Annotated in this window: 56 protein-coding genes (2 of these 56 cut by a window edge); 16 read left to right on the top strand and 40 right to left on the bottom strand. The window is 65.2% G+C overall.

The genetic code is table 11. The features are described from left to right. Both KYE46_RS03515 and KYE46_RS03510 read left to right on the top strand, forming a co-directional pair. On the top strand, positions 1–1,611 hold the 3' portion of the coding sequence (locus tag KYE46_RS03515; protein ID WP_219003488.1) for an OmpA family protein. 348 nt of this gene lie to the left of the window's left edge; only the last 1,611 of its 1,959 coding nucleotides appear in the window; its start codon lies off the left edge, out of view; its stop codon occupies positions 1,609–1,611. Between the two features lie 18 nt (positions 1,612–1,629). Next, complete coding sequence (locus KYE46_RS03510) at positions 1,630–1,959, top strand: hypothetical protein (RefSeq protein WP_219003487.1); 330 nt, start codon at positions 1,630–1,632, stop codon at positions 1,957–1,959. Positions 1,960–2,128: 169 nt separating this feature from the next. Here the strand turns inward: KYE46_RS03510 and KYE46_RS03505 are convergent, their stop codons facing one another. From KYE46_RS03505 to KYE46_RS03465, 9 genes are all read right to left on the bottom strand, one after another. Next, a complete protein-coding gene (locus KYE46_RS03505; protein WP_247716900.1) occupies positions 2,129–2,575 on the bottom strand; it encodes a molybdenum cofactor biosynthesis protein MoaE in 447 nt (148 codons plus the stop codon). Positions 2,576–2,578: 3 nt separating this feature from the next. Next, the gene (gene moaD / locus KYE46_RS03500) at positions 2,579–2,824 is read right to left on the bottom strand and encodes a molybdopterin converting factor subunit 1 (protein WP_219003486.1); all 246 of its coding nucleotides are present in this window, start codon (positions 2,822–2,824) and stop codon (positions 2,579–2,581) included. Continuing rightward, a complete protein-coding gene (gene pgsA / locus KYE46_RS03495; RefSeq protein ID WP_219003485.1) occupies positions 2,824–3,501 on the bottom strand; it encodes a CDP-diacylglycerol--glycerol-3-phosphate 3-phosphatidyltransferase in 678 nt (225 codons plus the stop codon). The genes moaD and pgsA overlap by 1 nt, the downstream gene beginning before the upstream one ends. Positions 3,502–3,761: 260 nt before the next feature. After that, entirely contained in the window at positions 3,762–5,645 is a 1,884-nt protein-coding gene (gene uvrC, locus KYE46_RS03490; RefSeq protein WP_219003484.1) for an excinuclease ABC subunit UvrC, read from the bottom strand. 293 nt (positions 5,646–5,938) lie between these two features. Then, complete coding sequence (locus KYE46_RS03485; protein ID WP_219003483.1) at positions 5,939–6,712, bottom strand: SDR family oxidoreductase; 774 nt, start codon at positions 6,710–6,712, stop codon at positions 5,939–5,941. A gap of 12 nt (positions 6,713–6,724) precedes the next feature. Then, positions 6,725–7,678 carry a calcium/sodium antiporter gene (locus KYE46_RS03480; RefSeq protein WP_219003482.1) on the bottom strand — a complete coding sequence of 318 codons (954 nt, stop codon included), beginning with the start codon at positions 7,676–7,678 and terminating at the stop codon, positions 6,725–6,727. Beyond that, positions 7,671–7,871, bottom strand: coding sequence for a hypothetical protein (locus tag KYE46_RS03475; RefSeq protein WP_346345221.1), 201 nt, complete (start codon positions 7,869–7,871; stop codon positions 7,671–7,673). The genes KYE46_RS03480 and KYE46_RS03475 overlap by 8 nt, the downstream gene beginning before the upstream one ends. Next, entirely contained in the window at positions 7,871–8,671 is an 801-nt protein-coding gene (locus KYE46_RS03470; RefSeq protein WP_219003479.1) for a S49 family peptidase, read from the bottom strand. Before KYE46_RS03470 ends, KYE46_RS03475 begins: the two co-directional genes overlap by 1 nt. A 71-nt stretch (positions 8,672–8,742) precedes the next feature. Continuing rightward, complete coding sequence (locus tag KYE46_RS03465) at positions 8,743–9,561, bottom strand: fumarylacetoacetate hydrolase family protein (RefSeq protein WP_219003477.1); 819 nt, start codon at positions 9,559–9,561, stop codon at positions 8,743–8,745. Positions 9,562–9,649: 88 nt separating this feature from the next. On the opposite strand from KYE46_RS03465, the gene KYE46_RS03460 reads away from it, so the two are divergent. After that, positions 9,650–10,600, top strand: coding sequence for a ribokinase (locus KYE46_RS03460; RefSeq protein ID WP_219003476.1), 951 nt, complete (start codon positions 9,650–9,652; stop codon positions 10,598–10,600). Here the strand turns inward: KYE46_RS03460 and KYE46_RS03455 are convergent. The 12 genes from KYE46_RS03455 to KYE46_RS03400 all read right to left on the bottom strand — a co-directional run bounded on the left by KYE46_RS03455 (position 10,543) and on the right by KYE46_RS03400 (position 23,504). Next, complete coding sequence (locus KYE46_RS03455; RefSeq protein WP_219003475.1) at positions 10,543–11,466, bottom strand: hypothetical protein; 924 nt, start codon at positions 11,464–11,466, stop codon at positions 10,543–10,545. The genes KYE46_RS03460 and KYE46_RS03455 overlap by 58 nt on opposite strands. 63 nt (positions 11,467–11,529) lie before the next feature. Next, positions 11,530–11,838 (bottom strand): Dabb family protein, encoded by a 309-nt coding sequence (locus KYE46_RS03450; RefSeq protein WP_219003474.1) that lies wholly within the window; start codon positions 11,836–11,838, stop codon positions 11,530–11,532. A 152-nt stretch (positions 11,839–11,990) separates the two neighbouring features. Beyond that, positions 11,991–13,205: a glycerate kinase type-2 family protein gene (locus KYE46_RS03445; RefSeq protein WP_219004992.1), complete on the bottom strand. Its 1,215-nt coding sequence runs from the start codon at positions 13,203–13,205 to the stop codon at positions 11,991–11,993. Between the two features lie 5 nt (positions 13,206–13,210). Beyond that, positions 13,211–14,215: a LacI family DNA-binding transcriptional regulator gene (locus KYE46_RS03440; protein ID WP_219003473.1), complete on the bottom strand. Its 1,005-nt coding sequence runs from the start codon at positions 14,213–14,215 to the stop codon at positions 13,211–13,213. A gap of 9 nt (positions 14,216–14,224) precedes the next feature. Further along, positions 14,225–15,388 carry a dihydrodipicolinate synthase family protein gene (locus KYE46_RS03435; RefSeq protein WP_219003472.1) on the bottom strand — a complete coding sequence of 388 codons (1,164 nt, stop codon included), beginning with the start codon at positions 15,386–15,388 and terminating at the stop codon, positions 14,225–14,227. A 3-nt stretch (positions 15,389–15,391) separates the two neighbouring features. Then, entirely contained in the window at positions 15,392–16,978 is a 1,587-nt protein-coding gene (locus tag KYE46_RS03430) for a GMC family oxidoreductase (RefSeq protein WP_219003471.1), read from the bottom strand. 8 nt (positions 16,979–16,986) lie between these two features. Then, complete coding sequence (locus tag KYE46_RS03425; protein ID WP_219003470.1) at positions 16,987–17,697, bottom strand: 3-ketoacyl-ACP reductase; 711 nt, start codon at positions 17,695–17,697, stop codon at positions 16,987–16,989. Then, a complete protein-coding gene (locus tag KYE46_RS03420) occupies positions 17,694–19,166 on the bottom strand; it encodes an FAD-dependent oxidoreductase (RefSeq protein WP_219003469.1) in 1,473 nt (490 codons plus the stop codon). Before KYE46_RS03420 ends, KYE46_RS03425 begins: the two co-directional genes overlap by 4 nt. 79 nt (positions 19,167–19,245) lie before the next feature. Next, the gene (locus KYE46_RS03415; protein WP_219003468.1) at positions 19,246–20,361 is read right to left on the bottom strand and encodes an ABC transporter ATP-binding protein; all 1,116 of its coding nucleotides are present in this window, start codon (positions 20,359–20,361) and stop codon (positions 19,246–19,248) included. A gap of 3 nt (positions 20,362–20,364) precedes the next feature. Beyond that, positions 20,365–21,246: a carbohydrate ABC transporter permease gene (locus KYE46_RS03410; protein ID WP_219003467.1), complete on the bottom strand. Its 882-nt coding sequence runs from the start codon at positions 21,244–21,246 to the stop codon at positions 20,365–20,367. Next, positions 21,246–22,151 (bottom strand): carbohydrate ABC transporter permease, encoded by a 906-nt coding sequence (locus tag KYE46_RS03405; RefSeq protein WP_219003465.1) that lies wholly within the window; start codon positions 22,149–22,151, stop codon positions 21,246–21,248. The genes KYE46_RS03410 and KYE46_RS03405 overlap by 1 nt, the downstream gene beginning before the upstream one ends. Positions 22,152–22,256: 105 nt before the next feature. Further along, positions 22,257–23,504 carry an ABC transporter substrate-binding protein gene (locus KYE46_RS03400; protein WP_247716899.1) on the bottom strand — a complete coding sequence of 416 codons (1,248 nt, stop codon included), beginning with the start codon at positions 23,502–23,504 and terminating at the stop codon, positions 22,257–22,259. A 239-nt stretch (positions 23,505–23,743) separates the two neighbouring features. On the opposite strand from KYE46_RS03400, the gene KYE46_RS03395 reads away from it, so the two are divergent. Continuing rightward, positions 23,744–24,787, top strand: coding sequence for a LacI family transcriptional regulator (locus tag KYE46_RS03395; protein WP_219003463.1), 1,044 nt, complete (start codon positions 23,744–23,746; stop codon positions 24,785–24,787). Here the strand turns inward: KYE46_RS03395 and KYE46_RS03390 are convergent. The 9 genes from KYE46_RS03390 to KYE46_RS03350 all read right to left on the bottom strand — a co-directional run bounded on the left by KYE46_RS03390 (position 24,766) and on the right by KYE46_RS03350 (position 35,366). Further along, positions 24,766–26,286 (bottom strand): aldehyde dehydrogenase family protein, encoded by a 1,521-nt coding sequence (locus tag KYE46_RS03390; RefSeq protein ID WP_219003460.1) that lies wholly within the window; start codon positions 26,284–26,286, stop codon positions 24,766–24,768. The genes KYE46_RS03395 and KYE46_RS03390 overlap by 22 nt on opposite strands. A 1-nt stretch (position 26,287) precedes the next feature. Beyond that, positions 26,288–27,052, bottom strand: coding sequence for an enoyl-CoA hydratase/isomerase family protein (locus KYE46_RS03385; RefSeq protein ID WP_219003458.1), 765 nt, complete (start codon positions 27,050–27,052; stop codon positions 26,288–26,290). Then, positions 27,049–28,635, bottom strand: coding sequence for an acyl CoA:acetate/3-ketoacid CoA transferase (locus KYE46_RS03380; RefSeq protein WP_219003456.1), 1,587 nt, complete (start codon positions 28,633–28,635; stop codon positions 27,049–27,051). Before KYE46_RS03380 ends, KYE46_RS03385 begins: the two co-directional genes overlap by 4 nt. A gap of 1 nt (position 28,636) precedes the next feature. After that, positions 28,637–29,629, bottom strand: a complete 993-nt coding sequence (locus KYE46_RS03375) for a Gfo/Idh/MocA family protein (RefSeq protein ID WP_219003454.1) — start codon at positions 29,627–29,629, stop codon at positions 28,637–28,639. A 70-nt stretch (positions 29,630–29,699) separates the two neighbouring features. Next, positions 29,700–30,773, bottom strand: a complete 1,074-nt coding sequence (locus KYE46_RS03370; RefSeq protein WP_219003451.1) for an ABC transporter ATP-binding protein — start codon at positions 30,771–30,773, stop codon at positions 29,700–29,702. A 78-nt stretch (positions 30,774–30,851) separates the two neighbouring features. Further along, entirely contained in the window at positions 30,852–32,303 is a 1,452-nt protein-coding gene (locus KYE46_RS03365; protein WP_219003449.1) for a carbohydrate ABC transporter permease, read from the bottom strand. Then, positions 32,300–33,361 carry a carbohydrate ABC transporter permease gene (locus tag KYE46_RS03360; RefSeq protein ID WP_219003447.1) on the bottom strand — a complete coding sequence of 354 codons (1,062 nt, stop codon included), beginning with the start codon at positions 33,359–33,361 and terminating at the stop codon, positions 32,300–32,302. The genes KYE46_RS03365 and KYE46_RS03360 overlap by 4 nt, the downstream gene beginning before the upstream one ends. A 21-nt stretch (positions 33,362–33,382) precedes the next feature. Continuing rightward, positions 33,383–34,651: an ABC transporter substrate-binding protein gene (locus tag KYE46_RS03355; RefSeq protein ID WP_219003445.1), complete on the bottom strand. Its 1,269-nt coding sequence runs from the start codon at positions 34,649–34,651 to the stop codon at positions 33,383–33,385. Between the two features lie 277 nt (positions 34,652–34,928). Beyond that, entirely contained in the window at positions 34,929–35,366 is a 438-nt protein-coding gene (locus KYE46_RS03350) for a MarR family winged helix-turn-helix transcriptional regulator (RefSeq protein ID WP_219003442.1), read from the bottom strand. 232 nt (positions 35,367–35,598) lie between these two features. Here KYE46_RS03350 and KYE46_RS03345 point away from each other — a divergent pair, with 232 nt between their 5' ends. Then, entirely contained in the window at positions 35,599–35,787 is a 189-nt protein-coding gene (locus KYE46_RS03345) for a hypothetical protein (RefSeq protein WP_219003440.1), read from the top strand. 167 nt (positions 35,788–35,954) lie between these two features. Here the strand turns inward: KYE46_RS03345 and KYE46_RS03340 are convergent, their stop codons facing one another. The 3 genes from KYE46_RS03340 to KYE46_RS03330 form a co-directional block, all read right to left on the bottom strand. Next, positions 35,955–37,232 carry an ABC transporter permease gene (locus KYE46_RS03340; RefSeq protein WP_219003438.1) on the bottom strand — a complete coding sequence of 426 codons (1,278 nt, stop codon included), beginning with the start codon at positions 37,230–37,232 and terminating at the stop codon, positions 35,955–35,957. Beyond that, positions 37,229–38,035: a taurine ABC transporter ATP-binding protein gene (locus KYE46_RS03335; protein ID WP_219003436.1), complete on the bottom strand. Its 807-nt coding sequence runs from the start codon at positions 38,033–38,035 to the stop codon at positions 37,229–37,231. Before KYE46_RS03335 ends, KYE46_RS03340 begins: the two co-directional genes overlap by 4 nt. 84 nt (positions 38,036–38,119) lie before the next feature. Continuing rightward, positions 38,120–39,121, bottom strand: coding sequence for a taurine ABC transporter substrate-binding protein (locus KYE46_RS03330; RefSeq protein ID WP_219003434.1), 1,002 nt, complete (start codon positions 39,119–39,121; stop codon positions 38,120–38,122). A gap of 332 nt (positions 39,122–39,453) precedes the next feature. On the opposite strand from KYE46_RS03330, the gene KYE46_RS03325 reads away from it, so the two are divergent. Then, positions 39,454–40,746: an NAD(P)/FAD-dependent oxidoreductase gene (locus KYE46_RS03325; RefSeq protein ID WP_219003433.1), complete on the top strand. Its 1,293-nt coding sequence runs from the start codon at positions 39,454–39,456 to the stop codon at positions 40,744–40,746. A gap of 33 nt (positions 40,747–40,779) precedes the next feature. On the opposite strand, the gene KYE46_RS03320 is transcribed toward KYE46_RS03325, so the two are convergent. Then, positions 40,780–41,811, bottom strand: coding sequence for an aromatic ring-hydroxylating dioxygenase subunit alpha (locus tag KYE46_RS03320; protein WP_219003432.1), 1,032 nt, complete (start codon positions 41,809–41,811; stop codon positions 40,780–40,782). 76 nt (positions 41,812–41,887) lie between these two features. Beyond that, a complete protein-coding gene (locus KYE46_RS03315; protein WP_219003431.1) occupies positions 41,888–42,817 on the bottom strand; it encodes a LysR substrate-binding domain-containing protein in 930 nt (309 codons plus the stop codon). A gap of 98 nt (positions 42,818–42,915) precedes the next feature. On the opposite strand from KYE46_RS03315, the gene KYE46_RS03310 reads away from it, so the two are divergent. Genes KYE46_RS03310 through KYE46_RS03300 form a run of 3 tightly spaced genes read left to right on the top strand, consistent with a single transcriptional unit; the run spans position 42,916 to position 45,289 of the window. After that, a complete protein-coding gene (locus tag KYE46_RS03310) occupies positions 42,916–44,010 on the top strand; it encodes a hypothetical protein (protein WP_219003430.1) in 1,095 nt (364 codons plus the stop codon). Positions 44,011–44,040: 30 nt separating this feature from the next. Beyond that, a complete protein-coding gene (locus tag KYE46_RS03305) occupies positions 44,041–44,982 on the top strand; it encodes a fatty acid desaturase family protein (RefSeq protein WP_219003429.1) in 942 nt (313 codons plus the stop codon). Then, complete coding sequence (locus KYE46_RS03300; protein WP_219003428.1) at positions 44,972–45,289, top strand: non-heme iron oxygenase ferredoxin subunit; 318 nt, start codon at positions 44,972–44,974, stop codon at positions 45,287–45,289. Before KYE46_RS03305 ends, KYE46_RS03300 begins: the two co-directional genes overlap by 11 nt. Before the next feature lie 39 nt (positions 45,290–45,328). Here KYE46_RS03300 and KYE46_RS03295 read toward each other — a convergent pair whose 3' ends face one another. From KYE46_RS03295 to KYE46_RS03280, 4 genes are all read right to left on the bottom strand, one after another. After that, positions 45,329–46,210, bottom strand: a complete 882-nt coding sequence (locus tag KYE46_RS03295; protein ID WP_219003427.1) for an amino acid ABC transporter permease — start codon at positions 46,208–46,210, stop codon at positions 45,329–45,331. Between the two features lie 86 nt (positions 46,211–46,296). Next, positions 46,297–47,127 (bottom strand): transporter substrate-binding domain-containing protein, encoded by an 831-nt coding sequence (locus tag KYE46_RS03290; RefSeq protein ID WP_219003425.1) that lies wholly within the window; start codon positions 47,125–47,127, stop codon positions 46,297–46,299. A 46-nt stretch (positions 47,128–47,173) separates the two neighbouring features. After that, positions 47,174–48,010, bottom strand: a complete 837-nt coding sequence (locus tag KYE46_RS03285) for an amino acid ABC transporter permease (protein WP_219003422.1) — start codon at positions 48,008–48,010, stop codon at positions 47,174–47,176. Beyond that, a complete protein-coding gene (locus tag KYE46_RS03280; RefSeq protein ID WP_283095206.1) occupies positions 48,010–48,756 on the bottom strand; it encodes an amino acid ABC transporter ATP-binding protein in 747 nt (248 codons plus the stop codon). Before KYE46_RS03280 ends, KYE46_RS03285 begins: the two co-directional genes overlap by 1 nt. A gap of 212 nt (positions 48,757–48,968) precedes the next feature. Between KYE46_RS03280 and KYE46_RS03275 the strand changes: the two genes are divergently transcribed. The 3 genes from KYE46_RS03275 to KYE46_RS03265 are packed head-to-tail and all read left to right on the top strand — an operon-like array spanning position 48,969 to position 51,952. Further along, the gene (locus KYE46_RS03275) at positions 48,969–49,547 is read left to right on the top strand and encodes a carboxymuconolactone decarboxylase family protein (protein ID WP_219003421.1); all 579 of its coding nucleotides are present in this window, start codon (positions 48,969–48,971) and stop codon (positions 49,545–49,547) included. Beyond that, positions 49,548–50,918 (top strand): MATE family efflux transporter, encoded by a 1,371-nt coding sequence (locus tag KYE46_RS03270; protein ID WP_346345220.1) that lies wholly within the window; start codon positions 49,548–49,550, stop codon positions 50,916–50,918. Continuing rightward, positions 50,918–51,952, top strand: coding sequence for a zinc-dependent alcohol dehydrogenase family protein (locus tag KYE46_RS03265; RefSeq protein WP_219003419.1), 1,035 nt, complete (start codon positions 50,918–50,920; stop codon positions 51,950–51,952). The genes KYE46_RS03270 and KYE46_RS03265 overlap by 1 nt, the downstream gene beginning before the upstream one ends. Before the next feature lie 8 nt (positions 51,953–51,960). On the opposite strand, the gene KYE46_RS03260 is transcribed toward KYE46_RS03265, so the two are convergent. Further along, positions 51,961–52,773: a nitroreductase family protein gene (locus KYE46_RS03260; protein WP_219003418.1), complete on the bottom strand. Its 813-nt coding sequence runs from the start codon at positions 52,771–52,773 to the stop codon at positions 51,961–51,963. 124 nt (positions 52,774–52,897) lie between these two features. On the opposite strand from KYE46_RS03260, the gene KYE46_RS03255 reads away from it, so the two are divergent. The 4 genes in view from KYE46_RS03255 to KYE46_RS03240 are tightly spaced (at most 3 nt apart) and all read left to right on the top strand, a layout consistent with a single transcriptional unit that may run on beyond the window. Next, entirely contained in the window at positions 52,898–53,611 is a 714-nt protein-coding gene (locus tag KYE46_RS03255) for a succinate dehydrogenase/fumarate reductase iron-sulfur subunit (RefSeq protein ID WP_219003417.1), read from the top strand. Between the two features lie 3 nt (positions 53,612–53,614). Further along, a complete protein-coding gene (locus tag KYE46_RS03250) occupies positions 53,615–53,956 on the top strand; it encodes a succinate dehydrogenase/fumarate reductase transmembrane subunit (protein ID WP_219003416.1) in 342 nt (113 codons plus the stop codon). Beyond that, positions 53,953–54,297: a succinate dehydrogenase/fumarate reductase transmembrane subunit gene (locus tag KYE46_RS03245; protein ID WP_219003415.1), complete on the top strand. Its 345-nt coding sequence runs from the start codon at positions 53,953–53,955 to the stop codon at positions 54,295–54,297. Before KYE46_RS03250 ends, KYE46_RS03245 begins: the two co-directional genes overlap by 4 nt. Further along, positions 54,297–54,837: the 5' portion of an L-aspartate oxidase gene (locus tag KYE46_RS03240; RefSeq protein ID WP_219003414.1), read on the top strand. Its footprint extends 1,217 nt past the window's final position; only the first 541 of its 1,758 coding nucleotides appear in the window; the start codon lies at positions 54,297–54,299; its stop codon lies off the right edge, out of view. The genes KYE46_RS03245 and KYE46_RS03240 overlap by 1 nt, the downstream gene beginning before the upstream one ends.

Here is a 54,837-nt window from a genome sequence, read left to right as displayed (position 1 = left end):
GACGGCATCCAGCTGATCGGCCTGATCCCCGGCCCCGCCGGCGACGAGGCCTTTGCCGTGGCCGAGGCGATTGCCGATATCGCGGGCTCGGCCGAGGTCGTGAACATGGTCGAGACCGCCGACATCGCCGCGCCCGACACATGGGACGCCGCGCTCGCCTTCGGCCTGCGCGCGCTGGAGGCCCTGCCCCGCTCCAAGGTCACCGTGCTGGCCGACCGGGTCGAGGTCGAGGCCGTCGGCGAAACCCGCGAACAACGCGCCGAGTTCATCGCCCGCCTGCAACAGGACCAGCCCGCCGGCGTCGAGATCGTCCTCGACATCTCCGCCCCGCGCCCGGTGATCACCCCCTTCACCCTGCGCTTCGTGCGCAATGACGGCGGCGCCCGCTTCGAGACCTGCACCGCCGACACCGCCGAGGCCCGCGACCGTATCGTCGCCGCCGGCCGCGCCGCCGGTGCCACCGGGGCGGTGCCCTGCACCATCGGTCTCGGTGTGCCCTCCCCCTCATGGGGAGAGGCCGTGGCCACCTCGCTTGCCGCGCTGGTCGAGCTGGGCGAGGGCAGCGTGACCCTCTCCGACGCCGACGTGACCCTGATCGCAGCCCAGGGCACCTCGCAGGACCTCTTCGACACGGTCGTGGGCGAGCTCGACGCCGCTCTGCCCGATGTCTTCTCCCTGCAAGCCGTCCTGCCCGAGCCTGAAACTGAGGAAAGCGCTGGCCCCGTCCGCTTCAGCGCCACCTTCTCCGAGGACGAAGGCGCGCGCCTGCGCGGCCGCCTGCCCGAGGGCCGCATCGGCGATTCCGTGCAAGCCTTCGCCACCGCCACCTTCGGCGCCGATCGCCTCAACATGGCCACCCGTCAGGTCGGCGACCTGCCCCAGGGCTGGTCCGTGCGCGTCATGGCAGGCCTCACCGCCCTCGCGGAACTAGAAGACGGCACGCTGACGGTGGAGCCCGATCTCCTGCGCCTCGCCGGGCGGACCGGCGACGACGAAATGATTTCCCGCCTGACCCGGCAACTCTCCGAAGATCTCGGGCCCGGCGCGAATTTTCAGATGGATGTCAGCTACGACGAAACGCTGGACCCCGTCGCCTCGCAACCGACGCCCGAGCAATGCGAAGCCCGCATCCGTGAGATCCAGGACGAGACCAAGATCACCTTCGACCCCGGCTCGACCGAGATCAACACCACCGCCGGCGAGGTGCTCGACCAGATCGCCGAGGTCCTGCCCGATTGCCTCCATGTCCGCATGGAGATCGGCGGTCACACCGATGCCCAGGGCGGCGAGACGATGAACCTCAACCTCAGCCAGGCCCGCGCCAACGCGGTCCTGAACGGCCTTCTGGCGCGCGGCGTCCTGGTGTCGAACCTGACGGCACAAGGCTATGGTGAAAGCCAGCCGATCGCGGATAACGATACCGAGGAAGGCCGCGAACAGAACCGCCGGATCGACTTCCGCCTGCTGGCCAGCGCCGAAGTGGCCGACGGCGCCGCTGATGCCGATGACCAGCCCCGCACCCGCGGGGGCGTGCCGTCGCAAGGCGCGATTGCCGACTGGCCCTTCGACGTGCAACCCCGGCCCCGGCCCGAGGCCCCCGATGCCAACTAGACAGAAAGCCAAGACCCCATGAACCGGTTGGAATTCATTATCACGATCGCAATCATCCTGTTCGTGGCCTTCGCCCTCGGCTGGCTCGCCCATTGGCTCGTGACCCGGTTCAACCAGGTCTCCTCCGCCGACCTCGGCGAAATGGAAAACCTCGCCCGCGCCCTCCACGACGCAGAAGAAACCCGCGACCAGGCCATCGCCTACCTGCAACAGCGCGAAGGCGAATTGACCAATCAACTCAGCCAGACCGAAGCCGAACTCCGCGCCGCCATGGAAGGCCTGCGCGAAGCGCGAACGGAATCCGAGGAACTCCGCAACTACGTGGAATCGATCAACGTCGGAAACTGAACCAAGCGCCGCGCAGCGCAACACGCCCGGTTCAGCCCCCGCACACCGCGAAACGCCGCCGCCTGCCGCACCGCGCCGCTCCCCCCTTCATCTTGGCAAATACAACTCCCGCCGGAGGCTCCCGCACTCTCGGCCCACACCAAGGCCCGAGGCCCAAGCCCCGTCCCGCCTACCAGCGATCCAGAGCGCTCTCGTCGTCCTCTTTCGCGGCAACCCAATCGGCCCCGCGCTCGGTGATCTCCCGCTTCCAGAACGGCGCCCGCGATTTCAGGTAATCCATCAGGAACTGCGCACCCAGAAACGCGCCCGCCCGGTGCCGCGAGGCGGTGGCGACCATCATGATCACCTCACCGGGCACCAGCCGCCCGTAGCGATGGATGACCAGCGCCCCCTGCAGCGAAAACCGCGCCATCGCGTCATCGCGAATGGCCTCCAGCGCGCTCTGGGTCATGCCCGGATAATGCTCGATCTCCATGGCGATCATGTCGCCCTCGGCTACGTCACGGGTGAGCCCGGTGAAGCTGACAACCGCGCCGGCACCTTCAACGGCTTCGGTGAAAGCATTCAACTCCGCGCCGACGTCGAAGGCCGCCTCCTGAACCCGCACGAACGACACGGCTCAGCCCCCCGTCATCGGCGGAAACAAGGCCACTTCCCGTGCCGCCTCGAGCGAGGCGTCGAAATCCACCAACCGCTGATCCACCGCCGCGCGCACCGACTTCAGGTCCGACAACGCGAATGCATGGGATTCCGAACGGGCTTTGAGCTCTTCGATCAACTCGGCCACGGTCCGCGCCTCGGTCTCCACCACCTCGTGTCCAGTGCCGATGCGCTCGCGCAGCCAGGCGAAATACCGCAGGTCCATCAGCGCTCCTCCACCAGGAAGGGCCGTGCCTTCATGAAATAATCCGCACCGGTGATCGCGGTCAGGATTGCCGCCAACCACAACAGGATCTTGCCCACCACGCCGCTCCAGAAATAGCCGAACTCGATCCAGACGAGGCCGAACTCATCCTCGATATCCCCCGCCATGATCCCCTCGATCAGGGCCGCGTCCATGCCGATGGTCAAGGCCCAGAGGTAATGGGTGAAGAGCCCCCAGCAAAACAGCAACCCGATGGCCACCATCTGCAGGGTGGTCTTCCACTTCGCGAGGTTGGTGACCTTCAGCGTCCCGGCCTGCGCGCCCAGGAACTCGCGCAATCCCGAGACGAAAATCTCCCGGAAGAGGATCACGATCACCGGCACGAGGATCAGCGCCGACCAGCCGTGATCGAGGCTCATGATCACCAACAGAACCGCCAGCGCGATCACCACCATCGCCTTGTCGGCAATCGGATCCAGCATCGCACCGAACCGGCTTTCCTGCCCCCATTTTCGCGCCAGAAGCCCGTCGAGGTAGTCGGTCATCGACGCCCCCATGAAGAGGCAGAGCGCCACCCAGTCCGCGATCGGCCGAGGCAGGAGAAGAAAGACGAATCCGACCATCGGCGCCGCGATAAGGCGCACGAGGGTCAGGATGTTTGGCAGGTTCCATTGCATGGGTCAGGGGTATCCTGTTCGAGGCCTCTGCGGAAGAGGGTATGGCGTCACTGCTGCGTGTAGAGGGGCGCTCTCGCCCCCACGGCTCACACCTCCAGCTAGCGCATCATAGCGGCACCGCCAGCCCGCATCTCCGGCCTGCGGCTCCATCGCGACCGCTCCCCCTTCATCTTGGCCCATACAACTCCCGCCGGAGGCTCCCGCGCGCCCAACCACGCGCCACCGCTCCCGCAGCGCCACGCCGCTCAAACGCTCGCCTCTCACGCCTGGTCGTGGAAAAAATCGTAGATCTTCTGCGCCAATGCCGCGCTCACCCCGTCGACCGCCGTAAGATCCGAGAGGTTCGCCCGCGCCACCGCCTTGGCGCTGCCGAAATGCGACAGCAGCGCCCGTTTGCGGGCCGCCCCCACGCCCGGAACATCGTCCAGCGGCGTGGCCGAGACCGCCTTGGACCGTTTCGCCCGATGCGCGCCGATGGCAAAACGATGCGCCTCGTCGCGCATCCGCTGGACGAAATACAGCACCGGGTCATTGCGCTTCAGCGCGAAGGGCGTGCGGCCGGGGACGTGGAATTCCTCCTTGCCCTGGTCGCGGTCGATGCCCTTGGCGACACCGATGAACGGCACGTCATCGACGCCCAACTCGTCCATGATCTCCTTCACCGCCGAGACTTGCCCCGCGCCGCCGTCGATCAACAGAAGGTCAGGCCAGGCCTCGCTCTCGCGGTCCGGGTCCTCCTTCAGCAGGCGCTTGAACCGCCGCGTCAGCACCTCTTTCATCATCCCGAAGTCGTCGCCCGGCGTCAGGCTGTCGCCGCGAATGTTGAACTTGCGGTACTGGCTCTTCAGGTAGCCATCCGGCCCCGCCACGATCATCGCCCCCACCGCGTGGGCACCCTGGATGTGGCTGTTGTCATAGACCTCGACCCGCTTCGGCGCAGCATCCAGCCCGAAGGCCTCGGCCAACCCGTCGAGCAGCTTGCCCTGGGCTTGGTTCTCGGCCATCCGCCGGCCCAGGCTCTCGCGCGCGTTGCGGCGCGCGCCGTCGACCAGCTCGGCCTTCTCGCCCCGCTGCGGCACCAGGATCTCGACCCGCCCGCCGCGCTTGCCCGACAGCGCCTCGGCCATCAGGTCCATGCTCTCGACCGGATGCGACAGCAGTACCTGCCGCGGCGGCTCCTTGGTGTCGTAGAACTGGCCGACGAAGGCCTCCAGCACCTCCGGCTCCTCGATATCCGGCCCGACCCGAGGATAGAAATCGCGGTTGCCCCAGTTCTGATTGGCGCGGATGAAAAAGACCTGCACGCAGGCCTGCCCGCCCTCCATATGCAGCGCGATGACATCGGCCTCGCGCACGCCCTGGGGGTTGATCCCTTGCGTGCTCTGCACGTTCGTCAGCGCCCGGATCCGGTCGCGCAGCGCGGCGGCGCGCTCGAACTCCATCGCCGCCGAGGCCTCTTCCATCCCCTCCGCCAATTGCCGCTGCAGATCGGTGCTGTCGCCCTTCAGAAACCGCACCGCGTCCTTCACCGAGGCCGCGTAATCCTCTTCGCTGATGTGACCCACGCAGGGTCCCGAGCAGCGCTTGATCTGGTAGAGCAGGCAGGGCCGCGTGCGGCTCTCAAAGACCGCATCGGTGCAATTGCGCAGCAGGAAGACGCGCTGCAACTGGTTCAGCGTGCGGTTCACCGCCCCCGCGCTGGCGAAGGGGCCGAAGTAGCTTCCCTTCTCCTTCTTCGCACCGCGATGCTTCTTGATCTGCGGGAAAGCATGGGCGTCACTCACGAGGATATTCGGAAACGACTTGTCGTCGCGCAGCAGCACGTTGAACTTCGGCTTGAGCTGCTTGATCAGGTTCTGCTCCAGCAGCAGCGCCTCGGTCTCGGTGCGCGTGGTCAGGAACATCATCGAGGCCGTCTCGCGGATCATCCGCGCGATCCGGGGGGAATGCCCCGACGGTTTCGCGTAATTCGCCACCCGCCGCTTCAGCGCCCGGGCTTTCCCCACGTAGAGAACCCGGCTCTGGCTATCGAGCATGCGATAGACACCGGGGCTCATGTCGAGCGTCCGGACATAGTCGGCGATCACCTCATGCCCTTTTTTTACGGGCGTAAAGTCTTCTGCTTTGTCGGTCTCATTTTTCATCGATTATGACAGTTTTGTGATTCTCTTCTGCGCTGCAATGCAGCAGACCCCGTGGCAACCCCTTAGCTTTCCACTGACTTTGTGGATAACCCTGCGGAGAACTCTTTGGCATCCGGAATTTTCCTTTGTTTTCGGCAGGGTTCTACGGATTGCCTATTTTTTAGGCACAACGATAAGTGCTTGATTTCGCTCGATTAAAACCTATCGTTAATCTGTGGCATCGTTGCATTAACCGATTATTAATCAAACTTACCCGAAATCCGCCGACGGTGGATGAATAAAGCCCGGCCCTCTCACTCCACCCCGACGACATCGGGTGTTTTCCACCCCAGATGTTGGCCTCCATCGGTGCAAATCAGCTGTCCCGTCACCGTTTTTGCCCCCAGAAAGTACCGCAGGGCGTGGACGACATCTTCCGGCCCCGCGCCGCGTTCTAGGACCGTCGCGGCCCGCTGCGCGGCAAAATGGGCGTCGGATTGGCGCGCGCCCTGCATCGTCGGGCCGGGGCCGATCGCGTTCACGCGGCAGCGCGGCGCAAGCGCCTGCGCCGCGGTCTGCGTGAAGGTCCACAGCGCGGCCTTGGCCAGCGTGTAGGTCATGAACTCCGGCGTCAACTTGCGCACCCGCTGGTCCACCATGTTGACAACAAGCCCCCGCGCCACCGGCTCTCCGCCCTCGTCCGTCTCCGCCTCGGGCAGTTGCCCGGCCAGCGCCTGGGTCAGCACGAAAGGCGCGCGCAGGTTCGACATCATATGCGCGTCCCATGTCTCCCGCGTGGCGCTGCGCAGGTTGTCGTAGTCAAAGACCGAAGCGTTGTTGACCAGCACCTCCACCGGGCCGAGCGCGTCGATCACGCGCGGCATCAGCCCCTGCAACGTCGCCTCGTCCAGCAGGTCCGCCTGCAGCGCAATGGCCTTCACGCCGAACGCGCGGGCCTCTTCCGCCGTCGCCTCCGCAGCCTCCGCGCTGCCGTTGTAATGGATCGCCACGTCATGGCCCTGCGCGGCCAGTTCCAGCGCCATCGCCCGACCCAGCCGCTTGGCAGCCCCGGTTATCAATGCTGTCATTGCCTGCGCTCCTTACACCAGAAGAAGCACCATATAGCCCGCGTAGAGCGCCGAAAAGGCCAGGCCGACGAGCCGCCCCATGGGCCAGCGGAAGAACACGAAGGGCGCCAGCACCACCGAGGCCGCCAGCATCACCCAGAGGTCGAAGGACAGGATCTCTGCATCCACCGGGATCGGGCCGACGAAGACCGCCACGCCGATGATTGCCAGCAGGTTGAACACGTTGGAGCCGATGACGTTGCCAATCGCCACGTCCGCCTGTCGGCGGAAGGCGGCCATGACCGTGGTTGCCAACTCGGGAAGCGAGGTGCCCACAGCCACCAGCGTCAGGCCGATCACCGCATCGCTTATGCCATATTCGATGGCGATCTCCGAGGCGCTGTCGATCAACAGCGAGGCCCCCAGCGGCAGGCCCACGAGGCCCAGCACGAGGTAGAGGCCGATCTGCCAGCCGGCCATGTCCGGGTCGGCCTCTTCCAATTCGTCCAGCACGTCTTCGTCGCCATTGGCCTCACGCCGGTGGGCGCGCGCCTTGCGCATGGCGTCGAGGAGCACGAGCGCAAGGCCGGTCAAAAGGACCAGCCCGTGCCACCAGACCAGCGGCCCGAAGAAGCACAGGGCGATGAAGACCAATGTGCCGATCATCATCGTCGTATATTCGCGCCGCGTGTCGCTGGTCGCGGCCAGCCCCGCCATCAGCGCGGGCAGGCCCAGCACCAGCAGCACGTTGGCGGTGTTGGAGCCCACGACGTTGCCCAGCGCGAGGCCCGGCACGCCGTTCAGGATCGACTGGATTGAGATCAGCAACTCGGGCGCCGAGGTACCGAAGGCCACCACGGTGAGCGAGACGATCAGCGCCGGGATGCCCAATCTCAGGGCGAGGTTGACCGCGCCTTTCACCAGTACGTCGCCGGCAAGCAGGAGGATCACCAGCCCGAGGATCGCATAGCCAAATTGTTCAGCCATCATCGCCCTTTCGGCACGCACGGCAGGGTCCGCCCCGCAGGTTCATGCGGCCACATTCCGGGCAGGTTTTCGGTTTCGGCAAGGCGCCGCTCTTGCGGTCGCGCCCGATGCGGCTGCGGCCCAGCCAGTGCAGCTTGCCGAACATCGCCAGCACCGCGATACCGATCAGGAAAAGGGTTACGATTTTCAACATCAAGAAAGCCCATAGCGCGCATAGAGCGCGCGTTCCTCCACGCCTTGGTCGAGATCCGCCAGAATCTGCGCGCCCAGACGCGGGATCAGTGGCTTCTTCGGTCCGAACTTGGCGAATTTGACCTTGTCTCCGTAGAGCTCTTTCATCTTTGGCACCAGATGGGTAATGCCATCGGCCAGCCCCAGCTCGACACCTCTCGTGCCGGTCCAGAACGCGCCGGTGAACATCTCCGGCACCTCTTTCAGGCGGTCGCCCCGACGGGATTTGACGTGGTCGATGAAGGCCGCGTGGATGTCCGTCTGCAGGGATTTCAGGCGCTCGATGTCCTCGTCCTTCTCGGGGGAGAACGGGTCGAGGATGCTCTTGTTCTCGCCGGAAGTGTGGATACGCCGCTCCACCCCGAGCTTGCCGATCGCCTCGACGAAGCCGAAGCCCGCCGAGACCACGCCGATCGAGCCGACGATGGACGAGCGGTCGACCCAGATGTCATCGGCCGCGCAGGCCAGCCAGTAACCGCCCGAGGCCGCGACATCCTCGACGAAGGCATGGACGGGGATTTTCTTCTCGTCGGCCAACCGCCGGATGCGCGCGGCGACCAGCGCCGATTGCACCGGAGAGCCGCCAGGCGAGTTGATCGCCAGCGCCACGGCCACGGGCTTGCCCTTGGAGAAGGCTTTCTCGATCACCGGCGCGAAGGTGGCATCGCTGATGCCCCCACGCGGCCCGGCCGCGATCGCGCCCTGCAGGCGGATCACGGCGACTTTGGGATCGTTTTTCAGGAAGGGGACGAGGTGTTTCATTCCATGGGATGTAGGCGGCTCGGACCTTCGCAACAAGGCAGCCGCCCACGTTTTCACCGGTTTGTTGCGCGTCAAGCGCCGCGCACGGGCAAACGCTGCTCGCCCAGACCCTCGATGCCCAACCGCATCTCCTGACCCGCGCGCAGGAAGACCTGCGGCGACTTGCCAAGCCCCACACCCGGAGGCGTGCCGGTCGCGATCACGTCGCCGGGCTCCAAGGTCATGAAACGGCTGATGTATTCGACGATGAACTTGGGCTTGAACACCATGGTATCGGTGGTCCCGTCCTGCATCCGTTCGCCGTCGACTTCCAGCCAGATCGGACGCCCGTCGGGGTCGCCCAGCTCGTCGGCGGTCACCAACCACGGGCCCAGTGGCGCGAAGGTGTCGTGGGATTTACCCTTGGTCCACTGACCACCCATCTCCTGCTGCCACGCGCGCTCCGAGACGTCGTTGACGATGCAATAACCCGCGATATGGGCGTTGCCATCGGTGGCGTTCTTGGCGCGGGAGCCGATGACGATGGCCAGTTCGACCTCCCAATCGGTCTTCTCGCTGCCCTCGGGCAGGATCACCGGATCAAAGGGCCCGGAAATCGCCGTCGTGGCCTTCATGAACAGTACCGGCTCGGTGGGCACGTCCCAGCCGCCCTCGGCGGCGTGGTCGGCGTAGTTCAATCCGACGCAGACCAGCTTGCCCACGTTCCCGACGCAGGGCCCCAGCCGCACGTCACCGGCCAGCGGCAAGGCTTCGGGGACGATCTCGGGCATCGCGCCCAGCGTGCTGCCGTCGATATCGCTCACCACCTCCGACAGGTCGCGCACGTTACCGTCGCTATCCAGAACGCCCGGCTTCTCGGCCCCGGCTTCACCCCATCTGACAAACTTCATCGAACTTCCCTCTCTTGCATTCTGAGCGTACTTGCGTTGATTGCGCGCATCATGCTTCCGTCTACCGGCAACTCCAAGGGGCAGCCACATGAAAGACATCATCATTCTCGGCGTTTTCGTCGCCGATGCCGCCTATCGGTGCGCGCGCCTGCCCGTCGTCGGGGAAACCCTGCTTGGCACCTCGTTCCAGCTCGGACCGGGCGGCAAGGGCTCCAACCAGGCGGTTGCCGCCGCGAAAGCGGGCGGACAGGTGAGTTTCATCTCGCGCATCGGGGCCGATACCTTCGGCCGGATTGGCCGTGACGTCTGGGCCGAGGCGGGCGTCCATCCGCTGGTGACCGAGGACGCGGAGGTGCCCACGGGCTCTGCCGGGATCTTCATCGAAGAGGCCTCGGGCCACAATGCCATCATCATCGCGCCCGGCGCGTCGGGCCACCTCTGCGCCGCCGACGTGGATGCGCGCCGCGATGAGATTGCCGGAGCCCGGATCGCCCTCACCCAGTTGGAGCAGCCGATGGAGGCCGCCCTGCGCTTCCTGCAACTGGCGCGAGAGAACCGCACGACCACGATCCTCAACCCCGCCCCTGCCGCCGATTTGCCCGACGAGATGCTGGCGCTCTGCGACTACATCACCCCCAATGAACCCGAGACCGAGGCCCTTACCGGCCTGCCAGTCACGTCGCTCGAGGAAGCCACCGCGGCCGCGAAGCACCTGCTTGCCAAGGGGGTCTCCAAGGGGGTGCTGATTACCCTGGGCGAGAACGGATCACTCTTCGTGGACGAGTCGCGCGCGATCCACACCAAGCCGATGAACGCGGGCCCCGTGGTCGACACCACCGGCGCGGGCGATGCCTTCAACGGCGGCTTCGTGACGGCGCTGGCCGAGGGGGCGGCGATCGAGGATGCCCTGCGCTTTGCCACCGCCACCGCCGCGCTCTGCGTCACCAAGCACGGCACCGCCGCGTCGATGGCGCCCCGCGATCAGATCGACGCGCTCTTGGCATCGGCCTCCAGTGACGTCTCAATATCCTGGATGTGAGCCACTGCCGCGTCGCGGTGCGCGCCCGGCATCATGTCGAGCAGCGTATCGCGCAGCGCGGGCCATTGCGGCGCCTGGTACAGGAATTTCATCCGGTGGTAATGCAGGATCGCCGCGTCGGGCGTCATGGCGTAATCGGCCCGGTTTGACAGCGAGTAATTGTAGCGCTCGCCCAATACCCGCGTCTTGTAGCCAAAGCGTTTCATCGTCAGCGGCAGGGTGATCTGATCCAGCCACGGGCGCTTGTTGGCAATCGCGCAATTGCGGTCGAAATCGAGCGCCGTATCCAGCCAATGCTCTCCGAACCGCCGCCCGTCGTCGTGCCTCGTCTCGGGGAAGGCCACGAGGCCCGCGTTGAAATAGGGCACATATTCCACCTTCGAGCCGCGAAGCAGCGTCACCCGCTCTTCCGGCACGCTCATGCCGAAATGGGCATAGGCGCGGGTCCAGCGGGCGTTCTTCCCGCCCCAAGTGGGCCGCCCCTCGGGCGCGGCGGCGCAGGTGTCGGCGGGCAGATCCATGAATTCGGCGAGCGAGGCGGTGCAGGCCATGTCGGTATCGAGAAACACCGAATGGCTGGTGCCGCGGTCATCGCAGGCGGCCACGATCTTGTTGCCGTGGGGATAGGGTTTCTTCCATTCGGGCGTCTCGGCCAGGGTACGGACCTCGACGTTGCAGGCCTCGAAGATCGCAAGCGTCGCCGCCTGCATTCCGGCGCGGTTTGCCTTGGTCACATAGGCAAACTGTCTGACCCGCTCATCGCCGGCATGGGCCGCCGCCAGCGAGGCTGCCAGAAGCCAGGATTGCTGCTCCAGCCGGTGGCCATCCGCGACGTAGAAAAGGGCGAGGGATTTCGTGTCTTCCATGGCGGTTTTCCGCATCTGCTGCTCGGGCGCCACCTTGCCGCTATTCCGGCCAACGCGCCAGTCTCAGCTCTCCAGGTCGACCACAAAGATCCCCGCCGCGCCATTCTTGCACGCCCTTACCAGAAGCGCCCCCGCCCGCTGGTGATCGGGATCGGCGGCATAGGCATCGAGCGCGGCTTTGTCGGTGAAAGTACAGAGAAACCCGTAGGGATAGCGCTCGGACTTCCTCTCGAAATCGCGGTTCGGCCCGTGGGAGAATGCCGTGAAACCCGGGTGCGCCTCGGGCAAGGTCTCGAGGATCGCCATCGCCGCGTCGATCTGCGACATCGCGCCGTCGTTCGCGGGCTCCAGCATGACCATGTGATAGAGCATCGATGTCCCTCTGGTTTTGTCCGGTGCCGGGCAGTGGCCCGGGGCGGGAATGGAACCGACGCCGCGCCACTTGGGGAGGCCGTCGGATTGAGTTGTATTGGCCAAGATGAAGGGGGAGCGGTGCGCTCTTTCAGCCGGCGTTGGGGGTGTTGTCAGGTCACCAGAATGGCGCGGAAATCGTTGACGTTGGTCAGGGTGGGGCCGGTCACGACCTGATCGCCGATCCATGCGAAGAAGCTGTGGGCATCGTTGGTGTCGAGCGCATATTGCGGTGTGAGCGTGGTGGCCTTGGCAAGGGTGTCCGGCCCGATGAGCGCGCCCGCGACCTCCGCCGCGCCGTCCACGCCGTCGGTGTCGCAGGCAATCGCGTAGATGTTCTTCGCGCCGTCCAGCGCCAACGCGAGGGCCAGCGCGTATTCCGCATTGGGCCCGCCGACCCCCGCGCCCCGGCGCGTGACGGTCAGCTCGCCGCCCGAGAGGATCACCGTGCCGGGCGCCGCCTCGAGGGCGATCTCGGCATGGGCGCGGGCCACGTCGCGCGCCTCACCCTCGATGGAATCTCCTAACATTTCAACGGTGTAGCCGGATGTGCAGGCGTGCTCACCCGCTGCGGCAAGGGATTGGGAGGGGGCGGCGTAGATGACATTCTCCACCCGTGAGAGCCTTGGATCATCCGGGCGCAGCGGATCACCGCCACGCTCAAGGTAGCGCTGGATGCTGGCCGCCGGGGTGACGCCCCAGCGCTCCAGTTCCGCCAAGGCGCGCGCGGCGTCGCTATCGCAGCCAACGGTCGGTCCGCTGGCGATGTCACCGGGATCGTCGCCCGGCACGTCCGAGATCATCAGCGCCAGCATCCGCGCCGGATGGGCTGCGGCCGCGAGCCGCCCGCCCTTCACGGCGGAGATTTCCTTGCGGATGCCGTTGATCGTGCCGATGGGCGCGCCGGAGGCCAGCAGTTCCGCCGTTAGCCCCTGCTTCTCGGCCAGCGTGACGCCGGCCACGGGCGCGCAGAGCAGGGCCGAGCCGCCGCCCGAGATCAGCGCGAGGACGAAATCTTCCTCGCGGAGCGTATCGAGCAGCGCCAGCATCCGTTGCGTCGCCGCGACGCCGGAAGCGTCCGGAACCGGATGGGCGGCCTCGATGATCTCGATCCCCTCGCAGGGGCGGGCATAGCCGTAGCGGGTGATGACGAGCCCTTCGCAGGGGCCCCATTCGGCCTCCACCGCCTCGGCCATTCGCGCGCTGGCCTTGCCGGCGCCGATCACCACCACGCGCCCCTCGGGCTTGGGCGGCAGGGCTTGGGCGAGCGATTGCATCGGGTCGGCGACCCGGACGGCGCGATCGAACAGGTCTCTCAGGAAGTCCATTTCGGTCAATCTATCGTTCCCGTGCTGGAGGTGCGCGCGATCAGCTCGACCGGGGCGCGGTGTTCGGGGGGCGGGGTCTCGCCGGTCTGCATCCAGGCGAGAAGCCCGTCGGCGACATCTTGGGCGAAGCTCTCGATATCGCAGCCGATCGAGGAGACCAGCGGCCAGACCTGCGCGCAGTCTTCGATGTCGTCGAAGCCCACGAGGCGAAAATCGCGGCCAAGTTCGACGCCTGCGCGGGCGAAGCCCGACAACATTCCGAGGGCCACGAGGTCGTTGAAGCAGACCGCTGCGTCGACGTCGTCGGGCAGGTTGTTGACGGCCTCCACCCCGAAGGCGCGGGAGCTGCGGCCGTGGTGCGTGAAGGGCGCGATGCCGGCGCGTTTGAGCTCGGCGAGGTAGCCCGACTTGCGCTCCTCGGTGATGGCGCGGCCCTCCATGCCGCCGACGAAGGCGATACGCTTCGCGCCCTGATCCAGCAGGTGCCGGGTGGCCAGGGCGGAGCCTGCCGCGTAGTCGAAGGAGGCGAAGGGAAACAGGCCGGTGCGCGGGTCGGTCTTGCGCAGCACCTGCATCGCGGGGATGCCGGCGCGCGCGATCTGGTCGAAGGCATCGCCCGCGTCGTCATAGGCCGGCGAGACCACGAGGGCCGACACCCCGTGCTCGATCATCGAGCCGATGAGCTTGGCCTGCAGGTCCGGGTCCTCGTCGCTGTTGGCGATCACCGTGGCGTAGCCTTTCGCCGCCAGCGTCATCTGCAGGACCGTGGCAAACTCGGTGAAGAAGGGGTTGCGCAGGTCGTTGATCACCAGCCCGACGAGGCCCGCGGTCTGCGAGCGCATCTGCGCCGCTGCGCGGTTGTAGACGTAGCCGATCTCGGCCATCGCCGCGCGCACCGCCTCGCGGGTCTCGGCCTTCACCTGCGCAGAATTCTGCAGCACCAGAGAGACGGTGGATTTCGACACGCCCGCGCGGGCGGCGACGTCCAGAATGGTGGGTCGGCGGCTCATGCTCAATGCTTAGCTATCGATCCCGTGAAGCGCCAGAAGGTTGCGCATCCGCGCCTGCGCGAGGTCCGGGTCCGTCAGCAGGCGCGCCTGGTCGGCCAGTCGGAAAACCTGCGCGAAATGCGTGATCTCACGCGAGGATTGGAAGCCACCGGGCATGACGAAATGCGACTGCTGGCCGTTCAGCCAGGCGAGGTACGCGATGCCGGCCTTGTAGAACTGGGTCGGCGCCTTGAAGATCTCGCGGCCGAGCGGGACCGTTGGCGCGAGGAGCCTGTTGTAGGTCTCGTGGTCGTCGCGGGCCAGCGCCTCCAGCGCCTGCGAGGCGGCGGGCGCGATGGCGGCGAAGATGCCGAGGAGCGCGTGGGAGTAATGGGTGCCGTCGCCCTCGATCAGCGCGGCGAAGTTGAAATCGTCGCCGGTGTAGAGGCGGACGCCCTCGGGCAAGGCCGCGCGGAAGGTTTCCTCGTGGGACTGGTCGAGCAGCGAGATTTTCAGCCCGTCCACTTTCGCGGCATTGCGCGCGATGAGGTCGTGGACGACCTTGTTGGCCGTCTCGATATCCGTGCTGCCCCAGTAGCCGGCAAGGGCCGGGTCGAACATCTCGCCCAACCAGTGCAGGATCACCGGCGCCTGCGCCTGGGAGATCAGGTCGTCATAGAGGCGCGCGTAATCCTCGGGGCCTGCGCCGATCGCCGGCAGGGCGCGGGTGGCCATCAGGATGATCTGACCGCCGGCGGCCTCCACCGCCTCCATCTGGTGCATGTAGGCATCGCGGATCGCGGCGAGGCTTGTCAGCTCCTCTGGCGCGGCGTGGTCTGTGCCCGCGCCGCAGGCGACGCGCGGTTGCGTCGGATGCGCTCGGGCGGCAGCCATCGTCCGCTCGATCAACTCGCGGGCCGTGGGCCAGTCCACCCCCATGCCGCGCTGCGAGGTATCCATGGCCTCGGCCAGCCCGAGGCCCTGGTCCCAGAGGTCTTCGCGGAACTTCAAGGTGGCGTCCCAGTCGACGGCGGGGCGGCCCACCCAGGGATCGCGCTCGGCCAGCGGGTCGCTGATCACGTGGGCGGCGGCGAAGGCGGTGCGGGTCAGCGGCACTTGCGGCGCACGGGGGACAAGGGGCGTCCCGGTCAAGGTGTAGTCTTCGAGCGTACCGTTGGTGGTGGGCAGAAGCATGGTCTAGATCCCCTGATCTTCGCGGATCATGTCGGCGGCCTTCTCGGCAATCATGATCGTGGGTGCATTGGTGTTGGAAGAGACGACGCGCGGCATGATCGAGGCATCGGCGACGCGCAGCCCCTCGATGCCGTTGAAGGCCAACCGCGGCGTGACCACGGCGCTGTCGCCCGGCCCCATGGCGCAGGTGCCGGCGCAATGGTGCGAGGTCTTGGAGTGCTGGCAGATGAAGTCGAAATACTCGTCATCGGTGCGCACGTCGGGGCCGGGCAGACGCTCGGCCTTGATCATCGGGGCCAGCGCCTCTTGCGCGAGGATCTCCTGCGTCAGCTTCAACCCGCGGATCGACATTTCGCGGTCGCGGGGATCGGCGCAGTAGTTCGGATCGATCAGCGGGGCGCGGACGGGATCGGCGCTGGCCAAGCGGACCGAGCCGCGCGAGCGCGGGCGCAGGTAGCAGGAGTTCAGCGTCACGCCGCCGTCGGGCATAGCCGCCACCCCCGCCTCGATCCCGGTGCCGAGGCCGAGGTGGAACTGCAGGTCGGGTGAGCGCGCGTCGGGGTCGGCATACCAGAAACCGCCGGTCTCGAAGAGGCTGGAAGCCACCGGCCCCTTCTTGGTGGCGAGGTATTGCAGACCAGCCAGCACGCTCAGATGCGGTTTGGCGAAACGGTCGTAGGTATGGGGGCCCGAGACCTCGGCGATGCAGTAGAGGTCGAGGTGGTCCTGCAGGTTGCTGCCCACCTGCGGCTGGTCGAGCACCACGTCGAGGCCGAGGGCGCGCAGCTCGTCCGCGGGGCCGATGCCCGAGAGCTGCAACAGGCGCGGCGAGCCGATGGCGCCGCTGGAGAGGATCACCTCGCGCTCGGCGGTCAGGCGCGTGCCGTCCAGCATCTCCACCCCGCGGGCGCGGCCCTTCTCCACGATGATCCGCCGCACCTGCGCGCGCAGTTTCACGGTCAGGTTCGGACGACGGCGCGCGGGATGCAGGAAGGCCATCGCGGCGGAGGAGCGGCGGGCATTTCTCTGGGTCAGCTGGTAGTAGGCCGCGCCTTCCTGCACCTCGCCGGTCACATCCTCGTTGAAGGGAATGCCAAGCGCGCGGGCGGCCTCGAAATAGGCCTCGCAGATCGGCAGGGGCGCGGCGGGTTTCGACACGCCGAGCGGCCCGCCCTGCCCGTGGTAGCGGCCCGCGTAGGTGTCGTTATCCTCGGACTTGCGAAAATAGGGGAGGACGTCCTCGTAGCTCCAGCCCTCGCAGCCCATCTGCCGCCACTCGTCGTAGTCCAGCGGATGGCCGCGCGTGTAGATCTGCGCGTTGATCGCGGAGCCGCCGCCGATCACCTTGGCCTGCGTGTAGGTGAAGACCTTGCCCTGCATGTGCGCCTGCGGGACCGTGCTCCACCCCCAGGAACCGATGCCCTTGGTCATCTTCGCGAAGCCTGCGGGCAGGTGGTAGAACGGGTGCCGGTCCGAGCCGCCGGCCTCCAGCAGGCAGACGCGCACGTCGGGGTTCTCGGACAGGCGCGCGGCCAGGACCGAGCCCGCCGAGCCGCCACCAATGATGATGAAATCGAAGCCGTCAGCCATGGGGTGCCTCAAAACGTGTGGATGGACAGGCCGCCGTCCACCGGGATCTGCGCGCCGGTGGCGAAGGCGAAATCGCCGCGCGCCAGCGGGACGATGACCTCGGCGATATCGCGCGGGGTGCCCCACCGGCCGGCGGGGACGAGGTCGGGGATGGTGCTGTCGTATTGCTCGGCCACCGGCGCGGTCATCGGCGATTGCACGATGCCGGGGCGGACATCGAAGACGCCGATGTTCTCGGGCGCGAGCCGCAGGGCGAAGGCGCGGGCGGCCATCGCAGTCGCCGCCTTGGAGACGCAATATTCGGCCCGGTTGGCATTCACGATCGCGGCGCTGACCGAAGTGATGAAGGTGATCGAGCGGTAGGGGTCAGCGGGCAGGTCCAGCATCCGCTTGGCCACCTGCTGCGCGAGGAAGACCGCGCCGCGGGTGTTGACCTCCTGGCAGCGGTCGTAGCTTTCGGGCGTCATCTCCAGCAGGTCGCCGCGCGTCATCGCGCCGACGCCCGCGTTGGAGATCAGCGTGGTGACGGGGCCCACGGCATCGAGCAGCGCCGGGATCGCCTCGATGTCGCGGATATCGTGGTGGTGGTAGCTGGCCTCGAAGGGCAGCTCGGCGGTCTCCGCCTCTGCGGCGACGGCGATCTCCCACCCCGCTGCGTGCAAGGCCGTGGCAATGCCGAGGCCGATGCCCTGTTGTCCGCCGGTGACGAGCGCTTTCATTGAACGGCCTCCTTGAGGTGATCGGCCTGCCGCAGGGCAAGGGCCGCGATGGTGAGCGAGGGGTTCACCGCCGCCGAGGTGGGCAGCAGCGAGGCATCGCAGATCGACAGGTTGTCGAGGTCATGGGCGCGGCCCAACGGGTCGCAGACGCTGGTGGCCGGGTCCGTCCCGATCCGCGCAGTGCCGCATTGGTGCGAGGGGGTGCGGCGGTCGAATGCCTTGGAAAGCACCACCGGGAAGCCCGCCCGCTTCAGGGTCGCCTTCAGCTTCGCGACCAGCGCTTCGTGCGCCGCCCAGTTGGAGCGCTTCCAGTCCAGCACGATATCCTCGCCCCGCAGGGTCACGCGGCTATCGGGGTTGGGCAGATCCTCGGACATGGCGTAGAAGTCGATGGCCCGGCCGGCGATGAGCTTGGCGAGCGGCACGGGCAACCCCGTCTGCGCGGCAAGGATCGGCGCGGAGACGCGGCCGAGGAGTTGCACGTTGCCAAGCGGCGCGCCCTCCGGCCCGCCGGAGAGATACCAATCGTTGATCTGCAGGGTCTTCTGGTAGACCGCGCGGTTGCGCCGCGTGCTGAGCGCCAGCACCGCGCTGGCATTGTGGTTCATAAAGTTGCGCCCCACCTGATCGGAGCGGTTGGCGAGCCCGCGCGGATGCGCCTCGGAGGCCGAGCGGAGCAGCAGCGCCGCCGTGTGCACCGCGCCCGCCGCCAACACGACGTGCGGCGCGGTCAAGCGACCGGCCGAGGTGAGAAGCCCGGTGACGTGGCCGCCCTCCGCCTCGATCCGCCGGACCTCCACCCCGCTGCGGAGCGTCACGTTGGGGTGCGCCAAGGCCTCCGCCAATGCGGCGCTTTCGGCATCGAGCTTGCCGCCGGTGGTGTCGGGGAAGGCATCCCAAGGCGTCTGCGCGCGCTGCAGCCAACGGTCGAGATCGACGGCCAGGGGCAGCGGCGCGGGATGTAGGCCGGCAGCGGACAGACGATCCGCAAGGTCGGCGATTTCAGCCTCATGGGGGATTGGCGGATGCGGATAGGCGCCGCGCGGCGGCTCGGTCGGGTCCGCAGAGGCATCGCCGCGTACGTTGAACAGCGCCTCGGCCCGCGCGTAGAAGGGCGCGAGCGTCTCGTAGGGGAACGGCCAGCCGGGGGTGGTGCCCTCCATGTGGGTGATCGGCGCGAAATCGGCCTCGCGGTAGCGCAGCATCACCGCGCCGTAGAACTTCGAGTTGCCACCGACGCAGGCGTAATTGCCGGGATTGAAGCGCGAGCCCTCGGGCGTCAGCCATGTCTCGTCGGGGCGGAAATGTCCGTCGCGGAAGATCGCGACCGGATCGCGGGCCTCGGGGCAATCGGCGAGCAATTGGCCGCGTTCGAGGATCAGCACACGCTGCCCGGAAGCCGCCAATCCGGCGGCTAGTGTCGCACCCCCCATGCCGGAGCCGACGATTATGATATCAGCGTCACTCATTGCCCGTCATCACTAGTTCTGGAACGTTCCAATTCCAAGCGAAAAATAAGCCCGGGCGATGGCACCCGGGCTCTGGCTGTTACGCGATGCGGTCTTCCGTCTTCGGATCGAAGAGAACTGCCTTGTCCATGTTCACCGCGAATTCAAAGGGTTGCCCCGCGTGGACATCGGCATCGGCGCGCATCCGGGCGATGCAATCCTTGCCCGCCAACGTCGTGCTGACGAAGGTATCGGCGCCGGCAGGCTCGGTGACACTGACGGTATTGGTCATGCTTTGGATGTTCCGCGCGTTGCGGTCGGCGCCCTCGGGGTCGGTGATCGCCTCGGGCCGGATTCCGAGCATCACGTCGCGGTTCAGGTAGGCGCGGTAGGCCTCGGGCGCGTTCTCGATGCGCAGGTGGATGTCCTGCCCCTCGGCGCCGGAGAACTCCGCATGGATCGCGCCGTTCATCTCGACCAGCTTGGCGCTGAGCACGTTCATCGCGGGCGAGCCCATGAAGGTCGCCACGAAGAGGTTGGCGGGGTTGTCGTAGATCTCCTTCGGGGTGCCGAGTTGCTGCACGTAACCGTTGTACATCACCGCGATCCGGGTCGAGAGGGTCATCGCCTCGATCTGGTCGTGGGTCACGTAGACGATGGTGGTGCCGAGCTTCTGGTGCAGCTTCTTGATCTCGGTCCGCATGTCGACCCGCAGCTTGGCGTCGAGGTTCGAGAGCGGCTCGTCGAAGAGGAACACGTCCGGGTCGCGCACCAGCGCGCGGCCCATGGCGACGCGCTGACGCTGTCCGCCGGAAAGCTGGCCGGGCTTGCGGTCGAGCAGGTTCTCGATCTGCAGAAGCTTGGCCACATCGGCCATGGCGGCGTCACGTTCGGCCTTGGGGGTGCCCTGCATCTCCAGCCCGAAGGTGATGTTCTGACCCACGGTCATGTTGGGGTAGAGCGCGTAGCTCTGGAAGACCATGGCGATGTTGCGCTTGGACGGCGTCACGTCGTTGACCACCCGATCCTTGATCGCGATCTCGCCCGAGGTGATCCCCTCCAGCCCCGCGATCATGTTGAGCAAGGTGGACTTGCCGCAGCCCGACGGGCCGACGAGGACGAGGAACTCCCCTTCCTGCACCTGGATGTCGACCTTGTGGAGGACCTCCACCGAGCCGTAGGATTTGGTGACGTTGTTGATGTCTAGAAAACCCATGGGTCAGCCTTTCACAGAGCCCGCCATCAGGCCGCGGACGAAATACCGACCGGCCACGATGTAGACGAGGAGTGTTGGTGCAGCGGCCATGATGGCGCCGGCGAAGTGGACGTTGTACTCGCGCACGCCGGTGCTCGAGTTGACGAGGTTGTTGAGAGCGACTGTCATCGGGGCCGCCCCGCCCGACGCGAAAGAGGCGCCGAAAAGGAAGTCATTCCAGATGTTGGTGAACTGCCAGATGCAGCAGACCGCGATGATTGGCCCCGACGAGGGCAGCATGATCCGCCAGAAGATCTGGAAGAACCCGGCGCCGTCAATCTGCGCGGCGCGCACCAGCTCGGTCGGGAAGGCGGCGTAGTAGTTGCGGAAATAGAGCGTCGAGAAGCCGATGCCGTAGACCACGTGAACAAGAATGAGCCCGTAGGTCGTGCCCGAGATGTTCAGGATGCCCAAGATCCGCGCCATCGGGATCAGGACGATCTGGAACGGAATGAAGCAGGAGAAGAGCAGCAGCCCGAAGATCCATGTCGCGCCCCGAAAGTGCCATTTCGTCAGCACGTAGCCGTTGAGCGCCCCGGCGATGGTGGAGATCGTGACCGCCGGCACCGCCATGGCGATGGAGTTGATGAAATAGGGACGCAGGCCCGTGGGCTCGACCCCGATCTGGGCGGTGGACCATGCCGAAAGCCACGGCTCGATGGTCCAGTTCTGCGGCAGCGAGATCATCCCGCCGCTGGTGATTTCCTCCAGCGGTTTCAGCGAGTTCACGGCCATGATGAACAGCGGCATCAGGTAGAACAGCGCGAAGAGCAGCAAAAAGAGATAGAGGAACGTCCGCGTCACTTTCGAAGAGCGGATGGCGGTGTCGGTGGAGGCAATGGCCATCAGTTCTTCTCCCGCAGTTCGGCGTAGAGGTAAGGCACCATGATCGCGGCGATGGTCATCAGCATGATCACGGCAGACGCCGCACCGATGCCCATCTGGTTACGCGTGAAGGTGTATTCATACATGAAGAGCGCGGGCAGCCAGGTCGAGGTGCCGGGGCCGCCATCTGTCATTGCTACGACGAGGTCGTAAGACTTGATGGCGAGGTGCGACAGGATCACGAAGGCCGAGAGGAATGCGGGACGCAGCTGCGGCAGGATGATCCGCCGGTACATCTGGAAGTTCGAAGCGCCGTCCATCTGGGCGGCTTTGAGGATCTCGTTGTCGATCCCGCGCAGACCGGCGAGGAACATCGCCATGACGAAACCGGAGGACTGCCAGACCGCGGCAATGACGATGGTGTAGATCGCCATCTCGCTATCCTTGATCCAGTCGAACTGGAAGTTCTCGAACCCCCATTGCTGCATCGTGACCTCCAGCCCGATGGCCGGGTCGAGGATCCATTTCCAGGCGGTGCCGGTAACGATGAAGGACAGCGCCATGGGGTAGAGGAAGATCGGGCGCAGGATGCCTTCGCCGCGAATTTTCTGATCGAGGAAGATCGCGAGGAGCAGGCCGATGATCGTGCTGATGACGATGTAGAGCCCGGCGAAAATCCCGAGATTGACGATCGCCGTATCCCACTGCCGCACCCGGAACAGGCGCTCGTAGTTCTGCCAGCCGACAAGGTCGAAGCTCGGCAACATGCGCGAGCCGGTGAAGCTGAGATAGATCGTGAATGCGATGAAACCGTAGACGAACAGCACCATCACCGCGAAGGACGGGGCGAGCACGATTTTCGGAAGCCAGTTCTGAAGACGCGTGCGGAAATCCGCGCCCTCCAACATGGGATCAGTGGCGGCCATGGGGCCTCTCCTTCGACTTCGATGGGATGTGCAGCGGCGCGACCGGCCGGCTGCGAGAAGGCCCGGCCCCGCGCGCATGCGGGGGCCGGGCCGAAGTGGGGCTGATTATTGGGCCAGCTCGACGGCGGTGACCATCTCTTCAGCGGCGGTCTCAGCATCGAACTCGCCGTTGAAGTGCGCGGTGATCACGTCATACATCGCGTTCTGGATCGACGGCGGGTTGGCGTGGCCGTGAGCCATGGAGCCGAAGAGGCCACCGTTGGAACCGGCTTCCGCCAGATCCGCCATCGCGGCCTGACCGCAGGCGTCGAACGACGAGGGGTCGATGTCCGTACGGGCCGGTGCGGAACCCTTGACCACGTTGAAGGCAATCTGGAACTCGGGGCTCATCACGGCAGAGGCCATGGCAAGCTGCGATTCCGCGTCGTCTTCATCGACGCCGAACATGGCAAACTGGTCGGAGTTGAAGGTCACGGTGCCCTCGGTGCCCGGCACGCGGAAGCACTGGAACTCTTCGCCGGCCGTCAGGCCCGCGTTGACGAATTCACCCTTCGCCCAGTCACCCATGATCTGGAACAGCGCTTCGCCGTTGATCACCATGGCCGAGGCGAGGTTCCAGTCACGACCGGAGAAGTTGTCGTCGACGAAGCCGCGCAGCGTGGCCATGCGCTCGAAGGCTTCAACCATCTGCTCGCCGCCGAGGGCTTCCGGGTCCAGATCGACCATGGAGGCCTGGTAGAACTCGGGACCGCCGACGCCCATGACCATGGAGTCGAAGATCGTGGCGTCCTGCCAAGCCTGGCCGCCATGCGCCAGCGCGGTGTAACCGGCGTCCTGCGCGGTCTGCATCGCAGCGACGAAGTCTTCCCATGTCTCGGGCTGCTCAATGCCGAGCTCTTCCATCAGCGCCGTGTTGGCCCAGACCCAGTTGGTCGAGTGCACGTTGACCGGTGCGGCAACCCAATCACCCTCGTAGGTGGAGAACGCCTGCAGCGCCTCGGGCACGACTTCGTCCCAGTTCTGCTCTGCCGCCAGATCGTTCAGGTTTGCCAGCGCGCCTTCGGCGGCCCAATCCTGAATCGAGAAACCGAGCATCTGCACGGCGGTCGGGGGATCGCCTGCGGTGACGCGGGCGCGGAGGACGGTCATGGCGTCGGAGCCACCCCCACCCGCGACGGGCATGTCGGTCCAGCCGATGCCGCCACCGGCAAGGTCTTCGCGCAGAACGTTCAGGGCCGCGGCTTCACCACCGGACGTCCACCAGTGCAGAACTTCCACTTCCTGGGCCACGACGGCGCTGGTCGACAGCGCAACAACAGCCGCACCCGTGTAGAACTTTTTCATCAAGGTCATTCGATTTCCTCCCAATTGACCGACTCCCCCTTCCCGGGGCTGACAGAATTAAAACGTTATAAATCCCGGTCAAGTCAACCGGAAATTTTAGCGCCTCCTCGCCTCATCCGCCGCAATGCGGCATGTTTTGTTACCTTTTTCTGCGCCGCAGAATGTCTCAAGGCCTCAACGGCGCTATTGAAACGTTTGAAATCCTGCGTAATACAATGCGGGATGCAACCGATGGGCGATCTTGAACGATGAGCAGCGAACCTGGGCTGACACAGACGGGCGACAAGCCGACGCTGCGCTCCTTGGCGGAAGCCACCGGGTTCTCGGTCGCCACGATTAGTCGCGCCCTTGCCGATGATCCGCGAATCGCCGCGAAGACCCGTGCCACCATAGCACAGGCTGCGGCCGAGGCCGGTTACGTGCCGGATCGTGCCGCGCGGCGCCTGCGGACGGGACGCACGCAGGTGGTAACGCTGTTGCTGAATACCGAGCACGAATTTCTGGGCTTCACCCACGAGTTCCTGTCGGGCATGACCGACGCCCTGCGGGGCACGGGCTATTCCGTCAACGTGGTGCCTGACAACGTCGGCGCGGACCGGTTGGAACCAGTGCGGAACATCCTGCGCAACCAATTGGCCGATGGCGTTCTTTTCACGCGGACCGAGGCGTTCGATCCCCGCGTCCGGATGTTGCTCGAGGCGGATTTTCCCTTCGTCTGCCACGGCCGAACGGAGTTCACGACACCGCATCCTTTCGTCGATTTCGACAACGAGGCCTTCGCGCGCACCGCGGTGGAGCGACTGGTCGCAAAGGGCCGCACAAGGCTCGCCATGGTCCTGCCCGAGGATCGGTTCACCTTCACGCAGCACCTGCGGTACGGCTTTCTCAGCGCCGTGCGCGCGGCCGGCGTCAACTACGAGATCATCGAGGGCGCGACGCTCGACAGCTCCTCCGCCGAGATCGCCCGTGCGACCCGCGCCAGCCGCGAGTCCGAGACGCCGCCTGACGGCTATGTCTGCGTCGGCGAGGTGACGGCGCTGATCACCCTCTCGGCGCTGACCGACAGCGGTGGTGTGCTCGGACGGGATGCCGACATCTTCGCCAAGCGCGCCTCGCCGATCTTCGACAACATCCGCCCGCGGATCGATTCGGTCTACGAGGACCTGCGCAAGACCGGGCACCTGATGTCCGAGATGCTCCTGCGCCGCATGGCGGGGGAGCCTGCCGCGGGCCTCACGCACATCCTGTCGCCGGAGTTCGAACAAGTGGCTCACCCCGAAACCCAAGGCTGACGGGTGTCGCCGATGCGCATCTGCACGGTCTTCACCTCAAGGAATTCCTCCAGCCCGTAGCGGCCCAACTCGCGCCCCTGACCGCTCTCCTTGACGCCGCCGAAGGGCATCTCGGGAAAGCCGTCCATCCAGGTGTTGGTCCAGACCGTGCCCGCCTGCACCCGCCGCGCGAAGGAGAGGCAGGTGGACATGTCGCGCGACCAGACCCCCGCCGACAGCCCGTAGGTCGCGTCGTTGCAGAGCGCGAGCGCCTCGTCGAGCGTGCGGAAGGTGAGCACCGCGAGGACCGGGCCGAAGACTTCGTCTCGGGCGATGGGCATCTCGGGGCGCAGGTTCGTGACCACCGTGGGTTGGTAGAACTGTGGCCCCACGCCCTCGACCTCCAGCGCGCCGCCGCCAATGGCGACCTTCGCGCCATCGGCCACGGCATCCTGCACGTAACCGTTGATCTTCTCCATATGTTCGGGCGAGATGATCGCGCCGACCTGCGTCGCGGGGTCCAGCGGATCGCCGAAGGGCACCTTACGCGACAGGGCCACGACCTTCTCGGTCAGCGCCTCGGCCACGTCCTCGTGCACGATGATCCGCGAGCCGGAGTTGCAGCATTCGCCGGCGTTGAAATAGACGCCGAAGGTGATCGCATCGGCGGCCTGGTCGAGGTCTGCATCGGGGAAGATGACCTGCGGGTTCTTGCCGCCCAACTCCAGCGAGACCTTCTTGAGCGTGCCCGAAGCCGCCGCGCTGATGCGCTTGCCGACACCGGTGGAGCCGGTGAAGCTGACCATGTCGACGCGCGGATCGGTGGAGAGGATCTCTCCCACCGGGTCGCCATAGCCGAGCACGATATTCGCGACGCCATCGGGCAGACCGGCCTCGATCAGCAACTCGCCGAGGATGCAGGTGGTCGAGGGCGTCAGTTCCGAAGGCTTGATCACCGCCGTGCAGCCCGCGGCCAGCGCGAAGGGCAGTTTCTGCGAGACGATGAGAAAGGGAAAATTCCACGGCGTAATGAGGGAGACGACGCCGATCGGCTCTTTCAGCACGACGCCAAGCATCTCGGCGCCGAGCGAGTTGTGGCTGTCCCCGTGGATCATCCGCGCAAGGCTCGCCGCGTAACGCCAGAGGTCCGCCGCGCCTCCGATCTCGGCCTTGGCCTGGCTGATCGGCTTGCCGGATTCCAGCGTCTCCAGCATCGCGATGCGGTCGAGGTCCCGCTCGATCAGGTCGGCCACCTTCAAGAGGATCGCCGCGCGCGACGCGCCGCTGGAGAAGGCCCAATCGCCCGCGTCGAATGTGCGGCGTGCGGCGGCGATGGCGGCGTCGGCCTCTGGCGCCGCGCCCTTCGCGGCGGTGCTCACGTGGGTGCCGTGGGCCGGCGAATGCCGCTCGGAAACCGCGCGGTCGGCGCTGTCCCGCCACGCGCCGTCGATCAGGTGGCGGGCGGTGAAGGGCGCGGGCGTGGCCATGCCGGCGGAAGGAATGATCGTCATCTCGGTCATGTCAGTTGCCTCGGAATTCTGCTGTGCGTTTTTCGGTGAAGGCGGCGACGCCCTCGTCCCGGTCCCCGGTGGCGCCGGCCATGCCGCCGCCCAGGGCCTCGATCATGGCGTTGCGGTCCTCGCCCACGGCGGCGTGGATCTGGTATTTCGCGATTTCCTGCGCGCGGGGCGAGGCGGTGATCGTCGTCGCGGCGATCTCTTCGGCCGTCGACCGAGGCGTGTCGGAGACCGTGGCGAAGCCCGCCGCCGCGGCGCGCGTCGCGTCGATGCGGCGGCCGAAGAGGGCCATCTCCTTCACCATGGGTTCCGGCAGAAGGCGCAGCAGCCGGGTGCAGCCGCCCCAACCGGGCACGATGCCGACCTGCGCCTCGGGTAGGGTCAGCGTCGCGCGGGGTGCCATGATGCGCATGTCGGCGCAGGCGGCGAGTTCCAGCCCGCCCCCGAACGCATGGGCCTCAAGCACCGCGATGGTGGGCATCGGCAAGCGCGCGAGGCGGTCGAAGACTCGGTGTCCGTCGCGCACCCAGAGGCGTGCGAAATCGGTGGGGGAGAGCTCTCCCCAAGCGGTGATGTCGGCCCCGGCGCAGAAGGCGCGCGCCTCGGCGGCGAGGATCAGCACGCAGCGCACGCCGGGCGAGGTTTCCAGCGTGGCGCAGGCCTCGTCCAACTGGCGCAGCATCGGCCGGGTGAAAGCGTTGAGCTTCGACGGGTTGTCCAGCGTGATCCCCGCTACGGCCCCGTCGAGGGAGAGGTGCACCCCGGTCATGGCACCAGCCCCATCGGCCCGTCCCGCAGGAGCGAGAGCGGCATGGTTGCCGCGTCCTCGGCGATGGTGACGCGGCCTTCGCTGGCTTCCACGATGTCGCGCGCCGGGTCGATGCCGGGCATGATCTCGGTCGCCACCAGCCCCTTGTCGCCGAGGCGCATGACGCAGCGCTCGGTAATGTAGAGCACGTCGGCGCCCCGTGCCCGCGCGCGACGGCCTGCGAAGGTGACATGCTCCACCGCTTCGACCATCTTGGTGAACCGGCCCGGCGTGGTGACGCGCAGCCCCTCCTCGGTCAGCTCGAGCCCCGCGCCCGCCTCGAAATAGCCAGAGAAGACGATTTTCTTCGCATGCGCCGTGATGTCCACGAAGCCGCCGCACCCCGCCGTCAGGTAGGGCTTCTTGCCAAGCTTGGAGACGTTCACGTTGCCGTCCACGTCGACCTCCATGAACGACAGGAAGGACACGTCGAAGCCGCCACCCTGGAAATAGGAGAACTGCTGCGGCGAGGGGACGAAGGCATCGGCGTTGGAGGCGCAGCCGAAGGCGAAGCCGGTCAGGGGCATGCCCCCCACGGCACCCTGTTCGATGGCCCAGGTGACAGCGTCATGGGCGCCTTCCTCCAGCAGGATACGCGGCACCAGGGCCGAGATTCCGAACCCGAGGTTCGCGGTCATGCCGCGCGAAAGCTCCATCGCGGCGCGCCGGGCGATGACCTTCTCCACCCCGTGCTCGGCCAGCGCGAAGCTGTCCCAGGGGCGCATCACCTCGCCGCTGATCGCGGGATCATAGGGCGTTTCCGTGGTCTGGCGCTGGTCCGGGGCGACGACGATCAGATCGACGAGGTGGCCCGGCACATGGACGTCGTGGGGCCGCAGGCTGCCCGCCGCGGTGATCCGCTTGACCTGCGCGATGACGAGACCGCCGTGGTTGCGCGTGGCGATGGCCTGATCGAGCCCGCCGAGGTAGGCGCCCTCGTGCTCGTAGGTCAGGTTGCCGTTCTCGTCCGCCGTGGTGGCGCGGATGATCGCCACGTCCGGCACGATATTGGGGAAATGCAGCCAGGTTTCACCGCCGAAGTCGACGCGGCTGACGATGGGGTCCGCCTCGGCGCGGGCGTTCATGGCGCAGCCTTCACGAACCGGGTCCACGAAAGTCTCCAACCCCACCTTGGTCAGCACGCCGGGGCGGCGCGCGGCGACGTCGCGGTGCATGTCATAGAGGATGCCCGAAGGCACGTTGTAGGCGGCCACGCGGTCCTCGACGACCATCTGCCAGATCGCGGGCATCGGCAGGGACGAGGGGCCGGAGGGATAGGAGCCGCCGATGATCCGCGAGAGCAGACCGTCGCGGGCGATGTGATCGACGCCCTTGACCCCATACATGTCGCCCGCCGCGATCGGGTGCAGCGTGGTCAGGTCGCGCGGGTGGCCTTCAGCCTCGAACCGCGCGCCGATGGCTTCCAGCACCGCATCGGGACAGCCGAGCGCCGAGCTGGAGGAGACGGTGACCACCGCGCCATCCTTGATGCGGGCCGCGGCCTCCGCGCCGGTGACGATCTTCGAGGGACGTTCGCTGCGCATCTCAGACCCCGCCATAATCGACCGCCGTGCGGGTGCCGGTTTCGGCAGCCTTGGAGACAGCCTCGGCCACGGCGAGGGATTTGACCCCATCGACGCCATCGGCGGAAGGCCGGCCCTCGCCCATGCAGGCGCGGGTGAAGAGATCCACCGCGCGGTCGTAGAGCCCGTGGGTCGCATATTCGACCGCCTGCTCGCCACCCCCGTGGCGCAGCGTGACCTCGCCCACCGGCTGTTGCGTCATCACGCCCCGCGCGATGATCGAGCCTTCGGTGCCATGCACCTCGATGCCCGAGCCGGCATGGGGGTGGGTGAAGCTTTCGTGGGTATGAACCATCACGCCCGAGGGCATGGACCAGACCGACATGGCGCTGTCCTCGACCCCCTGCCCCATCCCCGAGGCGCTTTTCATCGCGACGACCTCGGCAGGATCCTCGCCAAGGTGGAAACGCACGGTGTCGGCGTCATGGACAGTGATATCCGGGATCACCCCACCGCCCGCGGCCGGGTTGTCGATGCGCCAGCCCTGCAGGTGCGGCGGCAGGTGAACGGCGTGGAAGACGCGGACCGAGAGCACCTTGCCGATGCGGCCCGTCTCGATCAGCTCGCGGATCGCGAGGTGGCTGCCCGCGTTGCGCAGGTGGTGGTTGGTGCCGAAGGTCACGCCCTTCGCCTCGGCCGCCTTTACCATGGTGACGGCATCCGCGACGCTCATCGCCAGGGGCTTCTCGCAGAGCACGTGCTTGCCCGCCTTGATCGCGGCCATGGCTTGAGGCAGGTGCTTCTCGTTCGTGGTGGAGATGTAGACGGCATCGACGTCCTCCATTGCGGCGTCGAGATCGGTCACGCCCTTGGCGATCCCGTGCTCGGCGGCGTAGCTCGCGGCGCGCTCGGCGCTGGAGCTGAGCACCGTGGCGGTTTCACCACCCGACGCGCGGATCGCGCCGATCATGTGCTCTGCTGCAATCGTGCTGGCCCCGATCAATCCCCACCGCATGGCATTCTCCGCTTATTGGAACGTTCCTATTTGCAGCCGTTTTGGAACGTTCCACCTCGCGAGTCAAGCCTCAGTGTCGGGCGCAGCTCAGTCCGGTTTCGATGTCGAAGAGATGCGCGGCAGAGGCGTCGATGGCGACTTGCAGCGTCGATTTCGGCGTAATGGCGACTTGTCCGGGCAATTGCATGGCAAAATCGTCCGAGCCTGCAACGGCCCCGTAGACAAAGGTTTCCGTGCCCAATTGCTCGACCGCGCGGACCTGAAGCGGCACGCCCTCGCCCTCGGCGGGGTTCGCGTGGCTCGGGCGCACGCCCAGTTCCACCGCTTGGCCGGGACGGGTGTCGAAACGGGCGGCATCCAGCGCCACCTCGGCACCGCCTTCCGAGACGAAAGCGCCGTCTCTGCCCATCGTGCCACGGATGAAGTTCATCTTGGGCGAGCCGATGAACCCCGCCACGAAGCGGTTGGCGGGCGCATTGAAAAGCTCCAACGGCGGACCGAATTGCTCCAGCCTGCCGGCGCGCAGGACGGCGATTTTGTCGGCCATGGTCATCGCCTCCACCTGATCGTGGGTGACATAGACCATCGTGTTGCCAAGGCGCTGGTGCAGCTCGGAAATCTCGCCCCGCGTCGCGACGCGCAACTCGGCATCGAGGTTCGAGAGCGGCTCGTCGAAGAGGAACACCCGCGGCTCGCGCACCACAGCGCGGCCGATGGCCACGCGCTGGCGCTGACCGCCCGAAAGCTGGCCGGGACGCCGATCGAGATAGGCATCGATCTGCAACATGCGCGCCGCCTCGTTCACACGGGCATCGATCTCGTCACGGGGCATCGAGATATTTTCGAGCCCGAAGGACAGGTTGTTGCGCACGGACATATGGGGATAGAGCGCATAGCTCTGGAACACCATCGCGAGGCCGCGCTTGGAGGCCGGGACGTGGTTCAGCACGTCCCCATCGATGGCGATCTCGCCCGAGGTGATGTTTTCCAACCCCGCGATCATCCGCAACAGCGTGGACTTGCCACAGCCCGACGGGCCGACGAAGACGCAGAACTCGCCCGATTTCACCGTGATGTCGACGCCGTGGATGACCTCCACCTCGCCGTAGGATTTCTTCACGTTGCGCAGTTCAAGTAGGGCCATGGGTGTTTCCTTTTTCCCTGAAGCGTCCTGCGCCGCCGGGGCGTGTCCGCCCGCGGCGCGGCGCTGTTTCGGGGTGGCTCATTTCATGCCGGTATTGGCGATGCCGGTGGTGATGTATTTCTGCAGGAAGACGAAGACCAAGGTGGTCGGGATCAGCGACACGACCGTCATTGCAAGGCGGTAATGTTCCTGGCTGATGTGCTCGCCGCGGAATTCCAGCAGGCAAAGCTGGATCGTATAGGCCTCGGTATTGGTGGCGATGGCGACCATGGGAATGATCAGATCGTTCCAGCGCCAGATGACGCTGAGGATGCCAAGCGCGGCAATGGCCGGGAGCGCCAGCGGCAGGATGATGCGCCAGTAGACCTTCCATTCGGAGGCCGAGTCCATACGGGCGGCCTCGAGCAGTTCGTCGGGGATCGTCAGCATGTATTGCCGCAGCAGGAACACGCCCGCCGGGGTCGCCGCGCCGGGGATGATCACGCCCCAGATCGACCCCGAAAGCCCCGTCGCGTTGATCGCCTTGAACACGCCGACGAGGGTGATCGTGGCAGGCACCATGAGCGTCGCCAGAATGACGATCAGGAACAGGGTCTGGCCCTTGAAGGTGTATTTCGACAGGGCGAAGGCGGCCATGGAGTTGATCAGCAAGGTCATCAGCGTGGCAATGACGGTGACGAGGACCGAGTTGGTAATGCAGGTCGCGAAGTCCACGTTGACGCCGTAGGCGGTGCCGGACAGAGGCTCGGAATAATTGCCCCAGGACGGCGCGATGGTGCGTGTGGCGATGACGCTTTCGGCAGGCAGGCGCACGACCTGGCTCGCGTCGCCATTGACCGCGCGGCCGGGGAAGAACTCGGACGAGGCGTTGGGATTGGGGATCGCCCATTCCATGACCTCGCCGGTTTCCGGATGCGGTGCGGTCACCAGAACCTGCGTCACGATCCGGTTCGGCTGGTAGGGCTCCACCCCCAGATATTCGAGGATCAGCCTCTGTTGGTCCTGATCCAGCGTCGCGACCACGGCGTCGAGGTCGAAGGCCTCGCGCGCTTGTGGCGTCAGGGCAGCGTAGCGGTTCAACCAGACGGGAAGCCCCTCCTCGGCGATCATCTGCCGCGCGGCGTTGCTGACTTGGCCCAGATGCGAACGCAGCGCATAGAGCGCATTACCCTCGAACCCTTCAAGGAAGGCTGCCACGTCGCGGCCTTCGCGCTCGGCCTCGGAGAGGTCGGACCAGTTCAACACCCAGTCCGGCAGATCCGCGATGATGAAGATCTCGCGCCCGTCGGGCCCGTTCACCGTCGCCCGCGCCACCCGGTCGAAATCACCCGGCAGGAGCGAGATGTCCTGGCTCTCGATCTGGAACTGAGACTTCACCGAGTTCAGCCCAAGCCAGATCACAGGCACGAGGATCATCAGGAACCCGAAGATCAGGTAGGCGTAGGAGAGCCAATCGGTCCAGCTCAGCCGATTGCGCCCGCCATGCCGCCCGCCCGCGGTGCGGCTGAGGAAATCCCAGACAGTGCTCATCGTGCGCCTCTCCCGCTTAGGAAGATTTGCAGCATCGAGAATATCGCCAGCGCGCCTGCGATGATCAGCGAGGCCGTCGCCGCGATGCCGAGCCCGTTGGGCGTCGGGTTGCCACGCAGGCCGGCCGTCTCGAAGATGTAGGCCACGACCGAAATCCATCCGACTTGCATGGCATAGAGTTCCTCAAAGGCCTGAAACGCCTTGATCAGCGACAGCACGGTGACCACCAGAAGCGTCGGCATCAGGAGCGGCAGGGTGATCCGGCGCAAGACGCGCCAGGGAGACGCGCCGTCCATCTCGGCTGCCTCGTAAAGGTCGGCAGGAATTGCCTGCAAACCGGCCAGCAGGATCAGCATGTAGAAGCCCAGATGCGCCCATGTGTAGACGAAGATCGACCAGAACATCGTCCAACTCGGGTCGACCAGCCATTGGATCGGCTCGTCTATCCAGCCCCAGTTCATCAGGGTGATTGACAGAAGGCCCTGACGTTTCAGGATCAGCGTCCAGAGAAAACCCACCACCACGGGCGAGAGCATGACGGGATAGAAGAAGATCGACCGCCAAAGCCCGCGCGCGACGATATCGCGGTTCAGCACCAGCGCCGTGATCAGCGAGAACAGGACCATGATCGGCACCTGAAAGATGACGAAGACGCTTGTGTCCATGACGGCGCGGTAGAACTGGTCATCCTCGAGGTTGGGATTGCCGGTATCGATCTGCGTCTCGGCCAACAAGCGCTGCCAGTTGTCGGTGCCCGCGAAGGGCCGGTCGGCAAAGCTGATGCTCTGACCTTCGGTGACGGAAAAGCCCACGTTGATGAACAGGGGTGCGAAGGTGAAGATGCCGAAGACCAGAAGGTTCGGCAGCAGGAAAAGATAAGGCAAGGGCCCATGGCCGCGCAGCTTCTGCGCCAGCTCGATCGGCCAGCCGAGCACGGCCATGGCGCGAGAGCCGAGGGTGCCGGAGGGGCGGGCAATGACCGCCCCCACGATAAGGTAAACAAGAAAGGCGAGCGGCCAGGACGAGCCCGCGAAGGCATTTTCAACCGCCGTCCACATCGTCCTGACCCTCTACTGCTCTTATTCCGCGATCTGCGCGGCAACATCCGCATCAATCGCATCGAGCGCTTCTTCCAGGGTGCTTTCACCGGTGATGACCTGCGTGATGTAGTCCGGCACGACGCCGTAGATCACGAAGTTCTGGGCGTAGCCCTGGAAGGTGAAGGCCTGCGGCGTCGTCTCGGCGGCAGTGCCGATGGAAGCTGCAAAGGTCGACAGGGCCTGGGCCACCGCCGGGTCCGCGTCGCCGTAATCCACGCCGGAGGCCTGAAGGCCCGAATGCGCCGTGATCGAAGAGGTCTCTGCCGCGTAACGCGCCGCATTCTCTTCCGTGGCGAAGTGGGCGATCAGGCCCGCAGCCGCCTCGGGCACATCGGTCGAGCTGAACGCCACGACGCCAGCGCCGCCGGGCATCGCACCGCAGCCGCCGGGGCCGCAGGGCGCAGGCACGGCGCGCCACTCGAAATCGGTGATGTTCTCCGAGAAGTTCCCGATATTCCACGAGCCGGACATGAGCATCGCGACCGAACCGGACAGGAACAGCGGCGAGGCGTTGCGGTAGGCAGTGCCGGTACCGGCGGGCCAGCCATCGGCCGGCATCAGGCCGCGCTCGTGCCACTCCACGAAGGTGCGGGCGTAGTCGGCAAAGCCTTCATCCACTAGGATCGGCACACCGTCGTCATCGAAGAACGCCGCGCCGTAGGAGAACGCAGGCCCGGCCCAACGGTGGGCGGTGCGATCCATCGCGAAGACCGCATCCATGCCGAGGGTCTCCTGCACCTCGCCGAGAGCCTCCATCCACTCCTCCCAGGTCGCGCCATCGCCGGGGATGTCCACGCCCGCGTCATCGAACATGGTCACGTTGATGTAGGGACCAGTCACGGTAAGCTCGGTCGGCCAGCCATAGATGCCCTGATCCTCGCCCCCCGGCGCGCGATACCACGGCAGCACCGAGCCATAGGCCGCCTCCATGTAATCGGCGTCCACGTAAGGGGTCAGATCGAGGTAATACTGGTTCAGACCCCCAAGGTTCGTGACCCGCGCCACGTCCGGTGCGGCGTCCGTCTGCAACTGGTTTTCCAGCTGGTCGCGAATGATCTCGTAGCCGACGACTTCCATCGCGACGGTGTGGCCGGTCTCGGCCTCGTAATCGGCGGCGATCGCGCTCAGCACCTCGCATTCGTTGCCGTTCTGGTAGCACAGAAAGCTGATCTCATCGGCCGAAGCGGAGCCCGCCGCCAGCAAGGCAGTTGCCGCGCAGGTCAGCCGCAAAGTGTGCAATTTGGTCATTTGGAGTCCTCCCATAGAATCCATCTGGTGGTTCTTTTCTTCGTGTTTTGCATGACGGTAGAAGAGATTTGCGCAGTCCGTCCACTGCTTAAATCAACGCCACTTGGCCCATCCGGCGCCGAAAATCCCGACAGATATATCAATCCCGCGCGAGGCGCCGGATAACGCTGGCAGGCGTCGCGCGATGGTATATCAATAGTATATCAATTTTCTGAGGCACCGACACGCGAAGGCGCAGAATTTTTTCACCGAAAGGGCGCGCGCGATTCGTTTTGTCTCAATCGGCGGGTCTCGACAGCACCACCAACGCCCGGCGGAGCGCCTCGACCTCGCCCGGCTCAAGCCGCGCGATCAGCTTGGTATCGAACCCCTCGGCGGCCCGGCTGAGGTCTTCGAAGACATTGACGCCTGCGGGGGTCAGCGACAGCAACTCGATCCGCCGATCCGTCTCACTCGGCGCGCGGGTGAGGTATCGCTTCGTCTCCAATGCCGCCACGGCTCGGCTAACTTTCGTCTTGTGAATAGAGGCCTTCTCGCAGATCTGCTTGGCCGACAGATCGCCGTAGCACCCGAGGTGAAACATCACCCGCCACTCGGTCCGCAGCATCCCGTAGCGCGAGCGATAATAGGCCTGGAATTCCTGGCTGGACGCTTCTGCCGCTTGGTTCAAAAGGTAGGGGAGGAATCGGGACGGGTGAAAATCGCGCTCGGTCATGGGGCGGAAATACCAGCCTCTGCCCGCAAAAGCGACTGCCAGAGCCGCGCGCTCACGGAATTCAAACCCCCAACCACCAAGACCTGAACATTTGACAAAACCTTTATCGAAAAGCCTCGGTTTCGGCAAAACGCACCACAGTTTCGTCGCGGGTCCGGTCCGGTTGCGCCACCGCGAAACGCCAAAACCAGCGCAGCAATACCCCCAAAACCCCACACCGAGGAGCCCACCCGTGATCGAAACAACATTCACCGCGCAGGATACCATCTTTGCCCCGATGCAGATGACCCACGTCGCCAACACAACCCGCCCCGCGCCGTCAGCCGATCCTTTCGACTGGAGCACCACCCCCTACGGCGCCGACAGCTTCATCTTCCGCCCCGACATTACTGACAGGAACGACACCAAGCCTGCCCCATAAAAAAAAGGCGCCAGCTCCCATTGAAGCCGACGCCTTTCCCTTCAATCCGCGGCAGGAGCAGCACTCCGCTCCCTCCTTCATGTTGGCCAGTACAACTCCCCCCGGAGGGTCCCCAAACCCGCAGGGAGCGCTGTCGCCACTTGGCGCATCTGGCCTTTCAGACCGCGCTAGCTCTTGCCTTTCCACGGCACCAGCTTGTTCTCGGCAATCCGCATCAGGATATCGATGCCGAAGCCGATCATGCCGATCAGGATGATGCCGAGGATCACGATGTCGGTGTTTTGGAACCGCGACGCGACCATGATCATCATCCCCGCACCCTGCACGGCCGCCACGAGTTCCGCGGCCACCACGGTGCCCCAACAGACGCCCATCGCCACCCGCGCGCCGGTGAAGATCTCCGGCAAGGAGTTCGGCACGATCACGTGGCGCATAATCTGCGCCTTGCTCGCACCAAGCGAATAGGCCGCGTGCACCTTGGAGATATTCACGCCAGACACACCGGCCCGCGCCGCGATCGCCATGATCCAGAGCGCCGCGAGGAACAGCAGGACAATCTTGCCCGCCTCGCCGATGCCCGCCCAGATGATCACCAGCGGGATCAGGGCCAGCGGCGGCACCGGGCGCATGAATTCGACGATCGGATCGAACCAGCCGCGGGCCCAGTTCGAAAGGCCCATGGCGTAGCCGAGCGGGATACCCACCAGCGCCCCAAGCAGGAAGCCCACGACAACACGGAACAGCGAGTAGCCGAGGTGCTCGAGCAGCGTGTAGTTGCGGAAACCGTCGCTGGAAATCTCGATGAGGCGGGCCACGACCGCTTCCGGGGGCGGCAGCCAGATCGGCTCCATCTGCAGGCCCTGGGCCGGCAGGATGTTGATCGATCCGCGGGTCGACATGGTCACCGTGCCGAAATCCAGGTCGAGACGGTCGCCGCCGGAAATCGGTTGGCCGTTCACCTCGATGATCGTGGTGCCATCGTCGCGTGTCAGCAGGTCATTGTCCTGCAACCGCGCCAGCTCCGAGCCATAGGCCTCGATCACCAGGCTGTCGTTGCGGGCAAAGCCCTCGCCGGGCTCCACTTCGGGCGGCTCGGGGGTCTCTGCGCCATCGACTTCCTCGTAGAGAAGGAAGGTGACGGTGGCCGTGTCCGTATTGCCGTCGGCATCCTGCACCGTGTGCTCGAAGGAGTGCAGGCCGAGGGGTGGCCCCGGCATGTGCAGGAACGACGGCACGATGATCGAACCGGTAAACGACCCCCAAAGGAAAAACAGCGCGAGGATCGAGATGACCGAGGCGCGGCGGTCGGGGATGACGGCGCTTTCGTCGCCGAAAGTCACTGTCTTGAGCGAGGTAAACCCGGTGGGCGACACGGCGCCGGCAATCAGCCGGACCGCGATGAATGCGCCGATGAAGATCGCGATGTAAATCAGGAGGGGGATCATTTTGCGGCCTCCGTTCTGCCCATGATTTCTTCTTCCATATCCCAGATCATCCCGAGGATTTCCTCGCGGACTTCGTGGAAGCGCGGGTCTTTCTTGACCTCCCGGAGGTCGGCATCGACACCCAACTCCGCGAAGGGCAGCTCATATTCCTTGTGAATCCGACCCGGACGCGGCGCCATGACGATCAGACGCTCGCCCAGAAGCAGCGCTTCCTCGACCGAGTGGGTGATCAGGATGATCGTCTTGCCGGTTTCTTTCCAGAGCTTGAGCACGAGGCTCTGCATCTTCTCGCGGGTCAGCGCGTCCAGCGCGCCGAGGGGTTCGTCCATCAGGATCACGTCGGGATCGTTGGCAAGGCATCGCGCCAGCGCCACGCGCTGCTGCATACCGCCCGAAAGCTCGTAGATCGCCTTTTCCTTGAAGTCCTGCAGCCCCACCACGTCGAGCAGATGATCGACGTTCTCCCGGTAGGCCCGCTCGCGCTGGCCCTTCATGCGGGGGCCAAAGCTGACATTCTCGCGGACGCTCATCCACTCGAACAGCGCGCCCTTCTGGAACACCATGCCGCGTTCCGCGTCGGGACCATGGACTTCGTGGCCGTTCAACTCGATCACCCCTTCGGTGGGGGCGAGGAAACCGGCGACGATATTGAGAAGCGTTGTCTTGCCGCAGCCCGACGGGCCGAGGACAGACATGATTTCACCCTGTTTAATGTCGAGGGAGACATCCTGCAGCGCCTGCACCGCGCCACCATTGGGCAGGTCGAAGCGCATGGAGATATTGCGAATGGCCAAGCCGGTCATCTGCGGCCCTTCCGTGTCCTAGAGAGATACTGAAGCGTAGACGGAAAAGGGGCCCGGATAAACCGGGCCCCTGTCCTTGATAGCTTAGTTGGCGCTCGCTTCGGTCAGCGGACCCGCGTTCACGCGATCCGTGTAGTCGTCGAGCGCGGAGTCGATGGAGCCCGCCTCTACGAAGACACCGGCAACACCCGCCATGAACTCGGCCATGCCGCCGTCCATCCAGACCGGCCCGAGGACCTCATCCGCGGAGGGGAAGCCCATGGTGGCGATCGCGTTTTGCGCAGCCTCCAGGTCCATACCCGCCGCATCGGCGATGTTCTGCAACATCTCGTCGTTCGGGTTCTCGTTCCAGCGGTCGTTCGCCGCCTGCGCGACGGAGAGGAACTGGGCTACGAGGTCGGGGTTTTCGGCCACGAACTCGGAGGGGGCGGAGATCACGTCGAACACCAGGATGCCCAACTCCGTCTTCTCCTCGCCGGTCAGCAGCACGTTGCCGTATTCCAGCATGGTGGTCAGGCCGCCGCCGTAGCCGCAGGCGAAGTCGACCGCCCCCTGGGACAGGGCTGCCGCACCCTCGGGCGGGGCCATGTCGACGATCTCGAGCGAGGCAAGGTCAACGCCGAAGTGATCCATCTGGCGCAGGAAGCCGTAGTGAGCTGCCGTGCCGAGCGGCACCGCAACGCGGCGACCGGCCAGCTCGGAGGCGTTGTCGGCGTCAATTTCCAGGTCCGAGCGCACAACGCAGTTGTCGTTGTCGGCATAGGTCACGGCGACGTCGACGACTTCGATGTCCTGACCGGCGGACGCGGCCACAACGAAGGGCGGCAGGCCTTGGGAAACGGCGATCTGCACGTCGCCGGAAGCCATCGCGGCCGACATGGCGGTGCCGGTTTCGAAGGAGACCCAGTTCAGGTCGATGCCCATGGCCTCTTCGAACTCGCCGTTCGCCCATGCGTCGTAGAGCGGCAGTGGCCATTCGAGGAAGTAGGCAACGGTGATTTCTTCAACGTGGCCGTCTGCGAGCGCAGCCTGGCCGGACGCCAGAATCGCGGTGCCCGCGAGCAGCGATGCGATTGTCTTTTTCATTGGTCTCTCCTGTCGGGAAAAGTCTTGTTATCAGCGGTCACGATGCGCGGTGTCCGGGTTATCCCGGCCTCTATTGCGACGCGCCGCCATGTCATCTCACGGAAAATCGCTCCGTGCGTAACAGCTAGGCAAGGAGGTTTCTTTGCGTCAAGCTTATTCTATAGGGCCAATTTGGCCAAATCGGCCTTCCAGACGCGCATTGGTCAACCGCCACCCTGTCTCGATGATTGAGACTGGAACGCTCATTTATTGGCTGATCTTCGGTTGACGCGACGCTGGCGGAGCACATTATGGCCCCGCTTCCCCATTCTCTCATCACAAGGTGTCTGCCGATGAACGCCCCCCTCCCCTGGCCGCAATCCCTTTGGAAGACCACCGCGCCGGACCAGCCCGCGAACCCGCCGCTGACAGAGGACCGCGAGGCCGATGTGGCGATCATCGGCGCCGGCTACACCGGGCTGCGCGCGGCGCTTGCGCTGGCGGAAGCCGGGAAGCGGGTGATCGTACTGGACGCGGGCGACGTGGGCTTCGGCGCATCGGGGCGCACGGGCGGCCAGGTAAACCCGATGTTACCCTTCAACTCGCCGGCAAAGGTCGAGAAGATCGTGGGTAGCAAGACCTTCGAGAAACTGGCCGAGCAATCGCTTGGCTCAGCGGACGAGGTCTTCTCTCTCATCAACACCTACCAGATCGACTGTCAGGCGCGGCAGAACGGGTGGCTGCGCGTGCATCACAACAAGGCCGCGCAGCGCAAGGCTCGCGCCGACATCGCCGATTGGAACGCCGTGGGCGCGGAGATGCGGGTGATCGATGCCGACGAAGTTGCGAGGCTTTCCGGCAGTCGCGCCTACAGCACGGCGACGCTCAACCCCAAGGGAGGCGCCGTCCAACCGCTCATGTTCGTGCGTGGCCTCGCGCAGGCGGGCAAGGCCCGAGGGGTGGAGATTTTCGGGCAGAGCGCCGTGAGCGCACTGGAAAAGGACGGGGCGACATGGGTGACCCGCACGAGTGGTGGCAAGATCCGCAGCGCTTGGGTCGTGGTGGCCACGAACGGCTATTCCGACGCGCTGGTGAAGGATCTGGCCAAGTCGATCTTCCCGATCACGCCGATCCAGATTGCCACCGACCCGCTGCCCGATGAGGTTATCGGAGACATCCTGCCCGAGGGGCACACGATCTCGGATTCGCGGCGGGTGATCATGTATGCGCGGCGCGAGCCTGATAACCGCATGGTCTACGGCGGCCACGGAGAGCCGGATGGCAAGGGCGGCATCAAGGGCTTCGAATGGCTGACGCGCGACGCGGAACGGGTCTTTCCGCAGTTGAAAGGCGCGACCTGGACCCACCGGTGGGGCGGCAATATCGCGGTGACCGAAGATCACCTGCCGCATCTCCATGAACCGCAGGACGGGCTGATCGTGGGCTTGGGCTACAACGGACGCGGCGTGGCCATGTCCAACGTCATGGGCCGCGTCATGGCGGAGCGTATTCTCGGCGTACCGGCGGAAGATCTGCCCTTCCCGGTCACCAAGGTCGCAGGCATCCCCCTGCGCAACCTGAAGGTCATGGGCATGAAACACGTCATCCGCTGGATGAAATTCCTCGATTATCTGGAGACGCGTTAGGGCGGGACCGACCCGCAAAGGCCCGTGGCCGGCCTAACCTTCGTGGCGGGCCTCCGCCTCGATCGCCTTGGAAAGCCCCAGGCGGAACGTCTTCGCACCAGCATCCAGCCCGAGGTCGATATGCGGCGTCACCGCGTGTTTCATGCCTTGGTGGACCTTCTCGAGGATCGCCTTGTCCTCATGAAACGCCATGACGGCACCCTTGTTCATCACCTCCGACATCTCGCGGTTGTCCGGCTCGGAGTTGCGATGCTGGAACCAGAAGTAGCGGGTCTTGTCCTCGGCAATCGGGGTCATGAAATTGTAGGAAATGTTGATGAAGGTCTCCGCCACCGGGGTCGAGCCGTAGCCACCCGTGCCGGAGGGCGTATAAATCGACATGTTCGTGGCCATCGCCGGGCGCGTCATCTCGTAGTGCTGCAAGCGGTCGCAGGGGCCGTCGAACGCCAGTAGCTTCTCGTAATAGGGCGATGGCGGCTCTCCGAAGATCCACCGCGTGACCTGAACGCCCTGCTCCGTCTTCTCCACCTGCAAAGGCGCGCCATCGGTGCCGCCACCGGCGAAGGAAGTCACATGGACCCAGGCGACATGGGAAGGGTCGAGCAGGTTGTCGACCACCCAGAGGTAGTTGCAATCGATGTCCAGCACGCCGCCATCGGTCTTGCCCCATGTCGGGTCATCGAAGTTCGGGATCGGGAAGATGAGGTCGGGGTCCGCCTTCTCTTGGTCGCCCATCCAGATCCAGGTGAAACGGTAGCGGTCCACGACGGGGTATGATTTCACCACCGCGCGCCTTGGGATCGTATCGGCCTGAGTGGGCGCGGCGACACAGGCCCCGGCGCAGTCGAACGTCAGCCCGTGATAGCCGCACTCCACCGTGTCGCCTTTCAGCGCACCGTCCGAGAGCGGCAGCTTGCGATGCGGGCAGGCGTCTTCCAGCGCCACCGGAGTGCCATCCTGCTTGCGATAGAGAACCACATTCTCGCCGAGAAAGGTCTCTGCCCTCAGGGTCCGGTCGATGTCCGCGCTCCACGCCGCGACATACCAGCAGTTTTTCAAATACATGCAGAGGCCTTTCGCTTTGCACCGAGTATGGGGCGCGATCCATCCGTGATCCATCGCGGATCGTTAATATCTGCCATTAGGAAGACTTATTGAGTGGCGCGGGCAGATCAGGCTGGCTCTGCGCCTCTCCCTTGATCCACCGGAGGAACTCCTGAACTTTCGGGCTGCGATCCACCTGGCTGCGCCGCACCAGCCAATAGGATAAAGGCGATTGCGTCGTCTGCGCGAACGGCCTCACCAGACGCCCCTCGGCAAGCGCGCCCTGCACGAGAGGTTCCCGCCCCAACGCCACGCCGAGACCTTCGATCGCGGCCTGGATCACGAGGTTGGATTGCCCGAACCGCCGCGTCCGCGGCGAAGGAGGCAGCGTGACGCCGCAAGCCTCTGCCCAGAACTCCCACGAGGGCGTTGGCCCGCTGGCGCGCAAGATCTCGTCCACCAGCAACGTATGGCCGTCCAGCGCGTCGGGGCTGGCCAAGCTTTCGGCCAGCTGCGGCGCGCAGACGGGAAACAGTTGCTCGCCCATCAGATGGTCCACCATCAGGCCGGGAAACGCGCCAGTGCCGTAGCGGATGCCGATATCGACATCTGCCCCGTTGAACGGCCGCTGGCCGGTATCCGTGGCGATCGAAATCGCCAGATCGGGATGGGCGAGGTCAAACCGAAGAAGCCGCGGAAACAACCACGTGAAAGCGAACCCCGGCGGGCAGGAGATGACCACCGTCTGATCCTCTTGCCTCGCGCTGCGGATCTGTGTGCAGACGTCGGAGATCCCGCCAAGCCCGCGATCGATCTCGCGTGCCAGCATCGTGCCGTAGCGCGTGCCCGTCGACCGCCGCGCCCCACGCACCAGAAGCTCCTGCCCCAACCATTCCTCCAGCGTCTTGACGTGCTGGCTCACGGCGCTTTGGCTGACGCCGAGATCATTGGCCGCCGCTGAGAAGCTGCCAAGGCGCACCACGGCTTCAAAGGCACGCAAGGAGGCATAGGGGAGGTTGAGGATCATATTAGCTTGTCTAATGGCAAACATTAACTCTTTCAAATGGTAGCGCGTCAGGCGCGTCCCTAGGCTGAGCGCACCCTGCCGCTACAAGGACCCCGCCCATGTCGCCCCGATCCGGCGCCCGCAACCTGCTCAAGAACTGCGCACGAGCGCAGGCGGGGCAAAGCCTGCTGATCGCCCATGAACCGGCTGACCTTGGGTATTTCGATGGCAAGGTGGTGGGGCATGTCGCGCGAGAGGCCCGCGACCTCGGCCTGCATGTGCGTCTGATCGACGTGGGCTTCGACGCCGAGAATCCTCAGCTCAGCCCTGCCCTGCTGGAACAGGTGGAACATGCCGATATAGTGCTGTTTCTCGCGCGTCTGGGGGATCAGCTCCGCTTCTGCCACATGCCCGAGGGCAAGACCATCGTGACGAGCTTCGCGGCGACGGAAGAGCTGCTAGGCTCCGGTTTCGGGACCGGCCATTACCACGCGTTCGAAGCTCTGAAAGCTGCAACCGACCGCGCGTTGGGCCATGCGCGCGAGGTCCGGCTGACCTGCCCCCGCGGCACCGACGTGCGCGGCGCCACGCAATTGGATGGTGCCGACACGCGCCTCAAACGCTTCCCGCTTTCGGTCTTCGCGGCGCTTCCGGCCGCGCGTTTCTCGGGCCGTGTCGCCTTGCCGGGGTTCCTGACCGGGACCGGCTCGAAGTACTACACGCCCTATCACCTGAGCCTCGACGGCCCGCTCTTAGCGCTCTTCTCGAAGGGACGCCTCACCGGGTTCGCGGGCGCCCCCCACGCCGTCGCTCAGGCCGAGGCGCATTACGACCATGTCGCCGGCAAATTCGATCTGGACCGCAACACCGTCCATTCCTGGCACGCCGGCATCCACCCCGGCTGTGGCTTCCCATGGACGCTGGAGGAACACACCGAACGGTGGGGCGGCACCGCCTTCGGCAATCCGAGGCTCGCCCATTTCCACACCTGCGGCGCCTACGCGCCGGGCGAGATCAGCTGGAACGTCATCGACCCGACAATCTCGCTCGACGGCGTCCCGATCTGGGAGGACGGGGTGTTTCAGGCGCATCGGCTTTCGGGCGTCGCCGAGATATTCTCGCAATATCCGGACGTGGCGGCGATGTTCGCCTCACCGGATCGTGCCATCGGCCTGTCGGACCGCGCCTTGTACGCGGAGGCGGCAGAGGTATAGTCCGGCGCTTCTCCAGAGGGTTTCATCCAGATGCCACAAGCCATCACCACGCCCCTGACCCAAGCCCTTGCCGAGGGCAAGCTGACCCGCGCCCAGTTGCGGGACTTCATGCAGCGGAGCAACGGTCCCGGCCTGCGGCGTGTCGCCCTCTGGCTGGTGATGCTGGCGTGCTCGACGACGCTCATCGCGCTGACGTGGCATTCGTGGCTGATCTGGCCCGCGATGTTCCTGCAAGGGGTGATCCTCGTTCACCACTTCTCGCTCCAGCATGAATGCGTCCACTACACCGTGTTCCGCACCCGCTGGCTGAATGATCTGGTCGGACAGATCTGCGGCTACACGATCCTGCTGCCGCATCGCTTCTTCCGTTACGAGCATTGCGACCACCACACCTATACGCAGGTGACGGGAGAGGACCCCGAGCAGATCCCGCTGCCGAAGACCTTCGGCGAATATTTCCTCTACCTCTCCGCCCTGCCCTACTGGCGCAACAAGTTCACGGAAGTCTTTCGCCACGCGAGCGGCGGCCTCAGCGAGACGGAGCGCAAGTTCATCCCCAAAGAGGAACATGCCGCCGTCGCCCGCGACGCGCGGCTGATGCTGGCTTTCTACGCGCTGGTGATCGGCGGCATGGCTGTGACGAGCTGGTGGGGCCTCGTTTGGTTCTGGTTTATCCCGCTGCTTCTGGGCGAACCCGTGATGCGCTTCATCCGCATGACCGAACATGTCGGCCGCCCCAACGTGGCGCAGATGTCGGACAATACGCGAACGAACCTCGTCTCCGCACCGATGCGGTTTCTGTGCTGGAACATGAACTATCACGCCGAGCATCACTACGTGTCCTCGGTCCCGTTCCATGCCCTGCCGCGTTTGCACGGGGTCCTGAAGGATCACATCCATGTCGAGCCCGGCGGCTATCTCGGCGCGCATCGGGAAATCTGGCGGCAGATCAGGGCTCAAGATGGCGCGTGAGAAAGCGTGGGTGGACCTCATCCCGCGCGATGCGCTGGAGAAAGCATGGGTCACCCGGGTGGATTTGGGCGGACGGGTGCTGGCGGTCTACGACACGCCGAGCGGGTTGTTTGCCTCAGCCGCGCTCTGCAACCACGGCGGGGCCGATCTGTGTGACGGGTATTTCGACGGGCATGTGATCGAATGCCCGCTGCATCAGGGGGCGTTCGACGTGCGCGATGGACGGCCTGTGGGCGCGCCTGCGGTGCGGCGCATGCTGACCTACGAGGTGCGCGAACGGGGCGGGATGGTGCAGGTCCGGATTTAGACTTCGAAAAGACGGCTCATGCCTGCGAAATGAAGGGCCTCAACCCTTCCTACGTCCTCTCTCAAGCCGCGCAAACAGACGGCTCAGCCCGAAACAGATCACGAAATAGAACGCGGCGGTCGTGATCCATGCCTCGAAGATGAGCCGGGACGAGGCGACCAGTTCGACCGTCTTGTAGGTGAGTTCCTGAACCGAGATCAGCGAGATGATCGAGCTGTCCTTGATCAGCGTGATGAACTGGTTGGCCATCGGCGGCACGACCTTCTTCATCGCTTGCGGCAGCACGATATAGCGCATCTCCTGCCAGCGGCTCATGCCGATGGAGCGGGCGGCTTCGCGCTGGCCCTTGGGCACTGATTGGATGCCGGCGCGGACGATTTCTCCGACAAAGGCGCTCTCGAACAGGGCCAGCACGATGACACCCGAAATCAGGGACGGAAAGCGGCGCATCTCGCCGAAGAAGAACTCCCAGACGGCGATGTCATCCTGCCGGGCGATGCCCCTTGCCCACCGCTCAAGGTTGAGCGCGTCGATGAGCTGTTGCGACAGGAAAAAGAAGAAGATGAACACGACCACGACAGGCGGAATGTTCCGCAAAAGCTCGAGGTAGGTGCGCGCCAGCATGCGCACGGTCAAGTTGGCCGAGCAGCGCGCGATGCCAAGGATGGTGCCAAGGATCAGCGCCAGAACGCTGGCGTAGATCGAGATGCGGACAGTTGCGGCGAGGCCCTGCAACAGGAGGTTGGCGAACCATTCCTCGCGGCCGGTGTGCCAGCCGAGGATGTAATTGGGGATCAGGTGCCAGCGCCAGTTGTAGTTCAGCGTGCCTTCGATCGCGTAGGCGATGTAGCCGAAGAAGCCCACCACCACGGCGGCAATCAGGTAATCGGGCCAGCGGAGGCGTTTAAAGAACTTGGTCAAAGGGCGCGGCTTTCCGGTCCGGGGTCGTCACAGGTGGTAGCGGATCGAGGGGGCACGGGCGTGCGGCGCCCCCTCGTGTGTCGGGATTATTCAGGCACTTGGTCGGCCCATTCGTTGCCGACGAACCAGTAATCGTGACGCTCTTCCAACCAGCCCGAGCGGGTCCGCGCCGCGATCCAGTTGTTGAAGAAATTCATCGCGTCCGGATCGCCCTTGCGCACGGCGAAGGCTTCGCCGGTGGGATCGATCAATTCGTCGAAGGGCACGGTCAGCACGTCGGGGTACTGGCGCGCCTCGCGGTCCGGGGTGGGCTGCGAGGCCATGGTGGCATGGGCGTTGCCGTTCAGGACTTCCTGCGTGGCGGCACCGTCCTCGTCAAACAGCAGCAGCTCCGCCTCGGGGAAGCGGTTGGCGATGACGGTGGCAGGCGTCGCCCCGCGCCGGGCGGCGAAGGTGATGTCGGGCGAGTTGTAATCGTCCATGGTCATGCCCTCGGTCATCGAGGCATTGGCGAGGATCGCCATGCCCGAATAGGCGTAAGGGTCGGTGAAATTGACCGTGAGGTTGCGCTGCGGCGTGATCGACATGCCAGAGATGATCACGTCGAAGTTGCCCGCCAGAAGCGCGGGGATGATGCCGTCCCATGCGGTCGGCACGAACTCGACCTCAACGCCCATGTCCTCGGCCAGCGCGCGGCCCACGTCCAGCTCGAAACCGATCAGATCGCCGTTCACATCGCGCATGGACCACGGCGTGAAGATCGACAGGCCGATGCGGATGACGCCCTCTTCCTGAATGGTGGTCAGAACACTTTCGCTCGCCAGTTGCTGCGCCGCGCTTTGGGCGGCTGCGGGCAGCGCCGTCATCGCCGCGGCGACACCGAGGGCGGCCCCGAATAATCTGCGTGTCATGGTCATCTGAACTCTCCTTGTTGGCTCTCTTCTTGGTTAATTCTGGTCTTGGTCAATTCTGGGCGTAGCGCCGCTCCACGAGCGAGACGACGACGGACAGGGCCAGCGTGACGGCCATGTAGACCAGCGCCACGGTGAACCAGATCTCGAAACTCATGAACGTGTCCGAGATGATGTTGCGGCCGATCGTGGTGAGCTCCGCTACGGCAATGACAGAGACGATGGCAGAGGATTTGATCAGGTGGACGACCTCGCCGAACATCGGCGGCAGCATGAAGCGCACCGATTGCGGGAGGATGATGTAGCGATAGGTCTGGCCCTTGGTCATCCCGATGGATTTCGCAGCTTCCCATTGCCCCTTGTCCACCGCGTTGATGCCCGCGCGTAGGATTTCGGAGATCAGGACCGAGTGGAACACAGCAAGGGTCAGAACCGAGGCCCAGTAGCGGTCGAAGCCGAAGATCGGGCCAAGCACGTAGTAGAACAGGTAGAGCAGCACCAGCAGCGGAATGTTGCGGTTGAACTCGAGGAAGGCCACGGCGACGGCGGAGCCGATCACCAGATCGGACAGTCGCAGCAACGCGATCAGCAGGCCCAGAACGGTGGCAAGCGCGAAGGCGGTGGCCGAGAGTTGCAAGGTGACGCCGAGACCCACGAAGATCTCGCCCAGTTGGAAGCCGTCATCGGTGAAGGACCAGAGGAACTGCGGCACGCGCGACCATTGCCAGTTGTAGCCCATGTTCTGCGCGCCGACGTAAGAGCCGTAGATGATCGCGGCCATGACCGCCGCATAGATCGCGACTGACATGGCGACCGAGCCGAAGACCCGTTGTACCGCCGACCGCTGCGGCAGCGGGGCGCCGCGCGGGCTATGGTCCAGCGGGCTCATCAGTGGGCCAGGATCTGGTCGAGAAACAGGCGGCAGCGTTCGGACTTGGGGTTGGTGAAGAACTGCTCGGGCGGGGAGGTTTCAATGATCCGCCCCTCCTCCATGAAGACCATCGTGTCTGCGACCTTGCGGGCAAATCCCATCTCGTGGGTGACGACAACCATCGTCATGCCGGTGTCGACCAGCTCGGCCATCACATCGAGCACCTCGTTGATCATCTCGGGATCGAGGGCCGAGGTCGGCTCGTCAAACAGCATGATCTTGGTTTCCATGCAAAGTGAACGGGCAATGGCCACGCGCTGCTGCTGGCCGCCCGAAAGCGCCGAGGGATATTTGTCGGCCTGCTCGGGGATGTGCACCCGGTCGAGGTATTGGCGCGCGGTGGCCTCGGCCTGCGCGCGCGACAGGCCCCGGACCTTCATCGGACCGATGGTCAGGTTCTCCAAAACCGTGAGGTGGGGGAACAGGTTGAACTGCTGGAACACCATCCCGACATCCTGCCGCAACTGCCGGATCTCCTTGGCATCGGCGTGGACGGTCACGCCGTCGATCACGAGGGTGCCGGAATCGTGGAACTCGAGCCCGTTGAAACAGCGTATCAGGGTGGATTTGCCCGAGCCCGAGGGGCCGCAAACCACCATCTTCTCGCCCTGATGGACCGTCAGATTGATGTCCTTCAACGCATGAAAATCGCCGTAGAACTTGTCGAGGTGCACCGCCTCGATAATCGGCGTCTTCTCATTCATTGCGGATGGTCCCCTGTCCTTCGGACGGCATCTGATCTCTGCCCTTCGGACAGCGTCTGACGTTTTCGCCAAACAATCTAGGGTTTTATTCCATCGCAGCTAGTGACGTTGTTCAAGAGATCGTTTTAGGGTCGGCCCATTCGATGTGAGCGCACCGCCGACCGACTTCCGGGGGCGATCACATTCTCATCAATCTGCGCGGAGGATAGGCCATGTCAGCATGGATCGAGATGATTTCCGACGAGAAGGCCGATGCAAGGCTGCGGGCTTCCCTGGACCGGGCGCGTACGCCCCATGGCACTGTCGACAACGTGATGCGCGTGCATTCCCTGCGACCGGCGACGATGGATGGCCATGTGACGCTGTATCGGGCCTGTCTGCACGACGATGGCAACACGATCCCCGAATGGTTTCAGGAAGTGATCGCCTCCTACGTCTCGACCCTGAATTCCTGCCCCTACTCTTTCGCCAACCATTGGGCCAACGCGCGCCACCTGATCGGCGACACGGCAAAGGCGGACCGGATCGAATTTGCCCTGCGCGCACGCAAGCCGGAGGATGCCTTCGAGGGCCAGAAGCTTGCCGCGCTGCGTTACACCAAGAAGCTGACACTGCATCCGGGCACCATGCAGGAACCCGATGTGACCGCCCTGCGCGACGCCGGGTGGAGCGATGGAGAGATCCTCGAGATCAACCAGATCGTGGGCTATTTCTGCTACGCAAACCGGCTGCTCAACGGGCTTGGCGTAACCACCGACGGCGACGTCGTCGGCTATTACGCGGATAGCTGAGTGGCGGTGATCGATCAGGACCTGACGCGCGGTCCGATCCCAAAACACTTCTGGGCGCTGGCGATCCCCGCGGCGGTGGGGATGCTGTTCAACACGCTTTACAACGTGGTGGATGTCTATTTCGCCGGGCTGGTGGGCACGGCCGTGCAGGCGGGGCTCGCGCTCGGCTACCAGATCCTGTTTCTCAGTATCGCACTTGGCGTGGGGCTGGCCGCCGCCATGGGCGCGCTGGTGGGCAACGCTCTGGGCGCGCGTGACCGGCGCATGGCGCGACGCTACAGCGCACAGGGCATCAGCTTCGGCATGCTCGGCGCGGTCGTCCTCGGGATTGCCAGCCAGTTCTACGGCCCCGCGCTGCTGCGTGCGGTCTCCACCCCCGGTGACTATCAGGACGCCGGTATCATCTATTTTCGGCTGCTGACACTAGCGCTGCCCGGTTTCCTCGTGGCTTTCGGCTGCAACGGCATCCTGCAAGCACACGGCGACGGGCGCTCCATGCGGCGGGCGCTGGTGGTCGCGTTCTTCGCCAACATCGCGCTCAACCCGCTGTTGATGTTCGGCATTCCCGGCGTTGTCGGGGGCATGGGCTTTGCCGGGCTCGCGATATCGACGGTCATCAGCCAGACCGGGGTCATGGCCTATCTGATCCGGCAAGTGGTGCGCCTCGACACGATGACCGCCACGGAGCCGCGTCATTTCGTCCCTGATTGGCCGCGGTATCGCGAGATCGTCGAGCAGGTCATCCCCTCGGGCTTCGCCTTCCTGATCATGATCCTCGCGGGCGTCGTGGTGCAATTCGCCCTGAAATCCTTCGGCGAACATGCGGTGGCGGGCTTCGGGGTCGGCATCCGTCTGGAACAACTGGTGATCCTCCCGCTCATGGGGCTGTCGAGCGCGCTGCTGCCCATTGCGGCACAGAATCTCGGGGCGCGGAACCCGGAGCGGGTGCGCGAGGCCCTTTTCTACTGCTGGAAAGCGGGCGCGGTGATCGCGCTGGCGGCATGGCCCTTCCTGTGGTTCGGCGGCGGCTATGCCGTGTCCTTCTTCAGCGATGATCCAGCTGTCATTTCGGTCGGGCGGGATTATCTGCGGGTCGCGTCATTCATGCTTTACGTCTACCTCATCCACTTCTCGATCACCTCCTTCCTGCAAGCGGCGAAGAGGCCGATCTGGTCGTTGTGGATCAGCCTTTATCGGCAGGCTTTCGGCGTGGCCTTCTTCGTCTGGCTTTACGTCGGCTATTTCGGCACCCCGGTCATCGGGGTCTGGTATGGCACCTCGACAGCGGCGGCGACTGGCGCAATCATGGCGCTGCTCGTGGCACGACACGTAGCGGAAAGAAAAATTGGCGGATTGATAGGAGCGACCTGATGCGGGCAGCAATTGTAGAAGAATTTCATGGAGACCTGGCGCTGGAGGAGGTCGCGGATCCGACCTGCCCCGACGATGGGGTGGTGCTCGAGGTTGCCGCCTGTGGCGTCTGCCGTTCAGACTATCACGGCTGGACCGGCGGCCACCCGAAGGTCACGCGCGGGTCGATCATGGGACACGAATATTGCGGCACGGTGGTGGAGACCGGTCCGCAGTCCAAGCACAAGGTCGGTGACCGGTTGATCGCGCCCTTCATCCTTGGCTGCGGGTCGTGCCCGTCCTGCCAGACCGGCGCCTCGAACACCTGCGCCAACCAGATCGTCCCGGGGTTCGGCGCGCAGGGGGCTTACGCCGAATACGTCGCGGTGCCCTTCGGCCACAACCTCGTCCATCTGCCCGACAGCCTGTCGCCAGCGCTGGCCGCGGGTCTTGGCTGCCGGGTGACGACGGCGTGGCATGCGCTGACTGATCGCGCGCAGGTCAGGGCGGGTGAATGGGTCGCTGTTCACGGCACCGGCGGGATCGGCCTCTCGGCGCTGCTGCTGGCCAAGATGCTCGGCGCGCAGGTGGTGGTGGTCGATATCGTCGACGAGAAGCTGGAACACGCGAAAGCCCATGGGGCCGATGCGACGGTGAACGCCGCCAAGGTGAATGCCGCAGAGGCGATCCGCGACATTACCGGTGGCGGCGCGCAGGTCTCGGTCGAGGCCTTGGGGATCGCTGCGACAACAAACGCCTCGGTCGAATGCCTCGCGACGCTCGGGCGGCACGTGCATGTCGGGATGCCCGCGGGCGACGGCATGATGGAGGTCAACATGCGCGCGATCTACGCCAAGCAGCTGGCCTTCTACGGGACACGCGGCATGCCGTCGTGGAAGTACCCATCGCTCCTGGGGATGATCGAGCGCGGCGATGTGGACATCAGCCCGATGCTCGCGCGGGAAGTCGCCCTGTCCGACGCCAGCGCCGAGCTACGCGCGATGGGCGGGCCGACGGCGCCGGGCACCGCCGTGATCACCGACTTCCGAAACTAGCGCGCGCTTCAATCGAGCTTGAAGCCGATGGCGCGAATATAGTCACCAAAGTCAGCCCGCTCGGGCTGGCTGTACTGGCGCACCTTGTCCTCGGACCAGCCATAGCTGTCGGAGGTGCCGAAGACCTCGGGAAACCGCTGCGTGCCGTAGCTGCGCCGGGTGTCATAGGTTTCAACCGCCTCGCGCAGGCCGTCCTCCCGGTAGCGATCGGTGTGGACGGTCGCCTGAAGCGGCAAGCGCGGCGTGATCGGGGGCGTCTCTGCCGGGTATCCGATCGCGAGACCTGCGAAGGGAAACACGTGATCAGGCAAATGCAGCAGGTCCGCGATGGCGCGGGCCTCGTTTCGGACGGCGCTGATCGGGCAGCAGCCAAGGCCCGAGGCCTCCGCCGCGGTGACGAAAGCGCCGAGCGCGATGGCCGCGTCGGCGGTGGCGTTGACCAGCGCATCGAGGTGATCATTGGCGAAGGCTACGTCGTGCCAGTCGTGGAGCAGGCGTTGGCGGCGATTGTTGCCACAGAAGATCGCCACCGTCGGCGCGCCGGCCACCCAGGCCTGCCCGCTGACAAGACGCGAGACCTCCGCCCGCACCTCGGGCGATTTCAGCAGGATGATGTCCCGCTGTTGCAGGTCACTCTTGGTGGGGGAGGCGAGCGCGACGGCGCAGAGCGTGTGCAGCAGATCGTCAGGCACCGCCCTATCCGCGAAGCTGCGGCAGGAGCCGCGTGCGGCCATGGTCGCCAGCGCCCGGGCCTCCGGTTGGTCCGCGCGGGGCGCATCCGGGTATCGCGCAGAGAGGGTTTGGTGCAGGGTGGACGACATGGATTTCTCCCGACAATTTCTGTTAGCTTTTCTTACAAAAAGATAAACAAACTTTCGCGTTTATAAAGCAAACTTGTCTGATATATTGCGCAGAAAGCAAGCCCTATTGGAAGACGCGAGCCCCATGACGACAGACGTGCTGAAAGTCACCATCGAACGCGGACCGGACGGCGCGGATGTCTTCGAGGTGCCCGCCTATGACAGTCAGACGGTGCTCGACGTGGTGTCATGGGTGCAGCAGAACGCGGACCCGACGCTGAGCTACCGTTTTGCCTGCCGGGTCGGCATGTGCGGCTCCTGCGCGATGATGGTCAACGGGGTGCCGCGCTGGACCTGCCGGACCCATATCAGCAAGGTGCTGGACGGCAACGAGGTCACCATCGGTCCGCTGCGCAACCTGCCGGTGATCAAGGATCTCGCCGTCGACATGGACCCCTTCTTCGACAAGTGGGTCGCCGCCGAAGGGGTGCACCACGGTACGCTGACCCGCGACGATCCGATCGCCCCCATCGACGAGGAGAGCGAAGCGCGGGTGGAGGCGAATGCCGGGATCGAATGCATCAACTGCTCGGTCTGCTACGCCTCATGCGACACGGTGGCGGGCAACGCGGATTACCTCGGCCCCGCCGCGTTGCAACGGGCCTGGACGCTGCTGAACGACGCCAAGGACGAGGGCCGCGCGGCGATCCTCGATGCGGTCTCGGGGAGCGGCGGTTGCCACAACTGCCACTCGATGGGTTCCTGCACCGCCTATTGCCCGAACGAGCTGGACCCGATGTCGGCCATCGCCGGCCTGAAGCGCGAGACCGCGCGCAACTTCTTTCGCAAGGGGAGCTGAGGGATGCTGACACTTCGCCTCTACATGCTGCAACGGATCACCGCGCTGCTGATGGCGCCGCTGGTGCTCGGCCACCTCGCGGTGATGATCTACGCCATCCAGGGCGGGTTGTCGGCGGCGGAAATCCTCGGCCGCACACAAGGCTCGGTTCTGTGGTTCCTGTTCTACGGCACCTTCGTTCTCGCGGTGGCGATCCACGGCGCCATCGGGTTGCGGACCATCGCCCACGAGTGGGGCGGGCTGCGCGGCCCGGCGCTGGAGCTGCTGATGTGGGGCATCGGCGCGGGACTGCTGGCGCTGGGCGCGCGGGCGGTCTGGGCCGTGACCTTCGGAGGCATGCTATGAGAGCCGCGATCAACCGCGCCCATCCCCTGTGGGTGGCCTTCCTCATTCACCGGCTCTCGGGCCTCACGCTGGCGCTGTTCCTGCCGGTACACTTCTGGGTGATGGCGCAAGCCCTGATCAACCCGGCGCGCTTCGATGCTTTCGCCGCGGCCACCAGCGTCAATGCGGCCAAGGTGGCGGAGTTCGGCCTCGTCTTCCTGTTGGCCGTGCACATGTTCGGCGGCCTGCGCCTGATGGCGATGGAGTTCCTGCCGTGGAGCGGCCCGCAGAAAACGCTCGCCGCCGGCGCGGCGGCTCTGTCGTTCCTGATCGCAACCCTCTTTTTCATGCAGGCCATCTGATGCGCATCCAAGACATCGAGCGTCACGACACCGACATCCTGATCCTCGGCACCGGCGGCGCGGGGCTCTTCGCGGCGCTGCATGCCAAGCAGACCGCGCCCGAGGGCACGAAGATCACCATCGCGGTGAAGGGGCTGATCGGCAAATGCGGCTGCACGCGCATGGTGCAGGGCGGCTACAACGTGGCTCTCGGCGGCGGCGATACGGTCGAGCGGCACTTCATGGACACGATCAACGGCGGCAAGTGGCTGCCGAACCAGGACATGGCCTGGCGGCTCTGCGAGCAGGCCGTGGTCCGCATCCGCGAGCTGGAGAACGAAGTCGGCTGCTTCTTCGACCGCAACAAGGACGGCTCCCTGCACCAGAAGGCCTTTGCCGGACAAACGGCGGACCGCACCGTGCACAAGGGCGACCTGACGGGCATCGAGATCATCAACCGGCTCATGGAAAAGGTTCTCGCCAGCGGGGTGGAGAAGCTGCAGGAGCACCGCGCGGTCGGGTTGATCCCCACCAAGGACGGCTCCGCGCTGGCGGGCGTTC

The organism is Gymnodinialimonas ceratoperidinii (assembly GCF_019297855.1).
In the GTDB taxonomy this organism is placed as follows: domain Bacteria; phylum Pseudomonadota; class Alphaproteobacteria; order Rhodobacterales; family Rhodobacteraceae; genus Gymnodinialimonas; species Gymnodinialimonas ceratoperidinii.
Note: the sequence above shows the minus strand (reverse complement) of the source record. Positions and strands in the feature narration are given on the sequence as shown.

What these genes read in the sequence shown, in the direction of transcription:
- KYE46_RS03425 (WP_219003470.1), bottom strand. Translation starts at nt 17,697, where the DNA reads ATGAAAGCGCTCGTCACCGGCGGACAACAGGGCATCGGCCTCGGCATT.
- moaD (WP_219003486.1), bottom strand. Translation starts at nt 2,824, where the DNA reads ATGGACCTGCGGTATTTCGCCTGGCTGCGCGAGCGCATCGGCACTGGA.
- KYE46_RS03330 (WP_219003434.1), bottom strand. Translation starts at nt 39,121, where the DNA reads ATGAAAAAGACAATCGCATCGCTGCTCGCGGGCACCGCGATTCTGGCG.
- KYE46_RS03250 (WP_219003416.1), top strand. Translation starts at nt 53,615, where the DNA reads ATGCTGACACTTCGCCTCTACATGCTGCAACGGATCACCGCGCTGCTG.
- KYE46_RS03265 (WP_219003419.1), top strand. Translation starts at nt 50,918, where the DNA reads ATGCGGGCAGCAATTGTAGAAGAATTTCATGGAGACCTGGCGCTGGAG.
- KYE46_RS03510 (WP_219003487.1), top strand. Translation starts at nt 1,630, where the DNA reads ATGAACCGGTTGGAATTCATTATCACGATCGCAATCATCCTGTTCGTG.
- KYE46_RS03325 (WP_219003433.1), top strand. Translation starts at nt 39,454, where the DNA reads ATGAACGCCCCCCTCCCCTGGCCGCAATCCCTTTGGAAGACCACCGCG.
- KYE46_RS03315 (WP_219003431.1), bottom strand. Translation starts at nt 42,817, where the DNA reads ATGATCCTCAACCTCCCCTATGCCTCCTTGCGTGCCTTTGAAGCCGTG.
- KYE46_RS03290 (WP_219003425.1), bottom strand. Translation starts at nt 47,127, where the DNA reads ATGACCATGACACGCAGATTATTCGGGGCCGCCCTCGGTGTCGCCGCG.
- KYE46_RS03455 (WP_219003475.1), bottom strand. Translation starts at nt 11,466, where the DNA reads ATGGAAGACACGAAATCCCTCGCCCTTTTCTACGTCGCGGATGGCCAC.
- KYE46_RS03260 (WP_219003418.1), bottom strand. Translation starts at nt 52,773, where the DNA reads ATGTCGTCCACCCTGCACCAAACCCTCTCTGCGCGATACCCGGATGCG.
- KYE46_RS03465 (WP_219003477.1), bottom strand. Translation starts at nt 9,561, where the DNA reads ATGAAGTTTGTCAGATGGGGTGAAGCCGGGGCCGAGAAGCCGGGCGTT.
- KYE46_RS03380 (WP_219003456.1), bottom strand. Translation starts at nt 28,635, where the DNA reads ATGCGCAGCGAACGTCCCTCGAAGATCGTCACCGGCGCGGAGGCCGCG.
- KYE46_RS03475 (WP_346345221.1), bottom strand. Translation starts at nt 7,871, where the DNA reads ATGTTGAAAATCGTAACCCTTTTCCTGATCGGTATCGCGGTGCTGGCG.
- KYE46_RS03440 (WP_219003473.1), bottom strand. Translation starts at nt 14,215, where the DNA reads ATGAGCCGCCGACCCACCATTCTGGACGTCGCCGCCCGCGCGGGCGTG.
- KYE46_RS03405 (WP_219003465.1), bottom strand. Translation starts at nt 22,151, where the DNA reads ATGGCCGCCACTGATCCCATGTTGGAGGGCGCGGATTTCCGCACGCGT.
- KYE46_RS03445 (WP_219004992.1), bottom strand. Translation starts at nt 13,205, where the DNA reads ATGGACTTCCTGAGAGACCTGTTCGATCGCGCCGTCCGGGTCGCCGAC.
- KYE46_RS03255 (WP_219003417.1), top strand. Translation starts at nt 52,898, where the DNA reads ATGACGACAGACGTGCTGAAAGTCACCATCGAACGCGGACCGGACGGC.
- KYE46_RS03435 (WP_219003472.1), bottom strand. Translation starts at nt 15,388, where the DNA reads ATGCTTCTGCCCACCACCAACGGTACGCTCGAAGACTACACCTTGACC.
- KYE46_RS03480 (WP_219003482.1), bottom strand. Translation starts at nt 7,678, where the DNA reads ATGGCTGAACAATTTGGCTATGCGATCCTCGGGCTGGTGATCCTCCTG.
- KYE46_RS03460 (WP_219003476.1), top strand. Translation starts at nt 9,650, where the DNA reads ATGAAAGACATCATCATTCTCGGCGTTTTCGTCGCCGATGCCGCCTAT.
- KYE46_RS03485 (WP_219003483.1), bottom strand. Translation starts at nt 6,712, where the DNA reads ATGACAGCATTGATAACCGGGGCTGCCAAGCGGCTGGGTCGGGCGATG.
- KYE46_RS03340 (WP_219003438.1), bottom strand. Translation starts at nt 37,232, where the DNA reads ATGATCCCCCTCCTGATTTACATCGCGATCTTCATCGGCGCATTCATC.
- KYE46_RS03300 (WP_219003428.1), top strand. Translation starts at nt 44,972, where the DNA reads ATGGCGCGTGAGAAAGCGTGGGTGGACCTCATCCCGCGCGATGCGCTG.
- KYE46_RS03410 (WP_219003467.1), bottom strand. Translation starts at nt 21,246, where the DNA reads ATGGCCATTGCCTCCACCGACACCGCCATCCGCTCTTCGAAAGTGACG.
- KYE46_RS03420 (WP_219003469.1), bottom strand. Translation starts at nt 19,166, where the DNA reads ATGAGTGACGCTGATATCATAATCGTCGGCTCCGGCATGGGGGGTGCG.
- KYE46_RS03375 (WP_219003454.1), bottom strand. Translation starts at nt 29,629, where the DNA reads ATGCGGTGGGGATTGATCGGGGCCAGCACGATTGCAGCAGAGCACATG.
- KYE46_RS03350 (WP_219003442.1), bottom strand. Translation starts at nt 35,366, where the DNA reads ATGACCGAGCGCGATTTTCACCCGTCCCGATTCCTCCCCTACCTTTTG.
- uvrC (WP_219003484.1), bottom strand. Translation starts at nt 5,645, where the DNA reads ATGAAAAATGAGACCGACAAAGCAGAAGACTTTACGCCCGTAAAAAAA.
- KYE46_RS03305 (WP_219003429.1), top strand. Translation starts at nt 44,041, where the DNA reads ATGCCACAAGCCATCACCACGCCCCTGACCCAAGCCCTTGCCGAGGGC.
- KYE46_RS03285 (WP_219003422.1), bottom strand. Translation starts at nt 48,010, where the DNA reads ATGAGCCCGCTGGACCATAGCCCGCGCGGCGCCCCGCTGCCGCAGCGG.
- KYE46_RS03245 (WP_219003415.1), top strand. Translation starts at nt 53,953, where the DNA reads ATGAGAGCCGCGATCAACCGCGCCCATCCCCTGTGGGTGGCCTTCCTC.
- KYE46_RS03320 (WP_219003432.1), bottom strand. Translation starts at nt 41,811, where the DNA reads ATGTATTTGAAAAACTGCTGGTATGTCGCGGCGTGGAGCGCGGACATC.
- KYE46_RS03430 (WP_219003471.1), bottom strand. Translation starts at nt 16,978, where the DNA reads ATGGCTGACGGCTTCGATTTCATCATCATTGGTGGCGGCTCGGCGGGC.
- KYE46_RS03390 (WP_219003460.1), bottom strand. Translation starts at nt 26,286, where the DNA reads ATGACCGAGATGACGATCATTCCTTCCGCCGGCATGGCCACGCCCGCG.
- KYE46_RS03275 (WP_219003421.1), top strand. Translation starts at nt 48,969, where the DNA reads ATGTCAGCATGGATCGAGATGATTTCCGACGAGAAGGCCGATGCAAGG.
- KYE46_RS03280 (WP_283095206.1), bottom strand. Translation starts at nt 48,756, where the DNA reads ATGAATGAGAAGACGCCGATTATCGAGGCGGTGCACCTCGACAAGTTC.
- KYE46_RS03400 (WP_247716899.1), bottom strand. Translation starts at nt 23,504, where the DNA reads ATGACCTTGATGAAAAAGTTCTACACGGGTGCGGCTGTTGTTGCGCTG.
- KYE46_RS03470 (WP_219003479.1), bottom strand. Translation starts at nt 8,671, where the DNA reads ATGAAACACCTCGTCCCCTTCCTGAAAAACGATCCCAAAGTCGCCGTG.
- KYE46_RS03335 (WP_219003436.1), bottom strand. Translation starts at nt 38,035, where the DNA reads ATGACCGGCTTGGCCATTCGCAATATCTCCATGCGCTTCGACCTGCCC.
- KYE46_RS03360 (WP_219003447.1), bottom strand. Translation starts at nt 33,361, where the DNA reads ATGTGGACGGCGGTTGAAAATGCCTTCGCGGGCTCGTCCTGGCCGCTC.
- KYE46_RS03385 (WP_219003458.1), bottom strand. Translation starts at nt 27,052, where the DNA reads ATGACCGGGGTGCACCTCTCCCTCGACGGGGCCGTAGCGGGGATCACG.
- KYE46_RS03415 (WP_219003468.1), bottom strand. Translation starts at nt 20,361, where the DNA reads ATGGGTTTTCTAGACATCAACAACGTCACCAAATCCTACGGCTCGGTG.
- KYE46_RS03450 (WP_219003474.1), bottom strand. Translation starts at nt 11,838, where the DNA reads ATGCTCTATCACATGGTCATGCTGGAGCCCGCGAACGACGGCGCGATG.
- KYE46_RS03365 (WP_219003449.1), bottom strand. Translation starts at nt 32,303, where the DNA reads ATGAGCACTGTCTGGGATTTCCTCAGCCGCACCGCGGGCGGGCGGCAT.
- KYE46_RS03355 (WP_219003445.1), bottom strand. Translation starts at nt 34,651, where the DNA reads ATGACCAAATTGCACACTTTGCGGCTGACCTGCGCGGCAACTGCCTTG.
- KYE46_RS03395 (WP_219003463.1), top strand. Translation starts at nt 23,744, where the DNA reads ATGAGCAGCGAACCTGGGCTGACACAGACGGGCGACAAGCCGACGCTG.
- KYE46_RS03310 (WP_219003430.1), top strand. Translation starts at nt 42,916, where the DNA reads ATGTCGCCCCGATCCGGCGCCCGCAACCTGCTCAAGAACTGCGCACGA.
- pgsA (WP_219003485.1), bottom strand. Translation starts at nt 3,501, where the DNA reads ATGCAATGGAACCTGCCAAACATCCTGACCCTCGTGCGCCTTATCGCG.
- KYE46_RS03370 (WP_219003451.1), bottom strand. Translation starts at nt 30,773, where the DNA reads ATGGCCCTACTTGAACTGCGCAACGTGAAGAAATCCTACGGCGAGGTG.